We start from the raw sequence: 56,094 nt of genomic DNA, 5'->3' as shown, positions 1-56,094 counted from the left end.
GAAATCAGCCATGTCCTGACACGTCTCTGCACCACACAGCACCGCCGCAAGCGCAATGAACAAAATACTGTTCAACGGATGGCGCACATTGGCAGCACGAGGATCAGGAACAGATCCAAACAAAGAGGCAAATCCTTTCATCAAACCCTCCAAATCAGTCGGAGGAAGATGAAGCGATTTGCCTCAATCATTCAATAGCTTGAAACCCATATGCGATTCCCCTGCCCAATGAGGGGGAGATGTCCGGCAGGACAGAGGGGGGTAAGCCACACGCAAAACCGTAGCGTCGTGTCCTGTGAAAAGCGGGAGCCGGCTTTCGAGATTCTTGTCGAGAAAAATCAATCGAATAGCAGCACATAAAAAAGGCGGGCCTCCATGGACCCGCCTTTTTTGTTGCCAGCCTTTTTTGTTGAAAGCATTCTGCCGATCAAAGATCGGACTGGGACTCCACGATCCGGCTGACGAGGCCGTAATCCTTGGCCTCTTCGGCAGAGAGCCAGTAGTCGCGGTCGATGTCCTTGGCGATCTTTTCTTCCGACTGGCCGGTGGCCTTTGCGAAAATCTTGATCAGCCGCTTGTTCATCTTGATGATTTCCTTGGCCTGGATCTCGATGTCGGAAACCATGCCGCGCGTGCCGCCAGACGGTTGGTGCAGCAGGAAGCGGGTGTTGGGCAGGCAGATGCGGCGTTCCTTGGGCACCGATACGAAAATCAGCGCACCAGCCGAGGCAACCCAGCCCGTACCGATGATCCACACCTTCGGCTTGATGAACTTGATCATGTCATGAATGGAATCGCCCGACTCCACATGGCCACCCGGCGAGTTCACGTAAACGCGAATATCCTCGTCCGATGCCGCGGCAAGGGCCACGAGCTGGGTGCAGACCTTCTGCGCCAGTTCCATGGTAATGCCGCCATAGATGAAGATCGAACGCGACTTGAAAAGATTCGCTTCCGTTTCCTTGCCGAGGGGCAGTTCCTTGCTCTTGTCGTCGTCTTCTTCGTTCATCCGGCAATTCCTCGCTTGCGTTTCTCTCACCCGCACATAGTGCGTCTCAAGGTCTAAAACAATGACAGAAAAAGACAAGCACGGAAGCGGTGAACAGGAGGTTGACCGCATGGCCGCAATCGAGCCTTCAACAGAAATCGCTTACGGCTTGTTCATGAATTTTAGATACTATGAATAATTGAGGTTTTATCGCATTCCGGTTTTGACAAGGCGCCATGCTGCAAGCATTGCGACAAACATGGTGTTTGCGGATATTATAGACATTGGCCATGCCGCGCCTGCGTGAGAGAGCATAATCCGACCGGAGTGGAACGAGGATCGACAAGATTATGCTTCGAAAAGAAAATCCTGGAGCGCTGATCTCATTCAATCAGATCGAAAAGTGCTCTGAATAAACGTTCGCAAGCCCGCCCCTTTTGCGCTTGCCTACCTGTAATTGCTTGCGAAGCATCAGAAAGAGGGCATAAAACCGCTGGATTACGCCCTCAAAAATTAGGGGTTAAATGGAGAGCCCATGCCAACGCGGGTCCGACTCGCCGAAATCATCGAGGCATTGAGCCGGGCTCTCGATCTCACCGAGGGACAGCCCGCTGGCCATTGCATTGCCTGCTGCTATATCGGCACGGCAATCGGCGCAAAGCTTGGCATGTCGGGCGAGGAATTGCGTGATCTCTATTACACGCTCATGCTCAAGGATCTTGGGTGCAGCAGCAATGCGGCTCGCATTGCCAGCCTTTTTGACGCCGACGACATCAGCTTCAAGCGGAATTTCAAGCTGGTGGATGGCTCGCTTTCACAGGTCATGCGCTTTCTGGCAAAAAACACCGCCGCCAATGCCGGGCCGATCCGCCGGATGAAACGGCTTGTGAACGCCATGCGCCAGAGCGGCGAGGCAACGGTGGAAATCATTCGCACGCGCTGCGAAAACGGCGCCGCCATTGCCCGGCAAATGCGGTTTTCGCCCGCCGTCGGCGCCGGTATTCACGATCTGGACGAGCATTTCGATGGTGGTGGCCATCCACTGGGCAAGAAGGGCGAAGACATCCACATCTTCGCCCGCATCGCGCTTCTGGCGCAGGTTGTCGAGGTGTTTTTTCGCGATGCAGGCCCGGAGGCCGCCTTGCGTGAAGTGGTCAAGCGCAGCAAAACCTGGTTCGATCCGCGGGTGGTGGAAGCCTTTTGCGACGTTGCAGGCAGGCGGGCCTTCTGGCAACAACTCGCCTCCGACGATCTTGAAGCGATCGTGCTGAGCCAGGAGCCGGGAGAGCAGGCCATCATGGCCGATGAGGATTATCTGGACGACATTGCCGCAGGCTTTGCCCGCGTGATCGACGCCAAAAGCCCCTTCACATCGGGGCACAGCCAGCGGGTTGCCGATTTCGCCGACATGATCGGCGACCAGATGGGTTTTACCGACATGCGCCGCCGCAAGCTGCGCCGCGCCGCCCTGCTGCATGACATAGGCAAACTTGGGGTGAGCAACAGCGTGCTGGACAAGAACGGCCCCCTCAGCCCGGAGGAATGGGGCACCATGCGGCGCCACGCGGAATTTTCCGAGAAAATCCTCTCCCATGTCGCCGCCTTTGCCGAAATGGCCATCATTGGCGGCTCGCACCATGAGAGGCTGGACGGCAAGGGCTATCCGCGCGGGCTGAAAGGTGCGGAAATCAATCTCGATACCCGCATCGTTTCGACGGCGGACGTGTTCGACGCCCTCACCGCCGACCGCCCCTATCGCGCCGCCATGTCAACCGATGATGCCATGACGATCCTGTGGCGCGATGCGGGGCTGGCACTTGACCCGGCCTGTATTTCCGCCCTCGAACGCGGCCTGCAACAAAGCCAGTAAAGACTTTGTTGCAGGTATTTACCTTTTGTTTTTACGCATTTTCGGACAGAAAACCGGCGTCCACTTTTCCTGAGAAGTGCTTCAACTTCTGGGCTTCAGGTTCTCGGGATCGTAGAGCGGCTTATAGCCGACGGCCACGACTTCCACCGGATAGGTCTCGGTGAAATATTCCACGCTGAGCTTGCGGCCCACTTCGCAATAGTCCTGCGGCAGATAGGCCAGCGCGATGTTCTTGCCGATGGTGGGACCGTAAGCAACCGACGTGGTATAGGAGCGGCGGCCAAGACTATCCACCAGCACTTCGCCGGTTGCCGGATCGACCACCGGCATGGAGCCGACCGGATAACGCTTCACCCCATTGGAATCGGTGTTTTCGCTCATCACCAGCGTGCAGAGCATGGCGGGCTGCTTTTCGCGCGCCCTGTATTCCAGATGCTTGGCCTTGCCGCGGAAATCGGCGTCCTTGACCTTTGGTCGGGCAAGATCGGCTTCCAGCAGGTTATACTGGGTGAGCAGATCGGCATTCTGCAAGCGCAGCGATTTTTCCATGCGCCGCGAATTGGCATAGGTTTCCACGCCCACGGCAATCGCGCCGGTGGAGCGCAGCGCATCCCAGACGGCCAGACCATCCTCATATTTCATATGCAGTTCCCAGCCCTGCTCGCCCACATAGGAAATGCGGAAAGCCGTTACCGGCTTGCCTGCGATTTCGATCGGCTTGATGGCGGCAAAGGCAAAGTTTTCCGCATCGAGACCGGCCGGATCGGCAACGATGGTCTTCAGCTTCTCGCGGGCATTCGGGCCCCAGATGCCGATGGTCACGTATTTTTCCGAAACATCGGTGACGGTGACGTCAAACCCCTTATCCTCGGCCATGCGCTTCACGTAATGGAAATCGCGCGGACCGGCATCGGCGCCGTCGATGATGCGGCAGCGGTCGGCCATGCGGATCACGGTAAGGTCGGCGCGCACCATGCCCTCGTCATCGAGGAAATGGGTGTAGATGCCCTTGCCGATATTGGCGTCACCGCCGATCCTGGCGGCACAGAGCCATTCCATCAGTTCCACATGGTCCGGGCCTTCGACGTCGAAGATGTAGAAATGGCTGAGATTGATGATGCCGCAATCTTCCGACAGCGCCAGATGCTCGGCATTCGACACGCGCCAGAAATGGCGGCTGTCCCATTCATTCTCGCGCAGCGGCACGCGGTCGGCGTATTTTTCCAGCAAATGCTCATTGGCCTTGTAGCCATGCGCACGCTCCCAGCCGCCAAGCTCCATGAAATAACCGCCCAGTTCCACTTCCCGCTCATAGAAGGGCGAGCGCTTGGCATTGCGGCCGGAAGCATAGGGCTCGCGCGGATGAACCGCCGGAAAATAAATCTTCTGCGCCGCCTCGTAGCAACGGCCTTCGATGAAGTTTTCCGTCAACTGATGCGGGTAAAAACGGGCGTAATCGATGGAGGCATGGTCGATTTCTGTGCGGCCATCTGTCAGCCAGTCGGCAATCAGCTTGCCATAGCCGGGGCCATCCTTCACCCAGATGGCCACGCAATACCAAAGCCCGCGCACCTTCTGGCTTTCGCCGACGGAAGGACCACCGGCAGCAGAGACCTGCAACAGGCCATTGAAACTGTGGCCCTCGTTATAGCCCAGTTCGCCAAGGATCGGCGTGAGTTCGATGGCCTTTTCCAGCGGGCCGATGATCTGCTCCATATCGAGATCGCGCTGCGAGGGCGAAAGCCGCGCCTCGTGCTTTTCCAGCAGTTCCCGCGGATGACAGAGGCGCGGATTGTCGGTTTCGTAATAGCCCCACTCGATCTGGCCGCCCTCGGTGGTCTTCGGGTCGCCGGTATCGCGCATATAGGCGGAATTGCCCTGATCGCGCAGCAGCGGATAGCCGATTTCCTTGCCCGTACCGGCAAACTCGTTATAGGGGCCGAAAAAGGTCAGCGGATGATCGACCGGCATGACCGGCAGGTCTTCGCCCACCATTTCAGCGATCAGACGGCCCCAGAGACCGGCACAGACGATGACATGATCGGCCTCGATGGTGCCGCGATGAGTGACGACCCCCTTGATGCGACCGCCCTCGACGATCAGCGATTTCGCGGGCGTATTGGCGAAAACCTTGAGCTTGCCTGACTTCTCGCCTGCATCCACCAGCTTGCCCGCAACCGTCTGCGAGCGGGGAATGACGAGACCGGCATCGGGATCGAACATGCCGCCCATGACCTGATCCTCATCGATCAGCGGGAACTTCGCCTTGATTTCTTCCGGCGTCACCAGATGGGCGCGGGTGCCGAAGGCACGCGCCGATGTCACCTTGCGGCGGATTTCCTCCATCCAGGTCTCATCACCCGTGCGGGCCACTTCCAGCCCGCCGATGCGGGCGTAATGACCCATTTTCTCGAAGAAATCGATGGAATATTGCGTGGTCCAGACCGAGAGGTAATCATGGCTGGTGGTGTAACAGAAATCCGAAGCGTGCGCCGTGGAGCCGATGTCGGTGGGAATGCCCGACTTGTCGATGCCGACAATGTCGTCCCAGCCGCGCTCGATCAGATGATGGGCAATGGAGGCACCGACAATGCCCCCCAGACCGATGATGACGACCTTTGCCTTTGCCGGAAACTCTGCCATGGCCTTTGAAAATCCTGCTCGATGGAACGAAAACCTGATCGGAGTTTAAGACGAGCGGCGCGCCGGGAACAGCCTGGATGCGACATTTGTCAAAGACTGCACGACCAATCCGCAGAAGCGTTCGCATGGCTAGAGCATCTCCCGCAAAAGCGCGTAGCGGTTTTGCGATAACGACATGCGTTAAAACAAGAAGTTAAAGCGCGTTGCATGAGGCTGATCACTGTACACGACGCTACGGTTTTGCGTGTGGTTTACCCCCCTCTGTCCTGCCGGACATCTCCCCCTCAAGGGGGGAGATCGGCAAGATGAAGGCCTTGCCTAAATTCCTGAAAAAGGCCGTAACCACACCTATTCATTGAAGAATGGCGCTTTGTCCGTATTGCAATCTCCCCCCTTGAGGGGGAGATGCCTGGCAAGGCAGAGGGGGGTAGGCCACGCCACATGCCTAAGCGTCGTGTACTGTGGAGGCTGATAAGCCGCAACGTGCTTTAGAGCATTTTCAGGAAAAGTGGAAGCCGGTTTTCCGTCTGAAAATGCGTAAAAACAAATAGATAGAACGGCTCAATGGTTCCGTGAAACAATGAACCGCTCTAGCGAAAGCTGGCAACCCTCCTTACGTCCCGCAAAATGTCCGCATCACCCGCTCCTCAGGCCTTGGCGGCAAGGCCAGATCGGCATGATCGGCATTTTCCTCATAAGGATTGGCAAGCGCATCGACCAGCCGGTGGAAGAGCGAAAAATCATCGTAGATTGCCGCGGCAATCGCCTCTTCGATGCGGTGATTGCGGGCAATGATGGCCGGATTGACCGCTTCCATCGCCTTTTGCTTCTCTGCCGGCTCATGATCCCTGCCCAGCCTGCCGCGCCAGCGGGTGATCCAGTCCGAAAGCCCGGCCGGATGAGAGAAAAGACCCACCAGCCCCTGCACATCCGCGCCGCCTGCAAGCTTGGAGAGCGCCCGGAAGGTCAGCGTGAAGTCGGCCCCGCCTTGCTGCATCAGCGACAGGAAATCATTGACCAGCGCAAGATCGTCCTCCCCCTCGCCTTCCACGCCCAGCTTGGCGCGGAAATTTGCCAGCCAATGCCGCTGGAAAGTTTCGCCAAAGGTCTTGAGGGCGGCATTGGCATCTTCCACGGCCTGTTCCTCGCCGCCTTCGAACAACGGCAACAGGCATTCCGCCAGCCGCGCCAGGTTCCATTGGGCAATGGCGGGCTGGTTGGCATAGGCATAGCGCCCCTGCCGGTCGATGGAGGAAAACACCTTGCGCGGATCATATTCGTCGAGAAAGGCGCAGGGGCCGAAATCGATGGTTTCGCCGGAAACCGTCATGTTGTCGGTATTCATCACCCCGTGGATGAAGCCCACCGAAAGCCAGCGCGCCACCAGAAAGGCCTGCCTTTCCGCAATGGCATTGAACAGCGCGAGGATGCGGTTTTCCGTTTGCTCCAGCTGCGGATAATGACGCGCAATGACGTGATCGGCCAATTGCCGCACGCCATCCTCATCGCCGCGCGCTGCAAAAAACTGGAAGGTGCCAACTCGGATATGGCTGGCCGCAACGCGGGTAAACACCGCCCCCGGCAGCACGGTTTCGCGGATCACCGGCTCGCCGCTCGCCACCGCCGCCAGCGCCCGCGTTGCCGGAATGCCAAGTGCTGCCATGGCCTCCGACACGATATATTCACGCAGCACAGGCCCCAGCGCCGCCCGGCCATCGCCGTTGCGGGAAAAGGGCGTGGGCCCTGCACCCTTGAGCTGGATGTCGCGGCGCTTGCCGTTCCGGTCCACCACCTCGCCCAGAAGCAGCGCGCGCCCATCGCCAAGCTGCGGCACGAAATTACCGAACTGGTGCCCGGCATAGGCCATGGCCAGCGGCTCGGCCCCTTCCGGCAGCTGATTGCCGGAAAAAATCGCAGCAAGGCGGTCTCTATCCTGCGCATCGAAATTCAGGTCAAGCTCATCGGCCAGCGCCTCGTTATAGCGAATGAGCCGGGGCGCCTTGACCGGCGTCGGCAGAAGCGAGACGTAAAAACGCTCCGGCAGGCGGGCATAGTGATTGTCGAAAGCCATGATCGTCTCCTTCGCGAAGCTCCTGATATGGGGCATGGCACCGGGGCTGGACAAGACTTGATCCGCCGCAAATTCCCGTGGACAGGAAAAAACCTCTTACGCTAATCTCGCCAATGACATAAACGAAGGGCGGCGGGACCGAACCCGGACGCCACAGTTGACCAAACAGAGGGACTAACATTGATGTTCAAAAGATTTTCGCTGGCCGCCCTTGCCTTTGCGGGCGCCGCCGCCCCCGCCTTTGCCCATCTCGATCCGCTGGCCCATGGCTCCATCATGGCGGGTATCTCCCATCCGCTGACCGGGCCTGACCATATTCTTGCCATGCTGGCGGTTGGTCTCTGGGCCTCGCAGCAGGGTGGCAAGGCGCTGTTTGCCGTGCCCGCCGCCTTTGTCGCCACCATGGCGCTTGGCTTTGTGCTGGCGCTTTCGGGTGTGGAGCTGCCCTTCGTGGAGCCCGCCATTCTGGCCTCCGTCATGGGCCTTGGCCTGCTGGTGGCCTCGGCCGTGCGCCTGCCGGTGGCTGGTTCCGCCGCCGTGGTCGGCCTGTTTGCCCTCTTCCACGGCCACGCGCATGGCAGCGAACTGGCCGGTGCAGGCGCCATGGAATTCGGCCTGGGCTTCCTGATCGCCACCGCCCTGCTTCATGCCGCAGGCATTGGCCTTGGCCTTTCGCTCAACCGCTTTGGCCCGTCGGTCACGCGCGCACTGGGCCTTGCCACCGCCGTTGGCGGCGCGGCGCTGATGTTCGGCTGAACGCATCCACCGTGTCTTTGTTGAAGGGCGGGCGCAATCCCGCCCTTCTTCTTACGCATTTGTAATTTGGCTGACCTCGAAACGCCATGATTGCCTCCCTAATTCGTTTTTATCTTTTCGACAGGAGAGGCCCATGTCGCCCGAAGAACGCCAATTGCTGACCCAGCTTTTCGACCGCCTGCGTCAGGCCGCCAACGGCCCGCGAGACCGCGAGGCCGAAGAGCTGATTGCCACAGAAATGCAGCGCCAGCCGCACGCGCCCTATGTGATGGCGCAAGCCGTCATCATTCAGGAAAAGGGCCTTGAAGCCGCCACCGCCCGGATCAGAGAGCTGGAAGAGCGGGTGCGGGAACTGGAAGACCACGCGCCGCCCGCTTCACAGCAGCAGGGCGGCAGCTTTCTCGGCGGCCTCACCTCTATTTTCGGCGGCAGCAACAACGCCCCCGCTCCTGCCCGCCAATCCGGCCCATGGAGCGGTGGAAGTAACGGCCGTCTTTATGATGATTACGCCCGCAATGCCCCGGTGCAGCAGAGTGGTCCATGGGGTAGTCAGGCCCCGCAACAGACAGGCTTTGCACAGCCGCAAGCCGCAAGCTCCGCTGGCGGTGGCTTCCTGCGCGGCGCGCTGACCACGGCTGCCGGCGTGGCCGGTGGCGTGCTGGTGGCCGATGCCGTGCGCGATCTCTTCACCACCCACAATCCCGGCTTTGGCAACATGCTGGGCGCGGGCGGCCTTGCCAACGCGCCGATGGAGGAAACCATCGTCAACAACAACACCTATTACATCAATGAAAACGGCGGCAATGACGACAATGACTATGCCGATGACGCAAGCTTCGACGACAGTGATACTGGCGGGGATGATTCAAGCTTTGCGTGAAGGCTCTCACGCAGAGTCATGTCCGGGAAAGCGCGTGTAAAACGCGCTTTTCAGCCCCGCCCGCGATAGGTCGGCACGCCCTGATCCGGCAGCCACACGCCCTTTGGCGCTTCGCCGGTCTGCCAGAAGACATCGATGGGAATGCCGCCACGCGGATACCAGTAGGCGCCGATGCGCAGCCATTTCGGGGCGAGCAGGTCCACCAGACGCTTGGCGATATAGACGGAACAATCCTCGTGGAAGGCGCCGTGATTGCGGAACGAGGTGAGAAACAGCTTCAGCGCCTTGGATTCCACCAGCCAGTCACCGGGAATGTAATCGATGACGATATGGGCGAAATCCGGCTGGCCGGTCATGGGGCAGAGGGAGGTGAATTCCGGCGCGGTGAAGCGCACGACATAATCTGTTCCGGCATTGCTGTTGGGCACTTTTTCCAGCACGGCGGTTTCCGGGCTGGTTGGCGCTTCCACCTGGCTTCCCAGCATGGAAAGGCCGGAAACATCGGTCTTGCTCATTGTCTTATCCTTCAACCTTCACGCCCACGCCATGGGCTTTCTCGCTTTCGGGTTCCACATGGATTGTTACCCGCGCACCGGGCTGCGCCTTCTTTATCGCAGCCTCCAGCCGGTCGCAAATCTCATGTGCCTGCCCCACCGGCATGGCGGATGGCACGACAAGATCGAAACCGACGAAAGTGGCGGCTCCGGCCCGGCGCGTGCGCAGATAATGCACGCCGATGGAGCCCATCGCGTTTTCTGAAATCGCCTGCTTGATCGCCTCTTCCTCTTCCGGCTCCACCGCCTTGTCCATCAGGCCCGCAACGGAATGGGAAATGACCTTCCAGCCCTGATAAATGATGTTGCAGGCCACGAGAATAGCCAGCAGCGGATCGAGAATGGCGTAACCCGTCAGCACCACCAGCACCAGCCCCGCCAGAACGCCGATGGAGGTGACGACATCCGACATGATATGCTGCCCATCCGCCGTCAGCGCCGGAGATCGATGCTTGCGGCCCTCCCGGATCAAAAGCTGCGCCCAGACGAGATTGACGACGCCCGCGCCAAAATTGATGGCAAGGCCCAGCACCGGCGCCTCCAGCGGCTGCGGGCTTTGAAGCGCCGGAACCGCCTCCTTGATGATGAGCAAGGCGGCGATGACGATCAGCACGCCTTCCAGCACGGCGGAAATATATTCGGCCTTGTGATGGCCGTAAGGGTGATCCTCATCCGCCGGTTTTTGCGCATAGCGAATGACGAAATAGGCAATCAGCGCCGCCACGACATTGACGGTCGATTCCAGCCCATCCGACAACAGCGCCACCGAACCCGTCACCCACCAGGCCAGCAGTTTGAGAAGCAGCACACCAACTGAAAGCGGAATGCCCCAGAAGGCAAGTTTCCTGACAATAGGATCCTGATCGGACATCGGCCACTCCTGCTCTTGCGAACCACTTGCAGAATTTCCGCCGTAAAAACGGCAAAACCGCCCGGCCCCCAGCGGGGGTTCGGACGGTTCATGCGGCCCATATGCTGAAAAATAGCCGCCCTGTCAAACCGCAAAAACGGCTCATCCAGAGCTTACAGAAACAATATTAGAAATTTCTTTCGCCGCTTGTCAGGCACGCCTCACCGAATGTCCAAAGGCTGAATTTGCCCATCGACCACCAGCAGCCGACATCCCGGTTTCCCCACCAAAGTCGCCCGCGGCCCGCCTGCACAGCAATCGGACAATAGGCCGCGAGAACGATACGGCGTCTTTGCTCCATGTCGGTCTTATCCCAGCCGCGGACACTCAGATGCAAAATACCCTCATCCTTCTAAGGATATTCGACGTATCCGACAACGCGTTGCGCGTGCCACACCTCAAGCAGGATCATCTCGTTGCGGCAGGCAATTTCCGGAGGTGTGCTGGTCAGGTCGTCGGCCTGCACGGACGAGGCGGCAAACGCCACGAGGAGCGCCGCCGCCATGAACCATCGTTTCACGCCGCCTTTTCCTTTACCTTTCGGGAGAGCTTCGAGACGACGTTCTCGATCATCCGCATTCCTGCATCCTGACCAAGCGTCATGATGGATTCCGGGTGGAACTGCACCGCAGCCACCGGCTCACTTGCATGTTCGATACCCATGATCGTGCCATCCTCGCTTTCGGCGGTGATGATGAAATCGCGCGGCAAGGTGGCCGGATCGGCAAAGATCGAGTGATAGCGGCCAACCGTCACCTCCCTGGCCAGACCGGAAAACACCAGACCCGGTTCCAGCACGCGAATGCGCGAGGGCTTGCCATGCATGGGCACGGCCAGTTGCCGAAGTTCTCCGCCATAGGCCTCGGCCAGCGCCTGAAGACCGAGGCATACGCCGAAGATCGGCAGCTTGCGGTCCCGCGCCTTTTTGATCGTCGCCTTGCAATCGAAATCGGAAGGCGAGCCCGGTCCGGGAGAAAGCACGACGAGATCGGGGTTGAGCCGGTCGAACACTTCTTCCGGCACCGGGGTGCGCACGGTGTTGACCGTGGCGCCGGTCTGGCGGAAATAATTGGCCAGCGTATGAACAAAGCTGTCTTCGTGGTCCACCAGCAGGATATTCACGCCCTGCCCCACCGTGGCCACGCCGCGCTTGGCTTTCTGGTCGTTGCTTTTTGCGTCACGGATGGCTGCGATCATGGCGGATGCCTTCAGTTCGGTTTCGGCCTCTTCTTCCTGCGGGTCGGAATCGTTGAGAAGCGTCGCACCGACCCGCACCTCGGCAATGCCGTCCTTGATGCGCACGGTGCGCAGGGTCAGGCCGGTATTCATGTCGCCGTTGAAGCCGACCATGCCGACGGCGCCGCCATACCAGGCGCGCGGGCTTTTTTCATGCGCCTCGATGAACCGCATGGCCCAGAGCTTCGGCGCACCCGTCACCGTCACCGCCCAGGCATGGGAAAGGAAGCCGTCGAAGGCGTCCATATCGTCGCGCAACCGGCCTTCGATATGGTCCACCGTGTGGATCAGGCGCGAATACATCTCGATCTGGCGGCGGCCGATGACCTTCACCGAGCCCGGCTCGCAAACGCGGCTCTTGTCGTTGCGGTCCACGTCGGAACACATGGTCAGTTCGGACTCGTCCTTCTTGGAATTCAGCAGCTTGAGGATCTGTTCGCTGTCTTCGATCGGATCGTTGCCGCGCTTGATCGTGCCGGAAATCGGGCAGGTTTCGATCCGCCGCCCGTTGACGCGCACGAACATTTCCGGCGAGGCGCCGACCAGATATTCCTGATTGCCGAGATTGATGAAGAAGGAATAGGGCGACGGATTGATGTCCTTCAGGCGGCGGGACACGTCCGATGGCCGGGAATCCAGCCGCTCCATGAATTTCTGGCCCGGCACCACCTCGAACAGGTCGCCCCGGCGGAAGCTTTCCTTGGCCTTGACCACCAGCTCGGCATATTCGCCGGGGCGGTGGTCGCCATGCGGGGGAATGCGGTCGGTGGGGCGGAAGGGTTCCGGTGCGATCGCGCCGCTCTTGCCGGCGGTCGTTACGCCGTCACGGGCAAAATCATAGCGGTCGATCCAGGCTTTTGCGGAATAGTGGTCCACCACCAGAATTTCATCCGGCAGGAACAGCACCATGTCGCGCTGGTCGTCGGGACGCTGCATTTTCAGCTGCACGGAATCGAACTGGAAAGCCAGATCATAGCCAAAAGCGCCGAACAGGCCGATGCTGCTGTCTTCCGGCGAATAAAAAAGATCGGTAATGGCGCGAAGCACCGTAAACACGGTCGGCGCCTTGGAGCGCTCCTCCTCGGTGAAGACCCGGTCCGGCATCCGCACGACGAGATCGAGGCGGCGCTGGCTTTGCGCGCCCATGTCCAGTTCGGCCACGGTTTTCAGCCGCGCCGCGATGAAGGAGAGCAGCACCTCGCCACGCTCGTTATAGGCTTCGATCCACACCTTGCGACCATTGCAGGAAAGGCCGAGAGGCGGATCGACAATCGCCGTATCCCAGCGGGTATAGCGGCCCGGATATTCGTAATTGGAAGAAAACACCGCGCCCCGGCGCTCATCCAGCTTGTCCACATAGCTGGAAACCGCATCGTCATAAGGCGTGGCACGACGCTGGCGCGTTACCGTGATCCCGCCACGGGTTTCGTAACATGCGCCCTCATCCGTCTTCACCATTCTCGTTCTCCTCGTCAGGCCCGTCCAAGGGAGGCGCTGAATACAAAAAAGCCGCCTCAGGATTTTCCGGGCGGCTTTGGGTCAATCACTTCTCAGGACATGACTGGTCAAACCCGCGTTAGCGAGCCCACCACCAGGCAGTCATGTTCGAAACGATCATCATGGCAAAATGCATAACCCGCCTTCGTCTCTGGCGCAAGCGGCATTTTCGCCCGCTTTTTCCAATCAAGCTTTCCGCTTGCCGCAACCAATCAGGCCCTCATGCGTTGCCTTGGAGCGTTACTGCATAATTCCTTAAATCGGAATCGATTTAAGGTGAAAATTATGCAGCAGATTTAAAGTGTTACAGCGTCCTTTGTGCGTTTGTTAAAACGCACGGCGCTGTAATACCAAGGCTCGAAGATGCGAACGCATCCTCGCCTTGAGGAGATTTCGAATATCTCAACTGCGTCAGAGGCTTGAGATATTCGAAAGGGGAATACCAAGGGTCATTTTCAATGACCCTTGGTATAAGCCGTGCCGCATATGGCAGGGCTTTGGTCTTATTGGGAATTGTCTTGGCGAGGAGCAGTAGATGGGAAGAACATGGGTAGCGCTCGCTCTGGCCGGTCTTTGTCTGGCCGGAGCGGCGCAAGCACAGGACGCCCTGCCGCGCACCGGGCCAAAGCCCGAAGCCCGTCCGCAGGATGCGCCAGCTCCCGCCTCCACAGACAAGCCCTTGCCAGCCGCAGGCACCCCGCCGGTGCCCGACCCCGCCGACGTGCCAAAACCTGAGCCAAAGCCTGAGACAAAACCTGAGACGGGGCCAGAGACGGGGCCAGAGACCCAGCACGAAACAAAGCCCGAAACCGCCCCCGCCGAACCGGAAAAGCCGGAAGCCCCACCGCCGATCATGCCGGAGGACGAGGCCGCCTATCAGCAATGCCTGATCGACCTCAAGGCCGAAGGCGCAACCTTCGAGCCGCGCCCGCGCATCGATGACGGCAATGGCTGCGGCATAGACAAGCCCCTTGAAGTAACCGGGGTACTGCCCGGCGTCTCGCTCAGCCCGAAAGCGGTGTTGCGCTGCGAGGCAGCGCTTGAGCTATCCCGCTGGGTCAAAACCGTGGTCATCCCCACCGCCGATCAGGCCCTGCCGGACAAGGGCAAGCTTACCGGCGTGAAACAGGCCACCTCCTATTATTGCCGCAACCGCAACAGTGCAACAACCGGCAAGCTCTCCGAACACGCGCGCGGCAACGCCATAGACATTGCCGCCCTGCAATTCGAAAAGGGCACCGTGGCCATGAAAATCGTGCCGGATGACGAGCCGACCCTGCCGGGCGCCTTTCAACGCACGCTAAACGCCTCGGCCTGCCTCTATTTCACCACCGTGCTTGCACCGGGCGCCGACGAGACCCATGAGGATCACATGCATCTCGACCTCATCCGCCGCCATGGCGATTACCGCGTCTGCCAGGATGGCGACCATGGCGAGACCGATGCCAAACCCGCACCTGCCACAAAATAAAATACCGGGTGAGCCAAGGTTCACCCGGTCTTTCGCGCCTTGCCTCACAGCATTTCCGGACGGAAAACCGCTGCGCACTTTTCCTGAAAATGCTTTAAAACTTCTGCGAAATCGACAGCTTGAAGTAGCGCCCTGCTTCCGAATAGAGGTCGGAGGCGTTGGAGACGTTGCGCACTTCCAGCGCGTCGAAATATTTCTTGTCGAACAGGTTATAGACACCTGCCTGCACGCGCAGCCCCTTGACCTGTTCAGGCTCCCACCAGCCGGTGAGATTGACCACGCCATAGCCTGCGGGCCTGGTGGAGGCGGTGGAATCGTCGGAAACGGCAGCCACCGCCACAAGGCTTGCATCCGCGCCCCAATGCTCGCGATCATAGCCGACGCCCAGAATGGCCTTGAGCGGCGGCACCGTGGACAAGGCCTCGTCTGTATCGAGATCCGTGCCACGGGCATAGAACACCGAGCCGTGCAGGTTTATGCCGGACTGGAAGGTCTTGTGCGCCTCCACTTCCACGCCGCTGATGCGGACATTGGCGCGGTTGATATATTGATAGGTGCCGAGCAGATAGCCGCTGGTGGCAATAATATCGGAGGTATCGATGAAGTTCTTGTAGCGCGTGCTGAAGGCGTTGATGCGCCCGCCAAAGTCCGCATCGCCCAGATTGGCGCCCACATCGAAGCCCCAGCTTGTTTCAGGCTTCAGATCGGGATTGCCGATGGAGCGGTAAAGCGGCGCGTTGTCGTAATCGACATAGAGCTGATAGGCATTCGGCGACTTGAAGGCCGTGCTGAACTGCGCATAAAGCTCCACCTGCGGCGCGGCCTGCCAGGCGGCGCGAAGCTTGGGCGAAAAATGCTGGCCGCTCTGGCCTTCCGGCATCGTGCCTTCAAAGCTTGCGGTCTCCTGCGGGTCCTGCTTGTACCAGTCGAAACGCAGGCCAGGCGTCAGCGAGAAAGGCCCGTCGCCGAGGCTGATGCGGTCTTCGGCAAAGGCGCCGAACTTGTAGGAATTCACATCCGGCGAATAGGACTGATTGGTGTGGTAATAGGCGCAAGCCGCCACATACGTCACCGAGCATGTATCCTTGCCGGAGAGATAATAGCTGCTCTGGCTGAACTGGAAATCGCTGCCGAAGGTCAGGCGGTGCTTTAACGCGCCGGTTTCGAATTCCGAATTGGCATAGGCATTATAGCCCAGATCGCGCTGCTCGGAATGCATCAACCGCTCGTAAAGGCCGATCGGGTTTGTCTGGCGATAGCCGCTTGCCCCTTCCTGGCGGGTGCTGCGCTGCCAGTAGAGGGTGGCGAAGGCGCTGTCGATCAGGCTGTCTTGCGAAACGGATTCATATTTGTAATCCAGCGAAAGCCGGTCGCGATGCTTGTTCTGCAAGCGGTTATAGTCACCGGCACGGTAGGTCGAGCCCGCGCCCGAAAGATAATCCGTGCTGCCGTTATAGCCGAAACTCTCGGCGGTGAAGCCAACGGTGTGGCCGCCTTCCAGCTGCTGGCGCAGCTTGAACAGCAGGTTGCGCTGCGAGTAATCGGCCGGATCGGCCTCGGTGCGGCTGGTGCCTGAACCGCCGACATCGCCCTTCGTTTCCGTTTCATGCCCGCGCTTGTAGGAGCTTTGGAACAGGATCGAGGTGTTCTCGATCTTCTTCGCCACCGCACCTGAAGCCGTAAACGAGCGGTCAGAGCCATCATAACCCAGCTTGGCAATGCCGCCCCAATCCTTGCCGTCGCGGATCAGGTCCTCCGGCTCATAGGTATGCAGCAAAAGCGCCCCGCCCAGCGCGCCCGAACCCGCACGGCTGGAATCGGCACTGTGCAACACGTCAACGGAGGAAAGCGAGGTAAAGTCATAGGTGTCGGCGCCGCCGCCGTAACTATAGACATTGTCGAAGAAGTAAGGCACCGGAATGCCGTCCGTGGTGGTCAGAACCCGGTCATCCTGAAGGCCGCGAATGTTGACGCTCTTGGCGTTCTTCACATAGGTCACGCTCGGCTCGACGGTATTGCCCAGATCGTCCACATCGTCGATCTGGCGCTTTTCCAGCGTCTTTGCCGTGGTCGTCGTCGCCAGCGGCGTATCGGCAACCGACCCCTTGGCAACCCCCTTCTGCCCCTCGACCTTGATGGTGCGCAACACCGTCTCGCCGGAGGACGCAGCCGTGGCCTCCTCAGCCTTCACCGCCCCGGCAGCCGGCAGGACAGCCAATGCCGTGCACCCCAACAAAAACGGCCTCAAAACTCGGATGAACATGCTCTCAATCCTTCGACAAGGCACAGGAAACCCCTCGGCGGCAAGAAAATGCCCCGACCCCCGACACCATGGTTGATAGAAACACCGGCCCCTCAGCGAGAACGGGCCGGATGCCTCAGGTCTTTGCGTTGGAAAGCGAAAACCCGGCCCACCCCGTGAAACGGCCGGATCCCGCCCTCATGAAGCTCCACCGGCAAAGGCATTGCCGGGAACATGGCGCCTTCCTGCCAGCCCCTGGCGGGCGTTCCGTCACCATGATCCTGCTCTATAAAACATGATTTTTTATGTCAAGATTAATACATGACTTTTTCAATCATATTTTAAGGGTTGTTTTACCGCCTTATGCGACATGCGCATTTCGCATATGACTTGCGCGAAATGGATCGCTAAAGAAAAATAAATTTTTAGTCATGCCGCTATTTTGAAAGACAACGCGGAAATTGATCGATGCGGGACTTGGCAGCGGCAACGTAGAATGGTTAAAAATAGAATGTAAAGTTCAACTAACACCGAAAAACCATGGATATTTCATCGGGAACTTGACAATCATAAGCTTATAATAATATATAGAAATTACAAAAGATAGAGAGAGACAAAGACGTCTTCTCGGTCAAGACCCGTCGCATACCCGTATTCGCGGCGCGGCAAGGTAAGATCAAGCGCAACATGAACACCGGATCCGGGTCTTTGCCAAACAATACAATGGCCATAGCGGCAAACACCCGCGCCGAATGCATGGCAATGCTGCGCCAGACCGCCGAACACTTCGGTCTGGAACAGGCCAGCATCATCATCGCCCCAAGTCCCGCCGATGTGCATCTCATGCCGCTGGTGCTGGAAAGCACGCTTTCTGCGGATTTCGCCCGTGAATTCGACCGCCACCAGTTCGTACGCCAATGCCCGATCCTGCCAAAACTGGCAGAATCGCTGATGCCCTATCCATGGTGCCTGGATGACACCGAGGAAAGCGGAATGGCTGAACACTGGCCGCAGGAAATGAAGGCCCTGATGCGCCGCCACGGCCTCGTGACCGGCGCACTCTTTCCCTTCATGTCGCTGGATGCCCGCCGCTATTTCGTGCGGCTGGACGGCCGCCGTCCACGGCTGGAGCAGCAGGAATTAAACGATCTGGCCATGCGGGTGCTGGCCATATTCGACCAGTATGACCGGCTGCGCCGAGCCGAACTGACCCATGCCGAAACGCTTTCCAGCCGTGAACTCGAGGTTGTGCGCTGGACCGCCCAGGGAAAGACATCGGTGGAGATCGGACAGATTCTCAACCTCTCCGACCATACAATCAATGCGTATATGACAAGCGCGATGAAGAAGCTGGGTTGCGTAAACCGAACGCAATTGGTAGCTAAGACCATCAGGCTGAAGTTGATCGACTGATACGCCCCCGCTTCAGCCGCCCAAAGGCGGAGGTCGGCTTGAGATTCATCATCAACGAAGAAAAACCGAAGGCGTCGAGAAGCTGCCCCTTCGCAAGCGTCAGCCCCCAGGACATGCTGGATCTGATGCAATCGGTGGAGCCGATCGGGGTCTGGCGGATCGACATCGACAAGGGCCATTTCTACGGCTGCGATTCTTTCCACATGATCTTTGAAAGCGAGCCGCAGACCGGCCCGCTCAACGTCAAGCACTTTGCGTCCAGGGTCCATCCCGACGACATCGGCATGTTGATGGAAACCTTTCAGCGCATTTGCGAAACCGGTGAAACCTACCATGCCGTTCACCGGGTGATAAAGCTGGATGGCAGCCTCAAATATGTCCGCGCCATGGGGGCTTTCCGCCCGACCGCGCATGGCTCCGGCGAGGTCTATGGCCTTCTCTTCGATCTCGTGCCGCGCGTGTGTTCGGTCACATTCTTCCAGCCAGCCACATCGGCCTGACGGGCGGGCCTGCTTCCACCCACCCGGAAATACCACTCGGATAAGATCCCTGAACCGACGTCGATTGAGGGATTTATGCCATGAACACCTTACCGGTCCAGCACGGCGCGCAATTCCACCATGTTGGAGCGAACCCTGAGAATATAGAAGCCCATGGTCGAAAGGTGATTGGGCATGATGATGCCATCCTCGCTGCCATTGGAGATGATGGCGGGTTGAATGCGCAGCGCCGAGGCCATCTGCCGCTCCATTTCCGTCCAGATGGCGGTGAGGTTGCGCTCACGGATCACATCGCCAAAATCGGCACGTGCCGCCTGAAACACCGCATATTGCGCATAAAGCTGACCATAAGCGAACCAGAACCGGTCATCCGCACGGGTATCGAACCAGCCGGAATTATGGTCTTCCGAACGGCGGCGCAGGATTTCCGAAGTCGCACCCAGATCATTGGCGGCGCGATCGACCAGCTGCACGAGATTGTCTGCACGGGCATCGAAAATCGCATTGCAGCCTTCCAGCGCACTGTTGAAATTGCGCCAGCTGCGAATGGCCGCGCGATAATAGGAGGGCGTGGGCGTTTTGAACCCGAAAGGATTGGAGCCGAAATACCAGGTGAATTCATCGAACTGGATATTGCCGCGCGCGTCTTGCAGATCGCTGTTGATGCCGGACGTGCCGCGCACCCGGCCAAGGTTATCTGCAAGCTCTATCGCCACCCGTCTTGCCACCTGGTTGACACCACGCTGGAACGAAGCCTTGTTGTCGAAAAACGGCGTATGGTCCCAATCGAGCCCGAAGAAGCCGAGCTTGTACAGCAATGTCGAGGAAACCCAGTCATTGCGGTTGACATTCATGTCCGTCAGGTCCGCGACCGTGGTGACGATGGCCGAATTCTGGCAGGAGCCGGGCTTGTCCGGCAAAGGCTGGCCAGCCGCCACCTTGCGCTCGCCAAAGCCATAGGCCTTGGCGAAGTCCGGATCAAAACCGTTCCACGCCTGCGTGCGCCAGAGAAACTGACCATAACCGGCAAAAACCAGCAGAACCGCCAGCGCAACGCCAAGCCGCAGGATCAGCCCGCGCCGGCCAGCTTCGGAATGCCGCGCCCGAAATGGCCACGCAACAGCCGTATAGGCCAGTTCCGCCATGCGCCGCAAAGCGGCCCAAAGGCGCCTGAAAAACCCTGTCAGCCAGCTCATCGCGTCCGTCTCCTCACGCCTGTCACACTGCGGCAGCCGCTTGCTTGCGGCAGGCGGCAAAAAAGCCCCGCTTTTGTCTCAGCACCACAGATATGGCTCCCGGTGCTGCAAGACAATAAGCGAAGCGGACAAAAGACCACCGGCTTTTCTTTCGCAGCGCAGCATGTCAATTGCCATTTCGCGACATCAAAACTCCCAAATGCGACATAATCTGTGTCTTAACGTCGCAAAAAGGGGGCGCAAAGCGCCGCAAACGCACACGGCAGGCTTGAAAATCTGCGCTATAGATGTTGACTTGGGAACTTAAAAAAAAACGGGAGTGCCTTCTATGACATTTTACGGGTATCGCAACTGTTTCATGGCCGCCCTGATGGCCGCCACCGCTCTTGCCGCTCTCCCGGCCCGGGCCGCCGATCCGGCAAGCTGCTCTCCGGTGCGCTTTTCGGATGTGGGCTGGACGGATATTACCTCCACCACGGCCACGGCATCCGTTATTCTCAAGGCGATGGGCTATGATACGACCACCACGGTTTTGTCGCTGCCCGTGACCTACACCTCCATGAAAAACAAGGACATCGATGTGTTTCTGGGCAACTGGATGCCCAGCCAGTCGAATGACGTGAAGCCCTATCTGACGGATAAGTCGGTGGAATCCTTCGGGCCGAACCTGACAGGGGCGAAATACACCGTGGCCACCAATGCCAAGGGCACGGCACTCGGCATCAAGGACTTCAAGGACATCGCCGCCCACAAAAAGGAACTGGACGGCAAGATCTACGGAATCGAACCGGGCAATGACGGCAACCGTCTGGTCATGGAGATGATCGAAAAGAACAGCTTCGGCCTGAAGGGCTTCGAGCTGGTCGAATCCTCCGAGCAGGGAATGCTCGCACAGGTGGCGCGTGCCGATAAGGAAGGCGCGCCCGTCGTCTTCCTCGGCTGGGAACCGCATCCGATGAACGTCAATTACAAGATGTCCTATCTGACGGGCGGCGATGACGTGTTCGGACCGAATTTCGGCGGCGCGCAGGTCTTCACCAATATCCGCGCCGGTTATGTCACAGAATGCCCGAATGTCGGCAAGTTCATCACCAATCTCAAGTTCAGCCTGACCATGGAAAACCAGATCATGGGCAAGATCCTGAACGACGGCAAGGAGCCGGACGCTGCCGCCAAGGAATGGCTGAAGGCCAACCCCACCACTGTCGAGCCCTGGCTGGCCGGTGTCACCACCAAGGACGGCAAGGATGCGCTTCCCGCCGTCAAGGCCGCGCTTGGGCTCTAGGTCGTTGTTTCAGGGCATTGCGCAGGCAAAGCGTTTCGTCTTTCCCCAAACAATGCTCTGAAACATCTGCCCTGCGTTCAGAGTGCCGAGGACATGCCGGCCGGACGCCTTGGCCGGACATGCCTCTCCTCTCGCCTTCAGCCGCCTGAAAGCGCAATGGAGCGGATTGCCCCCCTTTCCGATCATGCCATGTTTCGGACATGCCATGTTCCAGACAGGAGCGCGCCCCCGCAGCGGCCTGAAGCGTGAGACTGCCTTTCATCCCGCGCGCCGCCGCCTTCCACCCGGCGCGTTCCCAATCAATAGATGCGTATCGCCTTTGCGAATTTGCCCGATTGCCCCAGGGATTTCCCCTTTTCGCACGGCACGCTCTTAACGCCCGGATGACGCGACGTGGAGTGGCTTACAGATTATAAAATCCCCATCGGCCCCTGGGCCAAGGTTTCCGTGGACTGGCTGACGAACAATGCCCAGTGGTTCTTCAACCAGCTATCATTTGTCCTGTCAAAATCGATTGCAGGCATTCTGTTTCTTTTGCAGGCGCCACCGCCGCTCGTGGTCGTGCTGGTCATTTCAGTTCTTGCTTTTCTGCTTCGCCGCTCGCTGACGGTTGCGCTTCTGACCTTTATCGGGCTGCTGTTCATCATCAATCAGGGCTACTTCAAGGAAACGACCGAAACCCTTGCGCTTGTGCTGGCGTCAACCGGCGTCTGCATGGTGCTGGGCGTGCCGCTTGGCATTGCCGCCGCCCGCCGCCCGATCGTCTACACGATCATGCGGCCCGTGCTGGACCTGATGCAGACAATTCCCACCTTCGTCTACCTCATTCCGGCGCTGATCCTGTTCGGTCTCGGCATGGTGCCGGGGCTGATCGCCACGGTGATCTTCGCCATTCCGGCGCCGGTGCGCCTCACACGGCTTGGCATTATTTCCACCCCGCCTGCCCTGGTTGAAGCGGCCGTCGCCTTTGGCGCAACGCCGGGCCAGGTGCTGCGCAAGGTGGAGCTGCCCTATGCGCTGCCGCAGATCATGGCCGGCCTGACCCAGACCATCATGCTATCGCTCTCGATGGTGGTGATTGCCGCTCTGGTCGGGGCAAGCGGACTGGGCGTGCCGGTGGTGCGGGCGCTCAACACCGTCAATATCGCCAAGGGTTTCGAAGCGGGCCTGTGCATCGTCATTCTGGCCATCATCCTCGACCGGATCTTCCGGATTTCTTCAGCGGGAGACGATGCATGAGCGATGCTGTCATTTTCGGAAATGTAGACATCGTCTTCGGCAACAAGCCCGAAACGGCGCTGCCGATGATCGATGCCGGCAAGACACGCGACCAGATCGGCAAGGAAACGGGCCTTGTGCTTGGGGTCGCCAATGCATCGCTGAGCGTGCGCGAGGGCGAGATCCTTGTGCTCATGGGCCTTTCGGGCTCCGGCAAATCCACCCTTCTCAGGGCCGTCAACGGGCTTGCGCCCGTGGTGCGGGGCAATGTCTCGGTCAAGACGGCAACCGGCTCCGTGGACCCGTACCGGGCAAGCCCGCGCGCTCTCAGGGATTTGCGGATGCGCACGGTTTCCATGGTGTTCCAGCAGTTCGGCCTTTTGCCCTGGCGAAGCGTTGCCGAAAATGTGGGATTCGGGCTGGAACTGGCAGGCGTTGGCGAGAGCGAGCGGCGCAAGGTGGTGGCCGAGCAGCTGGAGCTGGTCAACCTGACCCAATGGGCCAACCGCAAGGTCAACGAGCTTTCCGGCGGAATGCAGCAACGTGTGGGCCTTGCCCGCGCCTTTGCCACCGGCGCGCCGATCCTGCTGATGGATGAGCCCTTCTCGGCCCTCGATCCCCTGATCAGAACCCGTTTGCAGGATGAATTGCTGGAATTTCAGCGGCGATTGAAGAAAACCATTCTGTTCGTCAGCCATGATCTGGATGAAGCCTTTCGCATCGGCAACCGTATTGCCATCATGGAAGGTGGCCGCATCATCCAATGCGGCACGCCGCAGCAGATCGTCCAGAACCCGGCCGACCAGTATGTGGCCGATTTCGTGCGCAACATGAACCCGATCGCTATGCTGACGGCCGCTGACGTGATGCGGCGAGACCTTTCGCCCACGCAAACAGGCGTTACCGCCACCGCAACGCCGGAAACGCCGCTGCTGGACATTCTCGATGCCATGGCCCGCCAGCCGGGGGTGATCGGCGTGGTCAGCAATGGCAACGTCATCGGCGGTATCGATGCACAGGACGTGATTGCCGCCCTGACGCGCCACCGGCAATGACAGATGACGGGCGGGCACCCCCCGCCCGCTTCATTCGTGCGTTTGATAAAATGCGAGGCGCTGTCTTATGCTCCACGGCGATGATTTCGCCGCACAGGAGCCCACCATGGCAGAGAAACCCTCCCCAATCCGCCCGACCGATGACGAGGCCCGCAAACTTGCCAGAACCCTGCTGCGAGGCGCCCGCCACGTGGCGCTTGGCGTGCTGGATCCGCTGTTGGGCACGCCCTATGTCAGCCGGGTGCTGCTCGGCACCCTGCCCGATGGCACGCTCAGCCTGCTGGTGTCGCGCCTCTCGCAGCATACCAGGGCGCTGCTCACCGATCCGCGCGCTTCTCTTCTGGCGGGAGAACCGGGCAAAGGCGATCCGCTCGCGCATCCCAGGGTCACGGTGCAATGCCTGGCCGAGCCCATAGACCGCGACGGACCCGACCACGCCGTCTTTCGCACGCGCTTTCTGGCCCGCCACCCCAAATCGCGGCTCTATATCGACTTTCCGGATTTCCTCTTTTTTCGCCTCACGCCGCAGGCAGCCAGCCTCAATGGCGGCTTTGGTCGCGCCTTCCTGCTGGAAGGCGAGGATTTCCTGATTCGAGAAAGGCTGCAATTTCCCGAAGGCAGAAACGAAGCCGAGACCATACAAGATTTAGGGTATCCAGATGTGGGAAGCTTGATGCCCCCGCACATTTTTGGGGGTAAGCCTCCAAAGGGCAAAATGCGCATTTTCGGTCTGGATGCGTCCGGAATCGACCTTTTTTGGGGAAAATCGGCGTTTCGATGGGAATTTGACGCGCCGGTACAGGATTTTGCTGCGCTGCGAAAACGCCTCTCACATTAGGATAACCGATACGTAAAATTTAGGAATATACAAACCTGCTTATATTGGTAGACTTTGATTGTAGGGTTCGTGTGGGATTGCAACGGAGAGCCTGCCTGGCAGGCTTGCTCGCTTTAAGGAAAATAAAATGAAAGCAAACGATTTGACCGATCATTCGAATGCAGCAGCTGGATTGCTCACGGCCATGGCCAATCCCAAGCGTCTGATGATCCTTTGCAGCCTCGTGCAGGGCGAAGTCCCTGTCGGCGTTCTGGCATCTCAGGTCGGCCTCAGCCAATCCGCGCTGTCGCAGCATCTTTCCAAGCTTCGCGCGCAGAAGCTGGTGAAAACCCGCCGCGACGCGCAGACGATTTACTATTCCAGCACCTCCGACGCGGTGATCAAGATCCTCGACACGCTTGAGGAAATCTTTGGACAGCCGGAAGCCGCGCGTAACGCTGCCTGATGACAACGCTGACATTCGAATATTCGAATTTACAACTCCGAATATTCGTCTAGCAGCGCTTTCAATGATTTTTAGCACGTCGAATTTTTAAAAACAGCTTTTCAAACTGGCTTGATGGAGATTTTCGTCCTCCATTTTCGGGAGAATATCGGCGGGGTCGGCCTCAAGGGGCCGGCCCCGTCGCTGTAAATGCGACGGGGCCAATGCCGCCGGTCGGATCGCACGGAAATCGAACTGCCCTTCGATATCGAATGCACGACCACGCCTTTCTTATTGCCCGTGCAACTTGCTCAAAGCTTGCTGTTCATCAAAAGCCACAAATATAAGCGCGCGCTCCTGCGCCTTTTCGGTCCGCCCTGCCGCGCCATGCGTTTGATAAAACGCACAAAGCAATGGGGTCAGCCCATGTGCCGCGGCAAAACCGGTTTCCACTTTTGCTGGAAATGCTTTATGCACGACAAAAAACAACTCCAGAGGGCTGGAGGATAACCGATTTTACGGGCGGCGGCGCGGAGGAAAAGTCGAACGCCCCCAAGGAGACAAACCATGAAGATTCATCTTTTGGCCGGTGCAGCGCTTGCTGCCCTTCTGGCGGCAGCCCCTGCCCGCGCTGACATTACCGTTGGCCTCGTCGCCCCCATTACCGGCCCGCTGGCGGCCATTGGCGCGCAGATCAAGAATGGCGCGGAAACGGCCGTTCAGTCCATCAATGAAAAGGGCGGCGTCAACGGCGAAAAGCTCGTTCTCAAGATTGCCGACGATGCCGGTGAGCCCAAGCAGGGCGTTTCGGTGGCAAACCAGTTGATCGGCGAAAGCATTCGCTATGTCGTTGGCCCCATCACCTCCGGCGTTGCCGTGCCTGCCTCGGATGTTTTCGCCGAAAACGGCGTTCTCATGGTGACGCCGACCGCCACCGCCCCTGACCTGACCAAGCGTGCCCTTTCCACGGTTTTCCGCACCTGCGGCCGCGACGACCAGCAGGCGGAAGTGGCTGCGAAATACGTGCTGAGCCATTTCAATGGCAAGAAGATCGCCATTCTCAACGACAAGGGCCAATATGGCAAAGGTCTTGCCGATGCCTTCAAGGCAGCCCTCAATGCCGGTGGCGTGACGGAAGTGTTCAACGACGCGCTGACACCCGGTGAAAAGGATTTCAGCACCGTCATCACCCGCCTGAAGGCGGCTGGTGTCGAAGTCATCTATTATGGCGGCTACCACCCGGAAGCGGGCCTGATGGTGCGCCAGATGAAGGACGCCGCCCTTTCCGCCGTGATTTTCAGCGGTGACGGCCTTTCCAACAGCGAATATCTGAACATCGGTGGCGAAGCGGCCAATGGCACGCTCTACACCAACGCCTCCGATGCCACGAAAAACCCGCTTTCCAAGGAGGCTGCTGAAAAGCTGGCCGCACGCAACATTCCGGCCGAAGCCTTTACGTTGAATGCCTATGCCGCGGTGGAAGTCATTGCCGCCGGCATTGCCAAGGCCGGCACCTGGGAAGACACCGAAGCCGTTGCAGCAGCTCTCAAGAGCGGTGAGCCGATCAAGACCGCCATTGGCGAAGTGACCTATGGCAAGACCGGCGACCTGACCTCGCAGAGCTTCTCGGTCTTCAAGTGGCAGGACGGCAAGACCGTGGCCGCCGAATAAGTCATCAGCTGATACCGGTCCGGTAAACCCTCGTTTGCCGGATCGGCCCCGCAAAAGGCCGTAGACCATTTCCTCTTTTCCCGGAAATGCTTTACACGGGTTGGTACACTTGCATCCATGAGGAGCCAGCCCTGCCCATGCAAAGCCCAGTCTTGCCCATGCAAAGCATCGTACGGATCGAAAACGGCAAGCTCAGCGCCGAAATTTCCAGCCTGGGCGCAGAACTGCAATCCCTGACGACGCGCGATGGCGCAAACCTCCTGTGGAATGGCGACAGCGAATGGTGGACGGGCCGCTCGCCCATTCTCTTTCCCATTGTCGGCAAGGCGCCCGATGATCGGCTGAGCATCAATGGCGAGACCTATGCGATGGCGCAGCACGGTTTTGCCAGACGGCGTGAGTTTACCCTGATCGAACAAACGCCCACGAGCTGCCGCCACGAATTGCTGGCCGATGACGCATCGCGCGCGGCCTATCCCTTCGATTTTCGCCTGCAACTGGAACACAGCCTGCGTGAAGACACCCTGACCGTGACCGCCACCGTCACCAATAGCGGCAAGGGCTCCATGCCTTATGGCATCGGCTTTCACCCGGCCTTTCTCTGGCCGCTGCCGGGGGCGGAGGGCCGCCCGCACCGCATTGCGCTGAAAAACGGCGCCGAGCCGGAAATGCTGCGCGTGCAGGCTGGACTTCTGGGCGAAACGCGCTATCCCTCCCCCTTCACGGCAGGTGAACTGGTGCTGGATTTTGCCCGGTTTGCCGAGGATGCGATGATTTTTCCCGACGGCGCGGGCGAGGCCCTGACCTATAGCGCGCCGGGCGCGCCGAAACTGCATTTCAGCTTTGAGAACCTGCCCAATCTTGCCCTGTGGCAGAAACCCGGCGCGCCTTTCATCTGCATCGAGCCCTGGCATGGCATGGCCGCCGAACAGGGTGGCAGCGATGCGCTTGCCGCGCGCCCCTTTACCAGCACGCTCGAAACGCATCAAAGCGCCCGCTACAGCTTTTCGGTGAGTGTCGAGACGTGATGCAATAAGATAACAAAAAACATGAATCGGAGAGAATGCATGAGCAAATTGGAAAATCGCATCGATCAGGGCGTGGGGCGTGAGATTGCCGATATTGTTCTGAAGGGCGGGCGGTTTTTCGATCTGGTCACGGGCGATCTCGTGGAAGGCGACATTGCGCTTTGCGGCGATACCATTGTCGGCACCTGCGAAAGCTATGAAGGCAGGCAGATCATCGATATTTCCGGGCGCATTGTCGTGCCGGGCTTCATCGATACGCATCTGCATATCGAAAGCTCGCTGGTGACGCCGCATGAATTCGACCGCTGCGTCCTGCCCTATGGCGTGACGACCGTTATCTGCGACCCGCATGAAATCGCCAATGTGCTGGGGGAAGAAGGCATTCGCTTTTTCCTGGAGTCCTCGCTCGAAACCATCATGGACATCCGGGTGCAGCTTTCCTCCTGCGTGCCCGCCACGCATCTGGAAACGGCAGGCGCCGATCTTCCGATTGAAAAGCTGCTGCCGTTTCGCGACCATCCCAAGGTGATCGGCCTTGCGGAATTCATGAATTTTCCGGGCGTGATCCACAAGGATCCGGTTTGCATGGCCAAGCTCGAAGCCTTTCAGGGCGGGCATATCGATGGCCACGCGCCGCTGCTTCTCGGCAAGGATTTGAACGGCTATCTGGCCGCAGGCATCCGCACCGAACATGAATGCACCACGACTGAGGAAGCGCTCGAAAAAATCCGCAAGGGAATGCATATCCTCGTGCGCGAGGGCTCGGTCTCCAAGGATCTTCACGCTCTGATGCCGATCCTCACCGAACGGCTTTCGCCCTTTCTAGCGCTCTGCACCGACGACCGCAACCCGCTGGACATCGCCGAACAGGGCCATCTCGACTATATGATCCGCACGGCCATTGCCCATGGCGTAGCGCCGATCGCGGTTTACCGCGCCGCCTCCATTTCGGCGGCGCGCGCCTTCGGCCTTCGCGATCGCGGCCTTGTCGCACCCGGCTGGCGGGCCGATCTTGTGGTGGTGGACAGTCTGGAAAACTGCAAGGCCGAGATGGTCTTTGCCGCCGGTCGCCGCGTGACGGACGCGCTTTTCGCAAGCCGCAAGCCCGTGGCTCCGGTCGGCCTCGACAGCGTGCGGGCGCGCATTGTCAAGGCGGCCGATTTCGCCGTGCCGGTCAGCGAGGCCGATGTGCCGGTGATCGGCGTTTTGCCGGGCAAGATCATCACCGAGCATCGCCGCTATCGCCTGCCCTCATCCGGCAATCAGACCAGCGTGGATCTCCAGCGCGACATCATCAAGGTCGCCGTCATCGAACGCCATGGCAAGAACGGCAATCATGCCAATGGCTTCGTGCAGGGTTTCGGGTTGAAAAAGGGCGCGATCGCCTCCACCGTCGGCCATGACAGCCACAATATCTGCGTGGTCGGCGTCAGCGAGGAAGATATGGCAATTGCCGCAAACCGCCTCTCCGACATCAAGGGGGGCTTCGTGGTGGTGGAAGATGGCAGGGTAACAGGCGAAATCCCGCTACCCGTTGCGGGCCTGATGAGCCTTGAACCCTATGAAGCCGTGCGTGACACGCTGCACCATCTCAGACGGGCCGCCTATGCGCTGGGCACCACGCTGGAGGAACCTTTCCTGCAAGTGGCCTTCCTGCCGTTGCCGGTCATCCCGCATCTGAAGATTTCCGACAAGGGCATGGTCGATGTCGATAAGTTCGCGCTGATTTCGTGATGGCAGCGCCCGTGCGTTTTATCAAACGCACGAAGGACGCTGTAACACTTTAAAGCTGCTGCATAATTTTTACCTTAAATCGATTCCGATTTAAGGAATTATGCAGTAGCGCAAAAGCCGTCCAGCGCCTCGAGCCTTACCTTGCCCTCATCCAGCACGCCGCGCATACCCGGCATGGGCAGCACTTCCTTGATGCTTAAATGTTCCGGCAGTGCCACGGTTTGCGGACCATTGCGCATGTTGAAAAGGAAAAAGAGCTTCTCGCCATTCTCCTCCCGCAGGAAGGCCAGCACATCCTCTTCCACTTCGAGGAAATGCATGGTGCCGTCCACCATCGCGGCATGGGTTTTGCGGAAGCTCAGTGTATCGCGATAATGGGCCAGCACCGATGCCTTGTTCTTTTCCTGCGCGTCCACGGAATGCGGCAGATGCGCCTCCGGCACCGGCAGCCAGGGCCTGACGGTGGAAAAGCCGCCATGCTTGCGGCTCTTTTCCCAGGGCATGGGGGTGCGGCAGCCATCCCGGCCCTTGAAAGAGGGCCAGAAGCGGATGCCATAGGGATCGCGCAGATCTTCGAAGGCAAGCTCGGCCTCCGGCAAGCCCAGTTCCTCCCCCTGATAGAGGCAGATGGAGCCGCGCAGGCTGGCGAGGATGCTGATCGACAGTTTTGCCACCGGCGCAAGATCGTCATCACCCTGTGCGAAGCGGCTGACATGGCGGGTCACGTCGTGATTGGAAAATGCCCAGCAGATCCAGCCATCCTTGACGCTTTTGGCAAAGGCGGTCACGCAGTCGCGAATATGGCCCGGCGTGAAATCCGGTCCGAGCAGATCGAAAGTATAGCACATATGCAGCTTGTCGCCGCCAGCGGTATAGGCGGCCACGGTTTTCAACGAGCGGGCGCCATCTCCCACCTCGCCCACCGTCGTGCGGGCCTCGTATTTGTCCAGCAACGCGCGCAGCTTTTGCAGGAAGCCGATATTTTCCGGCTGCGTCTTGTCATGCAGATGTTCCTGCATCCCATAGGGGTTCACATCCGGCGCATCGAGCCCCGCCGCATCGCCATCCTGATGGCGATGCGGTGGATTGTTGCGCAATTCCTTGTCGTGGAAATAATAGTTGACCGTATCCAGCCGGAAACCATCCACGCCCCGTTCCAGCCAGAAGCGTACCGCATCCAGCAGCGCGGCCTGCACCTGCGGATTGTGAAAATTGAGATCAGGCTGCGAGGCAAGGAAATTATGCATGTAATACTGCTTGCGCACGCCATCCCATTCCCAGGCAGGCCCGCCAAACACCGAAAGCCAGTTGTTGGGCGCGGTGCCATCCGGCCGGGGATCGGCCCAGACATACCAGTCGGCCTTGGGATTGCTGCGGCTGGCGCGGCTTTCCTTGAACCACGGATGCTGATCGGAAGAATGCGACAGCACCTGATCGATGATAACCTTCAACCCCAGCCGGTGCGCCTCCTTCACCAGCGCGTCGAAATCGGCCAGCGTGCCAAACAGCGGATCGACATCGCAATAATCGGAAACGTCATAGCCCATATCAGCCTGCGGCGAGGTGAAAAACGGCGAAAGCCAGATGGCATCGACACCGAGCGCCGCAACATAGGGCAGATGCCGCGTAATGCCCTGCAAATCGCCAACGCCGTCGCCGTTCACATCCTGAAAGGAGCGTGGATAAATCTGATAGATCACCGCGCCGCGCCACCACTCGGCCTTGGCCGTGGCTGCGGGCTTGCGGGCGGCTTTGGTCTTTTCCATGGTCGATCCTGACATTTGCAAGGGCGATTCTACTGCATAATTCCTTAAATCGGGATCGATGCAAGGAATTATGCAGCAGGGCTTGCCCAAGCCAGGTTCAACGTTCATTCCCCTGTTACGTTCCTGTCGCATAAGCCAATCAGGTGGGGCCATGGGGGCACGCCTCTGAAGCGCATCAGGCCCTGGCAAAGAGGCCATCGCTCCAGCCTCCTTTCGTTGACCGCATGATCTGGTCGATCCGTGCTTCAGTCCGGCCGGATTATGCGCCTGAAACCACGGGATGCGCCATGAGACTGACCATCGTAACCGATGCCTGGCATCCGCAGGTCAATGGCGTGGTGCGCTCCATTGAAAACACAAATGCCGAACTGATGCGCATGGGCGTGAACATCACCATGATCACGCCGGAAGCCTTTCGCAGCATTCCCATGCCGACCTATCCGGAAATCCGCCTGTCGCTGACCACGCCACGCGCCGTCGGCAAGGCGCTTGCGGCAAGCCAGCCGGAACTCATCCACATTGCCACGGAAGGGCCGCTGGGCATTCTTGCCCGCCGCTGGTGCGTGAAAACCGGCATGGCCTTTTCCACAAGCTATCACACCCGCTTTCCCGAATATGTGGCGGCGCGCGCGCCCATTCCGCTGTCCTGGCTCTATGCCTATGTGCGCTGGTTTCACCGCGCCGGCGGGGCCTGCATGGTGGCCACCGAAAGCCTGAAGGCGGAACTGGAAGGCAAGGGCCTGCGCAATCTGCGCCTGTGGAGCCGGGGCATCGATACCCGTCTGTTTCATCCACGCCCGCTTACGCCGTCCCCCTTCAGCCTGCCGCGCCCGATCTTCATGACGGTGGGCCGCGTCGCTGTGGAAAAGAACCTGCCTGCCTTTCTCGATCTCGACCTGCCGGGCTCCAAGGTGGTGGTGGGCGATGGCCCGGCCCGCGCCGAGCTTCAGGCCCGCTATCCGAACGTGCTGTTTACCGGCGTGAAATTCGGAACCGAACTGGCTGAAGCCTATGCCGAGGCCGATGTTTTCGTCTTTCCCTCCCGCACCGATACCTTTGGCAATACCATTCTGGAGGCGCTTGCTTCCGGCGTGCCGGTGGCGGCCTATCCGGTGACGGGGCCAAAAGACATTCTGAAGGACCGGCCAGAGGCGGGCGCCCTGAACGAGGATCTGCGCCTCGCCTGCCTGGAGGCGCTTTCCGCCTCGCGCCAGCAGGCCCGGCAGGTGGCGGAGGGTTTTTCCTGGGCCGCGGCCAGCCGCCAGTTTCTCGACAATGTCATCGAGGCCAAGACGCAAGGACGACGCCGCCTGCTGCGCCTGCGGCGGCTGCAAAGAAAGCCCGCCTGACGAAGCTTTCCAAAAAACAGGGCGGAATGATTGCATCCCGCCCGCGCATTTACCGCTTCTTTTTCTTGTTTTCGAACGGGTTTTCCGTTGCCCTGAGGTGAATGCGGATCGGCACGCCCGGCATGTCGAAATCCGCGCGCAAACCATTGGTAAGGTAGCGCAGATAGTGTTCCGGCACGGCATCCGGTCTGGTGCAGGAAATCATGAAGGCGGGCGGGCGGGCCTTCACCTGCGTCATATATTTCAGCTTCAGGCGGCGGCCGGACACCGCCGGTGGCGGATGCTGCACCTGCACGCCCTCCAGCCAGCGATTGAGCCTTGCGGTGGAGATGCGCTTGTTCCACACCCGGTCGGTGTCGATGATGTTCTGCATCAGCTTTTCCAGCCCGTATCCGGTCTGGCCGGAAATCGGCACGGCGCGAATGCCGCGCGCCTGCGGCAGGAGCCGCTCGGTCTTTTCCCGCAGATCGGCCAGAACCTGCTGCGGTTCTTCCACCAGATCCCATTTGTTGAAGGCCAGCACCGCCGCGCGGCCTTCGCGCAGCACCAGATCGACAATCTGCAAATCCTGCTTTTCGAAGGGAATGGTGGCATCGAAAACGATCACCACCGTTTCGGCAAAGCGGATGGCGCGCAACGTATCGGCCACGGACAGCTTTTCCAGCTTTTCCACCACCTTGGCCTTGCGGCGCATTCCCGCCGTATCGAACATTTTGATGGTGCGGCCGCGCCAGTCCCATTCAACCGAGATGGAATCCCGCGTAATGCCCGCTTCCGGCCCGGTCAGCAGCCGGTCTTCGCCCAGAAAGCGGTTGATCAGCGTGGACTTACCCGCATTGGGCCGGCCAACAATGGCCACCCGCAGCGGCTTGCTATCGTCATAGGGTAGCTCTTCTTCCTCGTCCTCGCCATCGGTGGGGGCGAGAACCACATCGGTCACGGCCTCGTCTTCCGGTTCGGGAAAGGCCTTTTCCTCGCCAATGGCCGCAACGATGGCATCGCGCAGGTCGATCATGCCCTGGCCATGCTCGGCGGAAATCGGGCATGGCTCGCCAAGGCCAAGCGTATAGGCATCGTAAAAGCCGCCATCGGAACCGCGCGCTTCGGCCTTGTTGGCCACCAGCACCACCGGCTTGCCCTTCTTGCGCAGCATTTCGGCCAGCATCTGGTCCACATGGGTCAGGCCCATCTTGGCATCGACCACGAAGAGCGAAAGATCGGCCTCGTCGATGGCCAGCTCCGTCTGGGCGCGCATCCGGCCTTCCAGCGTATCGGGCGCGGCCACTTCCAGACCGGCGGTATCGATGATGCGGAAGCGAAGGTCCACCAGCTTGGCATCGCCGGGGCGCCGGTCGCGGGTCACGCCGGGGGTGTCGTCCACAAGCGCCAGCTTCTTGCCAACCAGACGGTTGAACAGCGTGGACTTGCCAACATTGGGGCGGCCAACAATGGCGACGGTGAAGGTCATGGTCACGTTCCGTTTATAACAGCAGAGGCGCAAAACCGGAAACCGGCCCTGCGCCCAAAAGGGTAAACTCGTCTTGTCTTTGCCTGAGAAAAAGGCGGTCTCAGGAGTTCGGCTTGCCTGCGGCAGTAATGTTGTCCAGCATGATCTGGGCGCGGTTGGCCACGTTGCGCGGCGCTTCGCTGTCCTGCGTGATCTCTTCGAACCATTCCCGCGCCTTGTCCATCTGTCCCGCCTTGTAGGCGGCAAGGCCCAGCGCTTCCCGCGCCGAATTGCGCAGCGAGCGGCCGGGCGCAGCAAGGCTTTCCACTTCGGCGGAAACCGCGTCATAGCTGCCATTGTCGATCAGCAGGAAAGCGGCGCGCACATGCGCCACGTCGCGAATGACCTGCGGCACGGATTCATCCTTGCCAATCGCCGTAAAGGCTTCGATTGCCGCCTTGGCATCGCCCTTCTGCGCCAGAAGCGTTGCGGCCCTCAGCCGCGCCAGCACCGGATAGGCGCCGTAGCCATCCTTTTCCAGAGCGGTCAGCGCCGTCAGCGCCTCGTCATTCTTGCCATCGGCGGCAAGACGGGTCGCCGCCAGAAAACGGTCGCCCGATTGCGAGGCGCGATCATCCGTCCAGTATTCGAAAACACGATAACCGGCCGTACCCAGCACGATCAGCACAGCAAGCCCGATGATGACCGGCCCGAAACGCTTCCACACACGGCGCATCTGCTCGGAGCGGAGTTCCTCGTTCACCTCGCGTATGAAGCTGTCGTTCTGCTGATCTGCCATTGGGTCTTCCGGTGGAAAAGAATGTCTTGCGCGCCTTCTACCCGATTTTTGCGGTATTGTAAGGGGGCGCAATGCAAATGATCCGCCCGCACGCCGAAACCAGCCCCGAAAACCGGTTCCCACTTTTCGGTCCGATGCCTTCTTCCCCGCATCGGATTGCCCGAAAACCGGTTCCCACTTTTCGGTCCGATGCTTTTCTCACGCATCGGATGGCCCGAAAACCGGTTCCCACTTTTCGGTCCGATGCTTTTCTCACGCATCGGATGGCCCGAAAACCGGTTCCCACTTTTCGGTCCGATGCTAGAACGGCAAAGGCTGCACGCCAATCAGCCATTCATGCAGCCTGAAGATCATTGCGCCCCAGAATACCACGCCAAGGCCGATAGCGCCGAAATCATAGCGCGCCGACATAAAGGGCCGCAGCGTCACGGCGCCTGCCCGCTCTGCCCGCTTCAGCGCAATGCGCATGATGACGCCCCAGGCCAGAAAGGCTGCGAAGAGAAGGATGGAGCGAAGATCGCCATTGGAAGCCAGATGCGAAAAGGCCCAGATCTTGACCGCCAGAATGAGCGGATGCTTCGTTTTCGTGGCGATATGCCCCGCTGGCAGCAGGCTTGCCGCAAGACAGATGCTGGCAAACAGCATGAGCGTGACCGTCAGATGGTTCATGCCCATCGGCGGATACCAGACGTTGATGACGGGTGCCGCCGCGTAACCGTAAATCAAGACGGCGAGCGTCAGAAGGGACAGCAGCGAATAGCCGATCTTCCAGCCCCCGTCGCCCAGTTGCGCCATCAGCCGCAAGCGCTGGTCCGGCGCGATAATGCGCAGCGAATGCTGCCCCAGAAACAGAATAAGGCCGAGTATCAGCAGCGTCATCAGGCACCTCCCATGGTTCTCGTGAATGCATATTACCAGTTTAGCTTTGAAACCAGTGCAAAGGAAAATGCGGCAAATCCGCCCGCCTCCAAGACTTTGCCTCATTTTGGTGAAACGAGGATCGAAAAAATAAATGCCGCCCACGACTTGTTGAAGCTCCCGTCTGATCAAACCGGATCGGAAACCGCTCCAACGGATGCTTTTCAGCCCATCAGGTGAGTTTTGCCGAAATCCACTTCGCTTTTCTGTCTCCTTCTTTGCCTCTCCGGCCTGCCCGCCCGTGCTGAAGAGGCAGCCCCCGCCACAAAAGGCCCCAAGCAGCTTTTGCTGATTTCCTTCGACGGCGCCGCGGATAACCGGCTCTGGGAAAAGAGCCGCGACATTGCCAGAAGATCGAAGGCGCATTTTACCTATTTCCTCTCCTGCACCACGCTGATGGCGCGCGGCCCGGCCTCGAAAGCCTATCAGGGGCCGCATCAGGCGGCTGGAAAATCCAATGTCGGCTTTGCCCCGAACGAAGCCGATGTGGCGGCACGGCTTTCGCAAATCTGGGCGGCACATCAGGAAGGGCATGACATCGCCAGCCATGCCTGCGGCCATTTCGACGGCAAGGATTGGTCGAAGGGCGATTGGCTACAGGAATTTTCAACCTTCCGCACAGTGATGAAAAACGCCTGGAAGGACAATGGTGTTGGCGACAAGGAACCCGACGGCTGGGCAGACTTTGCCGAAAAAGGTCCGCCCGGTTTCCGCGCGCCCTATCTTTCCGCCAGCAACGCCCTGCCCCAGGCGGAAAAGGAAGCGGGCCTGCTCTATGATGCAAGCCTCGTCACCAAGGGACCGCAAATGCCGGAACAGGACGGGCAACTCAGCCGCTTCGGCCTGCCGCTCATTCCCGAAGGCCCGCAAAACCGCCGCGTCATCGGCATGGATTACAATCTTTTCGTGCGCCATTCCGGCGGTTTCGATAACCCGTCCAAATCGGCCGAGTTCGACGAGCGCAGCTATCAGGCCTTCAAGACCACCTTCGAGGCGGAATATAACGGCGCGCGAAACCCGGTACAGTTCGGCTTCCATTTCGTGGAAATGAATGCCGGCGCCTATTGGCGCGCCATGGAGCGACTGGTGACAGATGTGTGCCTGCGTGAGGATGTGGCCTGCGTCAGCTATTCGCAAGCGGTGGAGATGGTGAAAAAGCCGGATGCCGGGAAGAGCTGAGGCGGGCTTTCCCGCCTCGGCATCAGGGGTATCAAGGCTTGTCCGCCGCAATTTCCCCGTCATGCTCTTCCCGCGCCAGATAGCGCCGGTCGATTTCCGGCAGCGGCTGATCGTCGATTGCGGCTTCGAAAGCCTTCAGGCGCTTGTGGATGGAAAGCAGCTCGATGATCGTGGTCCAGGATGAAACGAGATACTGGAAGGAATTGCTGACCTGACCGAAGGCGGTCGAAATCTGCTGGAAAATACCATAGGTTATCGCACCGGCCACAATGGTCGGAACCATCATGAATACCAGGAACAGCGCATCAGCCTGCACATAAAAGTACCGGGCGACATTGAAATAGAGATAGTGGAAATAGAGGCGGAAGTAATTTACCCGCACATTCCGGAACAATTCCTGTACGGTCGGCGGCTGAGCGCGATCGGCATGATCTTCACCATAGACCAGTTCCTTGCGATAGGCCGCTTCTACACGCTGATTGCGGAAGTTCAGCCCCGGCAATTTGATGCCGACCACGGCCAGAAGCACCGTTCCGAAAACCGACCAGCCAAGCGCCAGCCAGAACAAGGAATGCGGGACGGCCCCGAAGAACGGCAGTTCCGTAACATAAGAGGAAAGCGCAAACAGGATCGGCAGGAAGACGACCAGCGTCATCACCGAGTTTATCAGGCTGATGCCCAGCCCCTCAAGCGTCGAGGAAAACCGCATCGTATCTTCCTGAACGCGCTGCGATGCGCCCTCGATATGCCGCAGCTTGTCCCACTTGGACATGTAGAAATTATTCATCGCGCTGCGCCAGCGGAAAATATAATGGCTCGTGAAGAAATCCGTGAGGATCGACACAAACATGCTCAGGAACGCGATCTGCGCGAAGATCGTCATGAGGTCGTAGAAGTTTTCAACCGTAATGCCGGGCTTCTTGTTCAGGGCATTTTGTAGAAGATCCCCGAATGGCCTGCGCCAGTTGTTGATGACCACCGAAATCTGCACACCGAAATAGGTGACGGCGATAATCACCATCGATCCCCAGACAGACCAGACCTTCCATTCATGGTCGCGGGCAATCACACTCCAAGCCGCACCGAAGATAGCCATCACCAGCACGAAATACCCGTAAAACCACAGATTTTCCGGCATCAGGAAATAGGTGAGGTCGTAGGGCTCTGCCGTACCCTCCGGGGAAACGAAGCCGAGATTTTGCCCAAGCCCTTCAGCGAACAGATACCACCCGAAGATAGCAACAAGCGTCCAGATGATGGCAGAGGTGAAAAACAGTTTCGGCTTGGGGAAGAAAGAATGAAACACGGGCGTTTCCCATGAGATGAGGCCAGAAGATGAGTCGGCAAACTAGGGTACTTGCCGCATTGCGGCAATGGCGGAGACAAGCCCTTGCAGCGCTTTCATCGCTGTTTTCTCCACAGGCTTGCGGCCAGAATGAGGCTGGAAAGGGAATGATTTCAATCTTCGGCGCAATGCTGTAGGGGAAAGGCGAAAATCATTGACGGAGTGCGACATGAGCGACCTTACCCTCACCCAGGCCATCGACAACATTTATGCCTCGATCAACAATAATAACGAAGACATCGATCTGCATATCGCCGCACTGAAGGCGGCCATGGCCCGCGAAGGCGTGAAGGAAGCGGTTTTCGACAATGCAAAGCTGGCCCAGCCCAACCGGCAGGGCCGCAAGATGATGCAGTCCTATTTCAAGAAAAAGGGCGTGGCTATCGCCTTCACCGTCTGAGCCTGAAAAGTTTTCCGGCGCTCAATCCGCCAGCGTCAGGATGATGGCGCCGTTTTTCGTTGCCACCACGGTGTGTTCGAATTGCACGGTGGGCGCCTTGGGATCGCTGTAAAGCGTCCAGGGGTCGTCCCCGTCTTCGGCCCATTCCCCGCCAAGCGAGAGGAAGGGTTCGATGGTGAAGACCTGCCCCTCTTCCATGATCCGGGTTTCATCCGGGTCGGGCCAGGTGGAAAGCTCCTTCGGCTCCTCGTGCAGCGAGCGGCCGATGCCGTGGCTGGCGAGATTGCCGATCAGCGTATAGCGGTTCTTGACCGCGAAACTGCCGATTGCCGTGCCGATCTTGGCAAAAGGCGCGCCGGTCTTCACCTGATTGATGCCGAGAAACAGCGCCCGCTTGCCATCCCGCAGCAGCTTTTCCTGTCTGGCCGTGCCGGGCGGCACGATGAAGGACGCGCCCGTATCGCCGAAAAACCCGGCCTTCACGGCCGACACGTCGATATTGACCAGATCGCCCGCCGCAATCACCCGGTCGCCGGGAATGCCGTGGGCCACTTCCTCATTGACGCTGATGCAGGTTGCGCCGGGAAACTGGTAGCAGAATTCCGGCGCCGATTGCGCACCATGATCTTCCAGAAGCTTGCGGCCAATCAGATCCAGCTCGCGCGTCGTGATGCCCGGTTCCAGCGCCGCCCCCATGGTTTTCAGCGCCAGGGCGCAGATGCGCCCGATGTCTTTGAGGGCCTGAAGTTCGTCTTCGCTGGAAATGATCATGGCAGTCTCTTGATGTTTGTGGCTGCGGCGGCTTACGCCCCCGCCGCCCCTTCGGTCAACGCCTTGCGCACCAGCGGGGCCACTTTCGTGCCGTAAATCTCGATAGCCTTCATGATGTCTTTGTGCGGCATGGGGCCAATGGCCATTTGCAGCAGAAAGCGGTCATTGCGGAAGATCCGGTGATGGGCAACGATCTTTTCCGCCACGGTCTGCGCATCGCCCACGAAAAGCGCGCCGTGCGGGCCGCGCATGGCATCGTAATGGGCGCGGTTGGTGGCGGGCCAGCCGCGCTCGCGGCCCAGCCTGTCCATGACTTCGGCCTGTGGCGCGTAGAAAATATCGGCGGCACTTTCCACCGTCTCGTGAATAAAGCCATGCACGTTGATAGACGTCTTGAGGCCCGCCGGATCATTGCCCGCCTTGGCGGCGCTCTGCCGGTAAAGATCGAAGAAGGGCGCAAAGCGGCGCGGCTCGCCGCCAATGATTGCCACCGCCAGCGGCAGGCCGAGATAGCCCGCCCGCGCCACCGATTGCGGCGTGCCGCCCACCGCAATCCACAGCGGCAACGGGTCCTGCAAGGGCCGTGGATAGACGCCGCGACCGCGAATGGCTTTGCGGGTTTCGCCTTCCCAGCTCACCACCTCGTTTTCGCGGATCTCCATCAGCAATTGCAGCTTCTCGGCAAAGAGAATGTCATAATCGTCAAGCTCATAGCCGAAAAGCGGAAAGCTTTCGATGAAGGAGCCGCGCCCGGCCATGATCTCCACCCGGCCATTGGAGAGAAGATCGACCGTCGCATATTGCTGGAAAACCCGCACCGGATCGTCGGAACTGAGAACCGACACAGCGCTTGTCAGGCGAATGTTTTTCGTCTGCACCGCCGCTGCCGCGAGAATCGTGGCCGGTGACGAGGCCATGTAATCGGGGCGGTGATGCTCGCCAAGCCCGAAGACATCGAGCCCGACCTCGTCGGCGAGGCGAATTTCCGCCAGCAGCTCATCGACCCGGCGCTTGGCCTCCTGCCCTTTGTTGGCGGCATTGGGATCGACATCGGCAAATGTGTAAAGCCCGAGTTCCATGGCCTGTCCTTGCTGGCCCCGGCAAAACCGTAACGGGGCATGATGGTTTCATGCCCCTCAGATAATACCAGGGTTGCAGAAGCGCAAAGCCATGAATGAAAACGCAGTGTTCAGCACTTGAATCACCATCTGAACCGGAAAGGTATTCCTCAACCTCTCCAACGGCTTGCCGCAATCAGTCGATTCAGTTTCCAAATCTCTTCACTCAACCTCGCATCTTGCGGCTGCCCGGATCAGAAATGCGTGAGGGTGCGCTTTACCGCCTCGCGCCAGCCGCGCAGCTTCTGGGTCCGCGTCGCCTCGTCCATGGCGGGAGTAAAGCGCTCGTCCCGCGCCCAGGCCCTGGCGAAGGCTTCGCGATCCGGCCACAGCCCGGCGCGGCTGGCCGCCAGAAAGGCCGCGCCCAGCGCCGTGGTTTCCACGATGGCGGGCCGGTCCACCGGCGCATCGAGAATGTCGGCCAGCCGCTGCATGGTCCAGTTGGAAGCCGACATGCCGCCATCCACCCGCAGCACCATGGCCTGATCGGCGCGCTCGCGGCTGTCGCTGGCCCAGTCCTTGTGCATGGCGTCCAGAAGGTCGCGGGTCTGATAGCACACGGCTTCCAGTGCGGCGCGGGCAAATTCGGCGGGGCCGGTATTGCGCGTCATGCCGAACATCGCGCCCCGCGCTTCCGGGTCCCACCAGGGCGCGCCCATGCCGGTAAAGGCAGGCACGAGATAGACCTGCTGGTTGGGATCGGCCTCCGCCGCCAGCCTGCCGGCTTCTGCCGCATCGCCAATCACCCTTATGCCATCGCGCAGCCATTGCACGGCGGCACCGGCCACGAAGATCGAGCCCTCCAGCGCATATGTCACCTTGCCGTCCAGCCGGTAGGCCACGGTGGTCAGCAGCCGGTTTTTCGAAGGCACCCTGTCCTCGCCGGTATTGATCAGCGCAAAACAGCCGGTGCCATAGGTGGATTTGACCATGCCGGGCTCGAAACAGGCCTGGCCAATGGTGGCCGCCTGCTGGTCGCCCGCCACGCCCAGGATCGGCACCTCGGCGCCGAATGCCGCAGCCGTGGTGATGCCGAAATCGGCGGCGCAATCCTTCACCTCAGGCAGCATTGCGGCGGGAATATCCAGAAGCTTCAGAAGGTCGGCGTCCCACGCCTGCGTGGCAATGTTGAAGATCAGCGTGCGCGAGGCATTGGTGGCATCGGTCACGAAACTGCGCCCACCGGTCAGGCGGTGGATCAGGAAGGTATCGATGGTGCCAAAGCACAATTCCCCCGCTTGCGCCCGTTCGCGCGCGCCCTCCACATTTTCCAGCAGCCAGGCAAGCTTGGTGGCGGAAAAATAGGGATCGAGCAGCAGGCCGGTTTTTTCGGTAAAGAGTTTCTCCAGCCCGTCCGCCTTCAGCTTCTCGCAAAGGGCGGCGGTGCGCCGGTCCTGCCAGACAATGGCATTGTGAACGGGCTTGCCCGTGGCGCGATCCCACACCACCACCGTTTCGCGCTGGTTGGTAATGCCGATGGCGCCTATATCGGCAGCGGTGATGCGCGCCCGCGCCAGCGCATCGTGGATGGAATGGGTGACGCTTGCCCAGATTGCTTCCGGATCATGCTCCACCCAGCCGGATTTCGGAAAGATCTGCGGAAATTCCTGTTGCCCCACGCCCACGATCCGCATGGCGCCATCAAAGACGATGGCGCGGCTCGACGTGGTTCCCTGGTCGATGGCCAGCACAAATCCACCCATGACATTCCTCCCCGAATATTCGTTTTGATTTCGTTTTCCGATCATAGGAAAGCTGCGACGTTTGTCAAAAGCCGGGAACGAAGACAGATGAAGATTTGAACGGCAAATTTTACCACCTGCACTTGATAAGCCGAATTGCACCGCCGCACGGTTAGGCATAGCATCGGCACAACAGTGAGGGAGTAGACCATGAAAAGAAGCGTCGTCGTCACCGGCTCCACCAGCGGCATCGGGCTTGGTGTTGCCAAGGCCTTTGCGGAAGCGGGCGATAATATCGTCATCAACGGGTTTGGCGAGCCATCGGCCATCGAAGAGGCCATCAAGGCTCTGGAGGCCAAGGGCGCGAAGGTGATTTACCACAAGGCCGACATGACGAAGCCTGAGGAAATTGCCGATCTCATCGCCACCGCCATCAAGACCTTCGGCGGCGTTGACGTGCTGGTCAACAATGCCGGCATCCAGCATGTGGCGCCGGTGGAGGAGTTCCCCATCGAGAAATGGGACCAGATCATCGCCATCAATCTTTCCAGCGCCTTCCACACCATGCGCGCCGCCATTCCCGCCATGAAGGAAAAGAAGGCAGGCCGCATCATCAACATCGCCTCGGCCCATGCGCTGGTGGCCTCGCCGTTCAAATCGGCTTATGTCGCGGCCAAGCACGGCATTCTGGGCCTGACGAAATCGGCAGCACTCGAGCTTGCCGAATTCGGCGTGACGGTCAACGCCATCTGCCCCGGCTATGTGCTGACGCCGCTGGTGGAAAAACAGATACCCGACACCGCCAAAGCGCGCGGCATTACCGAACAGCAGGTAAAAACCGATGTGATGATGCGCCTGCAAGCCACCAAGGAATTCGTGAGCATCGAGGACGTGGCCGCCACCGCCCTTTATCTGGCAAGCCCCGCCGCCCGGCAGATCACCGGCACGCATATCAGCATCGATGGCGGCTGGACGGCGCAATAAGATCAGGGGTCATTTTCACTGTCCCCTGATATAAGCTTGCGAATCGGACTTTCCTTATGAAAGGCAATCATGACAGACCGCATCCGCTTTCTGCTGAACGATCAAGAGGTGGCGCTGACCAGCGCCGACCCCACTGGCACGCTGCTGGATTTTCTGCGCCTCAACCGCCGGCTGACCGGCTCCAAGGAAGGCTGCGCGGAAGGCGATTGCGGGGCCTGCACGGTGCTGGTCGGGCGGCTCGTCAAGGGCCGCCTGGTTTATGAAAGCGTCAATGCCTGCATCCGCTTCATCGGCTCGCTCAACGCCACGCATGTGGTCACGGTGGAGCATCTGGCGGCAAGGGATGGCTCGCTGCATCCGGTGCAGCAGGCCATGGTGGACTGTCATGGCTCGCAATGCGGCTTCTGCACGCCGGGCTTCGTCATGTCGCTCTACGGGCTGTGGCTTACGCATGACAATCCCGACCGTGCCGAAATCGAGCGGGCGCTTCAGGGAAATCTCTGTCGTTGCACGGGCTATGAGCCGATCGTCAAGGCCGCCGAACAGGCGGCAAGAACGCGGCCCTCCGCCCTCTTCGATCCGATCCTGCGCAAGCGCGCCGAAATCACCGCACGGCTTGGCGAGCTTGAGGCCCGCGACACTATCGTCCTTGAAGGCGAAGGACGCCGCCTCATCGTGCCGAACAGCGTGGAGGCTCTCGCCAATGTGCTGGCCGCCCATGAAAAGCCGGTGATCGTGGCGGGCGCCACCGATGTGGGCCTATGGGTCACGAAACAGATGCGGGCGCTGGATCCGGTGGTCTTCATCAACCATCTGGACGAATTGCAGGATATTGCCGCCACCGAAACCGGCATCACCATCGGCGCGGGCGTCAGCTATGCAACGGCCTTCTCGGCGCTGCGCCAGGATATTCCCGCCTTTGGCCGCCTCATTGCCCGCATTGGCGGCCAGCAGGTGCGCCATATGGGCACGATTGGCGGCAATATTGCCAATGGCTCGCCGATCGGCGACACGCCCCCGGCATTGATTGCACTAGGTGCAAATTTGACCTTGCGCTCTGCCGCCGGTCGCCGGGACATGCCGCTGGAGGATTACTTCATCGATTACGGCAAGCAGGACCGGCAGAAGGGCGAGTTCGTGGAAGCCATCCACGTGCCGCGTCCTGCGCCGGACAGCCATTTCGCCATTTACAAGATTTCCAAGCGGCGGGACGAGGATATTTCCGCGCTGTGCGGCGCTTTTCATCTGGAACTCGATGCCGCCAACACCGTCACCCATATCCGCATTGCCTTTGGCGGCATGGCAGGCACACCGAAACGGGCGCGTGCCGTGGAAGCCGCCCTTTACGGCCAGACGTGGAGCGAGGAAGCCATTGCCGCCGCGAGGCCCGCCTTCGACCGCGATTACCAGCCGCTGACCGACTGGCGCGCCACCGCCCAGTACCGGCAACTGACCGCGAAGAACCTTTTGACCCGTTTCTTCCTCGAAACAGCCGGCACAAGCCCGCAATTGCAACGGTTTGAGGAGGCCTGACATCCATGGATAAGCCGAGCTTCGAGACCTATAAATACATAAAAGGCCCCATGCACCAGTCGCTCAGGCATGATTCCGCGCACAAGCATGTGTCGGGCACGGCGGAATATATCGACGATATTCCAGAACCCGCAGGCCTGCTGCATGGAGCGCTTGGCCTTGCCGACAGGGCACACGCAGAAATAATCTCCATCGATCTTTCCGCCGTCAAAACCTTTCCCGGCGTGGTGGCGGTGCTGACGGCAAGCGACATTCCCGGCACAAACGACGTCTCTTCCGGCGGACGCCATGACGAGCCGCTGATTGCCACCGGCAAGGTGGAATTTCATGGCCAGACGCTCTTTGCCGTCATTGCCGAAACCCGTGACGCCGCCCGCAAGGCGGCACGTCTTGCCAAGGTCGAATATCGCGACCTGCCCTTCTGGACCGATATTGACGGGGCATTGGAAAACGGCGCACCGCTTGTCACCCCCGGCATGGTGCTGAAGCGCGGCGAGCCGGAAACGGAACTGTCCAAGGCCCCGCACCGCCTGCAAAGCTCCATGCGCATTGGCGGCCAGGAGCATTTCTATCTGGAAAGCCATATTGCGCTGGCCATTCCCGGCGAGGATGAGGATGTCACCGTCTGGTCTTCCACGCAGCACCCTTCCGAGGTCCAGCATATTGTCGGCCATGTGCTGAACATTCCCTCCCATGCCATCACGGTGAATGTGCGGCGCATGGGCGGCGGCTTCGGCGGCAAGGAAACGCAAGGCAACCAGTTTGCAGCGCTCGCCGCCCTTGCTGCCAAGAAGCTGAACCGCGCCGTTAAATTTCGCCCCGACCGCGACGAGGACATGGCCGTTACCGGCAAGCGGCATGATTTCAAGGTGGATTTCGACGTGGCCTTCGACGATGCGGGCCGCATCCACGCGATCGATGCCAATTACGCCGCCCGCTGCGGCTATTCCTCCGACCTCTCCGGCCCGGTGACGGACCGGGCGCTGTTTCATGCCGATTCCAGCTATTTTTACCCGCATGTGAAACTGACCTCGCAGCCTTTGAAAACCCACAGTGTTTCCAACACCGCCTATCGCGGCTTTGGCGGCCCGCAGGGCATGTTGGGCGCCGAACGGGTGATCGAGGAAATCGCCTATGCGCTGGGCAAGGACCCGCTGGAGGTGCGCAAGGCAAATTTTTACGGCGAAAAGGGATCTGGCCGTGACCTCACCCCCTATCACCAGCAGGTGGAGGACAATGTCATTGCCCGCGTGGTGGCCGAGCTTGAATCCTCGGCCGACTATCAGGCGCGGCGAAACGCGATCGTCGCGTTCAACCGCTCAAGCCCGATCATCAAAAAGGGCATTGCGCTGACGCCGGTGAAATTCGGCATTTCCTTTACCATGACCGCCTATAATCAGGCCGGTGCGCTGGTGCATGTCTATCAGGACGGCTCCATTCACCTCAACCATGGCGGCACGGAGATGGGCCAGGGGCTTTACACCAAGGTGGCGCAGGTGATTGCCGATGGTTTCCAGGTGGATATAGACAAGGTGAAAATCACCGCCACCACCACCGGCAAGGTGCCGAACACCTCCGCCACCGCCGCCTCTTCCGGCTCCGACCTGAACGGCATGGCGGCCTATGATGCCGTGCGGCAGATCAAGGAAAGGCTGATTGCCTTTGCCACGGAAAAATGGGGCGTTAGCGCCGATGAGGTGGTGTTCCTGCCCAACCGGGTGCGGGTGGGAGGCGAGGAAATTCCCTTCCCCGATTTCATCAGGCAGGCCTATCTGGCCCGCGTGCAGCTTTCCGCCGCCGGTTTTTACAAGACGCCGAAAATCCACTGGGACCGCGCTTCCGGCCGTGGCACGCCCTTCTATTACTTCGCCTATGGCGCGTCCTGCTCGGAGGTCTCCATCGACACGCTGACCGGCGAATATATGATGGAGCGCACCGATATTCTGCACGATGTGGGCCGCTCGCTGAACCCGGCCATCGACATCGGCCAGATCGAGGGCGGCTTCGTGCAGGGCATGGGCTGGCTGACCACGGAGGAATTGTGGTGGGATGGCAAGGGGCGGCTTCGCACCCACGCCCCCTCCACCTACAAGATCCCGCTTGCCTCCGACCGCCCGAAGATCTTCAACGTCAGGCTGGCGGAATGGTCGGAAAATACCGAGCCCACCATCGGCCGCTCCAAGGCGGTGGGCGAGCCGCCCTTCATGCTGGCCATTTCCGTGCTGGAAGCGCTTTCCATGGCGGTGGCCAGCATTGCCGATTACCGCCTCTGCCCCCGCCTCGATGCCCCCGCCACCCCGGAACGGGTGCTGATGGCCGTGGAAAGGCTGAAGGCAGGCGCTTGATGGGGCATTACGATGTGCCAATTTTTCATCGCAAGCAGGCAAGGCGAATGCGCAAGAGCCTGCCTGCGGCTGAACTGGCCTTTTGGAATGCGCTCAGAGCTGAAAGGTTGATGGGGTTGAACTTCCGGCGCCAGATGCCGATTGCAGGCTTCATCGTGGATTTTGCTTGCCCTGCCTACAAACTCATTATCGAGATCGATGGCCCATCGCACAGTTTCGACCGGCAGATTGAAGACGATCGGATCCGGGACGAAAAACTTCACCGTCTGGGCTGGACCGTGCTTCGATTGATCAATGAGGACGTGTTGAAAAACATGGACAGTGTATGTTCTCACATTCTCAGGACGATTGGGGTGGATCGGTTTGAATAAATCCCTGCCACGACATCAGATCGCAAGGCGGAAACCTGTTCTTCCTACGCAAACCCGTGAAAACAAAAATCCGGATCTCGTCTGCCGCGCCATGAGACAGTGCGAAGCACAAGCATTTTCATTTGCGGCATACCCCCCTCTGTCCTGCCGGACATCTCCCCCTCAGGGGGGGAGATCACAAGCGGATAACCCGGCGCTTCTCGACAGGATTGAACCGGCAAATGAGGAGGCGGGAAAGATAAATCCTTCGCCCGGCTCCTGTCCGATCTCCCCCCTTGAGGGGGAGATGTCCGGCAGGACAGAGGGGGGTATACCGCATTGAACGACCCCGAACGAATCCTCGTCACCGTCATCGAAGCCAAGGGGTCAACCCCGCGCGAGGCCGGGGCCTTCATGCTGGTGGATGAAACCGGCCTCGAGGGCACGATTGGCGGCGGGCAGCTGGAATGGATGGCCATAGACAAGGCACGGCATCTGTTGGCAAGCGGTGGAGACCGGGCCGAAATGGACGTGCCGCTGGGGCCGGAAATCGGCCAGTGCTGCGGCGGCCGGGTGCGGCTTTTGCTGGAACGGCTGACCCCGCAGCGCAGGAGCCGTCTTGAGGCACGCAGGCTTGCGGAAAAGGCGGCCCATCCCGCCGTCTTCATTTTCGGGGCCGGTCATGTGGGGCTGGCTCTGGCATCGGCGCTTTCCGCCCTGCCGCTGACGGTGCGGCTGATCGACAGCCGCAACGAGGCCGATCCTGTTTTGCCGCATGAGGTCGGCTTTTGCCGCACGGCCCTGCCGGAAGCCGAAATTGCCGCGCTTCCCGCTGGCGGTGCGGCAGTGATTGTCACCCATGACCATGCCCAGGATTTTCTGATTGGCCGCGCCGCACTTGCCAGGAGCGATCTTGCCTATATCGGCATGATCGGCTCGGCCACCAAACGGGCGCGGTTTGCAAGCTGGCTTCGGCAAGAGACTGGTGCGGCAGCCGATCTCTCAAGGCTCGTCCTGCCAATCGGCGGCTCTATCCTGCGCGACAAGCGCCCGGAGGTGATTGCCGCCATGGTGACAGTCGAACTTCTGATCGCACTGCTGGGGAGATCGACCCAGGGTAAAATGCCCGAAGCGTGAGCCTCAGGCATGGTCGGTGCTGTAACGACGGCCGGAAGACGCAAACCTCCAAACGACAAGAGCATGGCATGGCACATCTGGCGCAACTGACCCTGCAACGGCAAAAGCTGGCGCCGATTTTCGAGGCGGCCAAACAGGCCTTGTCGCTGGGCGTGGATCGCCTGCCGGAAGGCGAAAGGCAACTTGCAAGGCAGAAGATCGAGGTGGCCCATGCCGCCTCCGCGCAACTGGCGGAGGTGGCAATCAGCCTGCGGGACCATGCGAGCGCCATAGAATTGCTGGAACAGGCGCTAGCGCTCAAGAGCCTGCCTACCCTTCACAAACGGCTGGCGGAAGTACTGGCGGCAGAGGCAAGACCAAGGGAGGCAGCTGCCCATTTCGAAGCCGCCCTGCGCGGCGGCCTTCGGGATGTCGCCACGCTTACGGGCCTTGCCCGCGCCTTGAAGCTGCTTGGGCTGGGGAACCGCGCGGCGGAAGCCTATCGCGCCATTCTCACGCTCGATCCGAACCATCTGGAAGCCCTGCGCGATTTGAGCTTTCACGCCATGCTGCGTGATGATTTCGAAGCAGCCCTTGCGCTTGCCCGCCACATGGCAGAGGTCGCGCCGCAGGATTTCACGGCGCATTTCTATCTGGGGCAGGCGCTGCAAGGGCTTGGCCGCGAGGAAGAAGCCCGCACCGCCTATGACGGCGCCCTTGCCATCGATCCCGGCAATACCGATGCCATGCTGCTTTACGGCATGTTGCATCGGTTCGAGCCGGATGAGCCGCGCCTGCGCACCATGCTGGCGCTCCATCCGCAACTGGCCGACAATCCCGCGCGGCGCCTGAAACTGGGCTTTGCGCTATACAAGGCGCTGAACGATACCAACCGCCATGACGAGGCCTTTGCCTTTCTGGAAGAGGCCAACCGCTTGCGGCGGGCGCAATTTCCAGCCTACAGACTGGAAGACGACGAGAAACTGATGGCGGAGCTGGAGGCCTTTTTCCCTCCAGCCTCCCTGACGGAAAAAACGGAAGCCCTGGAAGAGCGTGGATGCGGCGAAGAGCCGATCTTCATCGTCGGGCTGCCGCGGTCAGGCACCAGCCTGACCGAACAGATCCTTGCCAGCCATCCCGCCATTTTCGGCGCCGGAGAGGTGGAGAGCCTCAGCCATATTGTGGCGGCGAAATTTTTCGCTTCCGACCGCAAGACGCTTCTGCCATCGCAGAGCATCACAGCGCAGGCGCTTGCCGATGCCGCCGAGGCCTATCTTGCGCCGCTCAGGGCAAAGGCCCAAGGCCGCCGCATAACGGACAAAATGCCGGTGAACCTGTTGTGGGTGGGCTTTATCCGCCGGATCTTCCCGCGTGCGAAGATCATAATTACCCGGCGGGATGCGCTTGCCAACGGTTTTGCGCTTTATTCCACCTTCTTCTCCAGCGACGGCATGGTCTATAGCTACGACCAGAGCGAAACGGCCCGCTACATTCTGGCCGAACGCCGCCTGACAGACCATTGGCTGAGACTTTTTCCAGACCATGTGACGCTGATGAACTATGAGACCTTGACGGACAATCAGGAGGCTGAAACGCGCCGTCTTCTGGAATTTTGCGGCCTGCCCTGGCATGACGGCTGCCTTACCTTCCATGAAACCCGGCGCGTGGTAAAGACCTTGAGCAGCGCGCAGGTGCGCCAGGGCATGTATTCCGGCCGCGACCGCAAGACGCAGCATTACCGCAAGCATCTGGAGCCGATGATAAGACTGCTGGAGCATGTCGGGTGAACGCCGGGTCCAATATTGCTCTGCCACCTTATCCCGGCATCGCTAGCCGGGTGCCCCATTGCCGAAGCCTGCGCCTTGGCCTATGGAATTGGCCTGACAATGCAGGAGACGCACATGGACCGGCAAAGCTTCATCGACCGTTTTGGCTCCGTCTTCGAGCATTCCCCCTTTATTGCCGAACGTGCCTTCGATGCCGGTTTCATAGAAGAACCGTTGACGGCCGGATCGGTGTATGACGGACTGGCAGCAATTTTCCGCACGGCAAGCGAGGCCGAGCGGCTCGGCGTGTTGCGCGCCCATCCCGATCTGGCAGGCAAGCTCGCCATTGCGGGCGATTTGACGGAGGAAAGCCGCAAGGAGCAGGCCGGTGCGGGTCTTGATCGGCTCACCCCACAAGAACATGCCCGCTTCACGGCGCTCAACGCCGCCTATACGGGAAAATTCGGCTTTCCCTTCATCATTGCTGTCAAGGGTCTGAACAAGGACGATATTCTCGCCGCCTTCGAAAGCCGCATCGAGAACGCGCCGGAGGCCGAATTTTCAACGGCCTGCCAGCAGGTGGAAAAGATCGCCCGCCTCAGGCTCGACGCCATGCTGCCGGGCGACCCCGATCCAGCCTGAGGAATGGCGGAACACATCCTTTCCCGCAAGCCGGCAGTGGCGTCCTGAAAGCCTCAGTTTTTACGGGTATCATCCGCTTCGCGGATGGCTTCCTCGTGATACCAGCTGCCGCAGGCGCTCTCGATGATAACGGGGCGCGCCTTGACGTCCGGAGCCTGTCTGCGCTTTTGCGCCAGATAAAGCGGAAACTCATAGATTTTCGCGGTCGGTTGACTGAAGCTTGTCGTCATGGTCCTGCCTCCCAATATCGCCGGCTTGTTCCCTGCTGCCTTAACGTTCGGCTATTGCCAGCGGTTCAGGCGCTTCGAAGATATTTTTAGCATTTCTTCGCGAATCTTGCACATGAAAAGTGCACGATGCTCAAAAAAGGATCAAGAATTTCGCCCGGCATTGCCCGATTTGCGTTCAATTGCGTGCGAGAGGCGGGGAAAAGGTCGATCCGATTTGTTTGAAGATTCTAAATTAGCCGAAAAATATTAAGAAATGCCCTTTTCAGACGGGCTCCCGCCGGAGAGGTGCCGATTTTTCGGGGCGCCAGCGGCGGGTTTTTGAAAACTGGCACGCTTCCTGCTTTTCTTGTTTCGAGTCCCCCGGCAAGACCGGAGGATCGTTCCTGGGTGCGTCCGATGGATGGACGCGGACTTATGAGAGATCGACAATGACGAAGTACAAGCTCGAGTACATCTGGCTGGATGGTTACAAGCCCGTTCCGAACCTGCGCGGCAAAACCCAGGTGAAGGAATTCGCCGAATTCCCGACGCTGGAGCAGCTGCCCCTGTGGGGCTTCGACGGCAGCTCCACCATGCAGGCCGAAGGTCATTCCTCTGACTGCGTTCTGAAGCCCGTTGCGGTTTACCCCGATCCGGCCCGTACCAACGGCGTTCTCGTCATGTGCGAAGTGATGATGCCCGATGGCGTCACGCCGCACGCTTCCAACAGCCGCGCAACCATCCTCGACGATGAAGATGCATGGTTCGGCTTCGAGCAGGAATATTTCTTCTACGAAGACGGCCGTCCGCTCGGCTTCCCCGAGCAGGGCTACCCGGCTCCGCAGGGCCCCTATTACACCGGCGTCGGCTACAAGAATGTCGGCTCGATTGCCCGCGAAATCGTTGAAGAGCATCTGGACCTCTGCCTTGCCGCCGGTATCAACCACGAAGGCATCAATGCCGAAGTGGCCAAGGGCCAGTGGGAATTCCAGGTCTTCGGCAAGGGCTCCAAGAAGGCCGCCGACCAGATCTGGATGGCACGCTACCTGCTGCTGCGTCTTTGCGAAAAATACGGCATCGACGTCGAATTCCATTGCAAGCCGCTGGGCGACACCGACTGGAACGGCTCTGGTATGCACTGCAACTTCTCCACCAAGCACATGCGCGAAGTGGGCGGCAAGGATTACTTCGAAGCCCTCATGGCTGCCTTTGCCAAGAACTGGAAAGAGCATATCGACGTTTACGGCCCGGACAACCATCTGCGCCTGACCGGCAAGCACGAAACGGCTCCGTGGAACAAGTTCTCCTACGGCATTGCCGACCGTGGCGCCTCGATCCGCGTTCCGCATTCCTTCGTCAACAACGGCTATCGCGGCTATCTCGAAGACCGTCGTCCGAACTCGCAGGGCTGCCCCTACCAGATCGCTTCGCGCGTTCTGGCAACCATCGCGGAAGTGCCCACGGCTGCCTCTGCGGCTGCCTGAGCCTTTCGGCACAATTGAATGGAAAGCGCCAGCCTCACCCGCTGGCGCTTTTTTGTTGGGCTGACCCGTGCAAACTGTGGATCATTGCCCGCCTGATTCGGGAGGGGTGGTCCGAAGGGTCATTGAGATATTCGAAGTTTCATCAAGGTGAGGATGCGAAAGCACCTTCGATGCCTTGGCATGATCGGTGAAACGTCACGCGTGGAGATTGCCTTGCCTGAGATATTGTCCGTCCTTCCGCTGACGCCCGAAGCTTTTGCCCCCTTCGGCGAAGTCATCGAGGCCGATCCCACCCGGATGCGGCTGATCAATGGCGGCACGACAGAGCGCTTCCATGCGCTGGCCCAGCCGGAGGTTACGGGCGAAGGCGCCCGTGTCATTCTCAATATCTTTCGCGGGCAGGCGCGAAGATTTCCTTACGAAATCGGCATGATGGAGCGTCATCCGCTTGGCAGCCAGAGCTTCACGCCGCTTTCCGGCCGCCCCTTTCTCGTGGCCGTTTCCGAAGATAGCGACGGCAGGCCGGGTGTTCCGCAGATTTTTCTTGCCCGCCCGCATCAGGGCGTGAACTATCACCGCAATGTCTGGCACCATCCCTTGCTGGCTCTTGGCGAAACCAGTGACTTTCTGGTTGCCGATCGCGACGGACCGGGAAACAATCTGGAAGAGTTTTTCTTCGAACAACCCTTTATCATCGCGGAGCCCCAGATATGACCGGCCTCACCACCCATGTTCTCGATACCGCACTTGGCAAACCGGCCGAGGGTTTGCGCATCCATCTCATGCGCATGGAAGGCGACGAGGCACAGCTCATCAAGACCGTATTCACCAATGCCGATGGCCGGGTCGATGGCGGCCCTGTTCTGGCGGGCGAGGATTTCAGACCGGGCCAGTATGAATTGCTGTTTCATGCGGGTGATTATCTCAAGGCCCAGGGCTTTGCCCTGAGCGAACCGCCCTTTCTCGACGTCATTCCCATCCGCTTCGGCATCAGCGACATTACCGCGCATTACCACGTGCCGCTTTTGCTTTCCCCTTACGGCTATTCCACCTATCGGGGCAGTTGACCATGCGGTTTGCGGCCATTGCCGATATTCACGGAAACAATCTGGCGCTTACGGCAGTGCTGCACGATATTCGGCAAAATGGCATTGGAATGGAGGCCGTGGTCAACCTCGGCGATTGTTTTTCCGGCCCGCTGGACACCGCAGGCACGGCTGAAACCCTGTGCAGCCTGCCGATCGTCACCGTGCGCGGCAATCATGACCGCTACCTGATCGAACAATCACCGGAGCGGATGGGCCCCTCGGATCGTGAAGCCTTCTCACAATTGCAGCCACACCATCTGGACTGGATCAGGGCCCTGCCCGTCACGTCTGTCTGGCGGCAGGAGGTCTTCCTCTGCCACGCCATGCCCGCGGCGGATGATGTCTATTGGCTGGAAGCGGTCACGCCGGAAGGCGTGGTGCATCTGCGGCCCCGGACAGAGATCGAGGCCGCCGCGAGCGCGCTGCTCTTCCCGCTCATTCTGTGCGGCCATTCCCACATTCCCCGTGCGGTGCAACTCAGCGACGGCAGATTGATCGTCAATCCCGGCAGTGTCGGCTGCCCCGCCTATGATGATGATCTTCCCGTGCACCACCGCGTGGAAACCGGCAATGCGCTGGCAAGCTATGCCATTCTCGAAAAACACGCCAATGGCTGGTCCGTGACCTTTCGCGCCATTCCTTACGATCATCACGCAATGGCAGACCTTGCCGCCCAGAGAGGCCGGCAGGAGTGGCAAAAAGCACTTTCCGGTGGATGGCTACAGCAGAATTGATCAAGACTTCATCTGCGCTTCGGGCGGTGCAGCGTAAATCCCAGCAGGCCGCACAGCACGGCGCACAAGCCGATAACGCCATAGAGGTCCGGCATGGCGGCGTGCAGAAACAGCATTTCGCCGAGCAGGGCAAAGCCCACCTCGCCCGCCTGCGTGGCATCGACGGCGGCGATATGCAGGGGGTCACGGGAAAGGTTTCGGGCATAGAGAAAGAGCGTGGTAGCAAAGCCGCCAGCCACGACCGCCACCAGCGCGGTGCCGATCAGCTGTTGCGCTCCGGGCAAAGGTGGCGCCGTCAGCGCCAGCAGCAGGCCGAACACCGGCAGCGCGCCAAGCGTCAGAAGCAGAACGCCCACCGCCGGATCGCGTAGCAAGGCCGCCTCCTCATCGCGGGCTTCATGCTTGATGCGGCTGAGCAACTGGTTTCCGACCGGATAGGCAAAGGCGGCCCCCAAAACCGGCAGAACGCCATAAAGGACCGTCTCCGGGCTGATCCCCTGCATGATCTGTCCGGCATTGATGATGATGATGCCCAAAAAAATCAGCAGCATGAACAGCAGGCCGGAAAGCGGCACCTTATCGCCGAAAGCCCGCAGCACCAGTGGCGTTGCCAGAATGGTGGCCTGCCAGCTTGCCGCAATGATCCAGCCGGGCGCATGATCGGCGGCAAAACAGATGCCGGTGTAAAACAGCCCGAAGCCGACCCCGCCCGCCATGAGCCAGAAAGCCAGTCGGTGCCGGAAAAGCCGCAGAGCCGCGCCAAGGCGGCCAAAGCCGCCGCGAAAGACAATCCAGCCAGTCAGCAACGGCACCATGAACAGATAACGCAGCGCCGCATTCCACGCCCAGTGGCCGCCGGAAAGGCTCAAGGCCCTGTTCAGCACGAAGGTCACGGAAAACAGCGCCGCAGCCAAAAGGCCAAGGCCGATCAGGCGTGGCATATGCGGCTGGCTGCCTGAAAGCGTGTCGGGCGTGGAGATTGGCGTGGCGGATGACATGCAGGCTCGATAATCGTGAGGAGAGCGCCGCTTATGACCGAAAGCCCGAAAGAAGGCAATCCATGCCCGGCCTTCCTTCCCGCCGGATTTTTCAACAGGCCCTTATCCCGCTTGCGGCATCATCCGACCGGATTGAAACGAGGATAGACAAGATTATGCTTCGAAAAAAAAATCCTAGAGCGCCGGTCTGCTTCAATCAGCACAGTACAGGACGCTACGGTTTTGCGTGTGGTTAACCCCCCTCTGTCCTGCCGGACATCTCCCCCTCAAGTGCAGGGGAATCGCATATGGGTTTCAAGCTATTGAATGATTGAGGCAAATCGCTTCATCTTCCTCCGACTGATTCGGAGGGTTTGATGAAAGGATTTGCCTCTTTGTTTGGATCTGTTCCTGATCCTCGTGCTGCCAATGTGCGCCATCCGTTGAACAGTATTTTGTTCATTGCGCTTGCGGCGGTGCTGTGTGGTGCAGAGACGTGTCAGGACATGGCTGATTTCGGCGTTTCCAAGCGCAAGCTCTTAAAAGAGATCATACCCCTGCCTTATGGCGTCCCAAGCCATGATGTGTTTTCCAATGTGTTCAGGCATCTCG

At 59.6% G+C, this 56,094-nt stretch carries 51 protein-coding genes; 30 read left to right on the top strand and 21 right to left on the bottom strand.

The genetic code is table 11. The features are described 5' to 3' along the window. The coding region (locus T424_RS22275) for a transposase family protein (RefSeq protein WP_161712608.1) at window positions 1-141 on the bottom strand (141 nt) is incomplete at its 3' end. Window positions 142-427: 286 nt separating this feature from the next. Beyond that, window positions 428-1,009: an ATP-dependent Clp protease proteolytic subunit gene (locus tag T424_RS0116885; protein WP_027488774.1), complete on the bottom strand. Its 582-nt coding sequence runs from the start codon at window positions 1,007-1,009 to the stop codon at window positions 428-430. A 514-nt stretch (window positions 1,010-1,523) separates the two neighbouring features. Between T424_RS0116885 and T424_RS0116875 the strand changes: the two genes are divergently transcribed. Beyond that, window positions 1,524-2,858, top strand: coding sequence for an HD-GYP domain-containing protein (locus T424_RS0116875; RefSeq protein ID WP_027488773.1), 1,335 nt, complete (start codon window positions 1,524-1,526; stop codon window positions 2,856-2,858). An 81-nt stretch (window positions 2,859-2,939) separates the two neighbouring features. Here the strand turns inward: T424_RS0116875 and T424_RS0116870 are convergent, their stop codons facing one another. Both T424_RS0116870 and T424_RS0116865 read right to left on the bottom strand, forming a co-directional pair. After that, on the bottom strand, window positions 2,940-5,501 hold the full coding sequence (locus tag T424_RS0116870) for a GcvT family protein (RefSeq protein WP_027488772.1): 2,562 nt from the start codon (window positions 5,499-5,501) through the stop codon (window positions 2,940-2,942). A gap of 613 nt (window positions 5,502-6,114) precedes the next feature. Next, entirely contained in the window at window positions 6,115-7,572 is a 1,458-nt protein-coding gene (locus T424_RS0116865) for a protein adenylyltransferase SelO (RefSeq protein ID WP_051559144.1), read from the bottom strand. A gap of 183 nt (window positions 7,573-7,755) precedes the next feature. On the opposite strand from T424_RS0116865, the gene T424_RS0116860 reads away from it, so the two are divergent. Together T424_RS0116860 and T424_RS0116855 are read left to right on the top strand one after the other, a co-directional pair. After that, on the top strand, window positions 7,756-8,328 hold the full coding sequence (locus tag T424_RS0116860; protein ID WP_027488770.1) for a HupE/UreJ family protein: 573 nt from the start codon (window positions 7,756-7,758) through the stop codon (window positions 8,326-8,328). A gap of 133 nt (window positions 8,329-8,461) precedes the next feature. Then, on the top strand, window positions 8,462-9,208 hold the full coding sequence (locus tag T424_RS0116855; protein ID WP_027488769.1) for a DUF2076 domain-containing protein: 747 nt from the start codon (window positions 8,462-8,464) through the stop codon (window positions 9,206-9,208). Window positions 9,209-9,258: 50 nt separating this feature from the next. Here the strand turns inward: T424_RS0116855 and queF are convergent, their stop codons facing one another. The 4 genes from queF to T424_RS0116835 form a co-directional block, all read right to left on the bottom strand. After that, complete coding sequence (gene queF / locus T424_RS0116850) at window positions 9,259-9,723, bottom strand: preQ(1) synthase (RefSeq protein ID WP_027488768.1); 465 nt, start codon at window positions 9,721-9,723, stop codon at window positions 9,259-9,261. A gap of 4 nt (window positions 9,724-9,727) precedes the next feature. Then, window positions 9,728-10,633: a cation diffusion facilitator family transporter gene (locus T424_RS0116845; protein ID WP_027488767.1), complete on the bottom strand. Its 906-nt coding sequence runs from the start codon at window positions 10,631-10,633 to the stop codon at window positions 9,728-9,730. Between the two features lie 391 nt (window positions 10,634-11,024). Then, window positions 11,025-11,192 (bottom strand): hypothetical protein, encoded by a 168-nt coding sequence (locus tag T424_RS22685; protein ID WP_154664966.1) that lies wholly within the window; start codon window positions 11,190-11,192, stop codon window positions 11,025-11,027. After that, a complete protein-coding gene (locus T424_RS0116835; protein WP_027488766.1) occupies window positions 11,189-13,366 on the bottom strand; it encodes an anthranilate synthase in 2,178 nt (725 codons plus the stop codon). The genes T424_RS22685 and T424_RS0116835 overlap by 4 nt, the downstream gene beginning before the upstream one ends. 574 nt (window positions 13,367-13,940) lie before the next feature. Here T424_RS0116835 and T424_RS21350 point away from each other — a divergent pair. Next, a complete protein-coding gene (locus tag T424_RS21350; RefSeq protein ID WP_051559140.1) occupies window positions 13,941-14,876 on the top strand; it encodes an extensin family protein in 936 nt (311 codons plus the stop codon). Window positions 14,877-14,970: 94 nt separating this feature from the next. On the opposite strand, the gene T424_RS0116820 is transcribed toward T424_RS21350, so the two are convergent. After that, entirely contained in the window at window positions 14,971-17,094 is a 2,124-nt protein-coding gene (locus T424_RS0116820) for a TonB-dependent hemoglobin/transferrin/lactoferrin family receptor (protein WP_245269614.1), read from the bottom strand. Between the two features lie 711 nt (window positions 17,095-17,805). Here T424_RS0116820 and T424_RS0116810 point away from each other — a divergent pair. Then, entirely contained in the window at window positions 17,806-18,531 is a 726-nt protein-coding gene (locus T424_RS0116810; RefSeq protein ID WP_051559136.1) for a helix-turn-helix transcriptional regulator, read from the top strand. A 38-nt stretch (window positions 18,532-18,569) separates the two neighbouring features. Then, window positions 18,570-19,031, top strand: coding sequence for a PAS domain-containing protein (locus T424_RS0116805; protein WP_027488763.1), 462 nt, complete (start codon window positions 18,570-18,572; stop codon window positions 19,029-19,031). Between the two features lie 89 nt (window positions 19,032-19,120). On the opposite strand, the gene T424_RS0116800 is transcribed toward T424_RS0116805, so the two are convergent. Continuing rightward, entirely contained in the window at window positions 19,121-20,227 is a 1,107-nt protein-coding gene (locus T424_RS0116800; RefSeq protein WP_027488762.1) for a DUF2333 family protein, read from the bottom strand. Window positions 20,228-20,585: 358 nt separating this feature from the next. On the opposite strand from T424_RS0116800, the gene T424_RS0116795 reads away from it, so the two are divergent. The 5 genes from T424_RS0116795 (at window position 20,586) to T424_RS0116775 (ending at window position 25,068) form a co-directional block, all read left to right on the top strand. Then, window positions 20,586-21,512 carry a choline ABC transporter substrate-binding protein gene (locus T424_RS0116795; RefSeq protein ID WP_027488761.1) on the top strand — a complete coding sequence of 309 codons (927 nt, stop codon included), beginning with the start codon at window positions 20,586-20,588 and terminating at the stop codon, window positions 21,510-21,512. Window positions 21,513-21,905: 393 nt separating this feature from the next. Then, window positions 21,906-22,751, top strand: coding sequence for a choline ABC transporter permease subunit (gene choW, locus T424_RS0116790; protein WP_027488760.1), 846 nt, complete (start codon window positions 21,906-21,908; stop codon window positions 22,749-22,751). Beyond that, window positions 22,748-23,785, top strand: coding sequence for a choline ABC transporter ATP-binding protein (gene choV / locus T424_RS0116785; protein ID WP_027488759.1), 1,038 nt, complete (start codon window positions 22,748-22,750; stop codon window positions 23,783-23,785). The genes choW and choV overlap by 4 nt, the downstream gene beginning before the upstream one ends. 106 nt (window positions 23,786-23,891) lie before the next feature. Next, window positions 23,892-24,623 carry a HugZ family pyridoxamine 5'-phosphate oxidase gene (locus T424_RS0116780; protein WP_027488758.1) on the top strand — a complete coding sequence of 244 codons (732 nt, stop codon included), beginning with the start codon at window positions 23,892-23,894 and terminating at the stop codon, window positions 24,621-24,623. Window positions 24,624-24,750: 127 nt separating this feature from the next. Beyond that, entirely contained in the window at window positions 24,751-25,068 is a 318-nt protein-coding gene (locus tag T424_RS0116775) for an ArsR/SmtB family transcription factor (RefSeq protein ID WP_027488757.1), read from the top strand. Window positions 25,069-25,338: 270 nt separating this feature from the next. Here T424_RS0116775 and T424_RS22680 read toward each other — a convergent pair whose 3' ends face one another. Continuing rightward, window positions 25,339-25,524 (bottom strand): hypothetical protein, encoded by a 186-nt coding sequence (locus T424_RS22680; protein WP_154664965.1) that lies wholly within the window; start codon window positions 25,522-25,524, stop codon window positions 25,339-25,341. A 90-nt stretch (window positions 25,525-25,614) separates the two neighbouring features. On the opposite strand from T424_RS22680, the gene T424_RS0116765 reads away from it, so the two are divergent. From T424_RS0116765 to ade, 3 genes are all read left to right on the top strand, one after another. Further along, window positions 25,615-26,718: a branched-chain amino acid ABC transporter substrate-binding protein gene (locus T424_RS0116765; protein ID WP_027488755.1), complete on the top strand. Its 1,104-nt coding sequence runs from the start codon at window positions 25,615-25,617 to the stop codon at window positions 26,716-26,718. 158 nt (window positions 26,719-26,876) lie between these two features. Next, the gene (locus T424_RS0116760; RefSeq protein ID WP_027488754.1) at window positions 26,877-27,746 is read left to right on the top strand and encodes an aldose 1-epimerase family protein; all 870 of its coding nucleotides are present in this window, start codon (window positions 26,877-26,879) and stop codon (window positions 27,744-27,746) included. A gap of 39 nt (window positions 27,747-27,785) precedes the next feature. Further along, complete coding sequence (ade, locus tag T424_RS0116755; RefSeq protein WP_027488753.1) at window positions 27,786-29,480, top strand: adenine deaminase; 1,695 nt, start codon at window positions 27,786-27,788, stop codon at window positions 29,478-29,480. 98 nt (window positions 29,481-29,578) lie between these two features. Here ade and bglA read toward each other — a convergent pair whose 3' ends face one another. Further along, the gene (bglA, locus tag T424_RS0116750; protein ID WP_027488752.1) at window positions 29,579-31,246 is read right to left on the bottom strand and encodes a beta-galactosidase BglA; all 1,668 of its coding nucleotides are present in this window, start codon (window positions 31,244-31,246) and stop codon (window positions 29,579-29,581) included. A gap of 287 nt (window positions 31,247-31,533) precedes the next feature. Here bglA and T424_RS0116745 point away from each other — a divergent pair, with 287 nt between their 5' ends. Next, window positions 31,534-32,595, top strand: a complete 1,062-nt coding sequence (locus T424_RS0116745) for a glycosyltransferase family 4 protein (RefSeq protein ID WP_027488751.1) — start codon at window positions 31,534-31,536, stop codon at window positions 32,593-32,595. A gap of 49 nt (window positions 32,596-32,644) precedes the next feature. Here T424_RS0116745 and der read toward each other — a convergent pair whose 3' ends face one another. The 3 genes from der to T424_RS0116730 form a co-directional block, all read right to left on the bottom strand. Further along, window positions 32,645-34,063, bottom strand: coding sequence for a ribosome biogenesis GTPase Der (gene der / locus T424_RS0116740; protein WP_027488750.1), 1,419 nt, complete (start codon window positions 34,061-34,063; stop codon window positions 32,645-32,647). A gap of 100 nt (window positions 34,064-34,163) precedes the next feature. Beyond that, window positions 34,164-34,841, bottom strand: a complete 678-nt coding sequence (locus T424_RS0116735) for a tetratricopeptide repeat protein (RefSeq protein WP_027488749.1) — start codon at window positions 34,839-34,841, stop codon at window positions 34,164-34,166. 300 nt (window positions 34,842-35,141) lie between these two features. Beyond that, a complete protein-coding gene (locus T424_RS0116730) occupies window positions 35,142-35,720 on the bottom strand; it encodes an NnrU family protein (protein ID WP_027488748.1) in 579 nt (192 codons plus the stop codon). A 12-nt stretch (window positions 35,721-35,732) separates the two neighbouring features. Between T424_RS0116730 and T424_RS0116725 the strand changes: the two genes are divergently transcribed. After that, complete coding sequence (locus tag T424_RS0116725; protein WP_027488747.1) at window positions 35,733-35,939, top strand: hypothetical protein; 207 nt, start codon at window positions 35,733-35,735, stop codon at window positions 35,937-35,939. Window positions 35,940-35,942: 3 nt separating this feature from the next. Next, window positions 35,943-36,938, top strand: a complete 996-nt coding sequence (locus T424_RS0116720) for a polysaccharide deacetylase family protein (RefSeq protein WP_027488746.1) — start codon at window positions 35,943-35,945, stop codon at window positions 36,936-36,938. Window positions 36,939-36,969: 31 nt separating this feature from the next. On the opposite strand, the gene sbmA is transcribed toward T424_RS0116720, so the two are convergent. Next, a complete protein-coding gene (gene sbmA, locus T424_RS0116715) occupies window positions 36,970-38,244 on the bottom strand; it encodes a peptide antibiotic transporter SbmA (RefSeq protein ID WP_027488745.1) in 1,275 nt (424 codons plus the stop codon). A 208-nt stretch (window positions 38,245-38,452) separates the two neighbouring features. Here sbmA and T424_RS0116710 point away from each other — a divergent pair, with 208 nt between their 5' ends. After that, window positions 38,453-38,683 carry a hypothetical protein gene (locus T424_RS0116710; RefSeq protein ID WP_027488744.1) on the top strand — a complete coding sequence of 77 codons (231 nt, stop codon included), beginning with the start codon at window positions 38,453-38,455 and terminating at the stop codon, window positions 38,681-38,683. A 21-nt stretch (window positions 38,684-38,704) separates the two neighbouring features. On the opposite strand, the gene map is transcribed toward T424_RS0116710, so the two are convergent. From map to glpK, 3 genes are all read right to left on the bottom strand, one after another. After that, window positions 38,705-39,454: a type I methionyl aminopeptidase gene (gene map / locus T424_RS0116705; RefSeq protein WP_027488743.1), complete on the bottom strand. Its 750-nt coding sequence runs from the start codon at window positions 39,452-39,454 to the stop codon at window positions 38,705-38,707. 32 nt (window positions 39,455-39,486) lie between these two features. Then, window positions 39,487-40,533, bottom strand: coding sequence for an LLM class flavin-dependent oxidoreductase (locus T424_RS0116700; RefSeq protein ID WP_027488742.1), 1,047 nt, complete (start codon window positions 40,531-40,533; stop codon window positions 39,487-39,489). 233 nt (window positions 40,534-40,766) lie between these two features. Further along, window positions 40,767-42,275 (bottom strand): glycerol kinase GlpK, encoded by a 1,509-nt coding sequence (gene glpK / locus T424_RS0116695; RefSeq protein ID WP_027488741.1) that lies wholly within the window; start codon window positions 42,273-42,275, stop codon window positions 40,767-40,769. 189 nt (window positions 42,276-42,464) lie between these two features. On the opposite strand from glpK, the gene T424_RS0116690 reads away from it, so the two are divergent. The 7 genes from T424_RS0116690 to uraD all read left to right on the top strand — a co-directional run bounded on the left by T424_RS0116690 (window position 42,465) and on the right by uraD (window position 50,990). Further along, window positions 42,465-43,238 (top strand): 3-hydroxybutyrate dehydrogenase, encoded by a 774-nt coding sequence (locus T424_RS0116690; protein ID WP_027488740.1) that lies wholly within the window; start codon window positions 42,465-42,467, stop codon window positions 43,236-43,238. Between the two features lie 69 nt (window positions 43,239-43,307). Beyond that, window positions 43,308-44,771: a xanthine dehydrogenase small subunit gene (xdhA, locus tag T424_RS0116685; RefSeq protein WP_027488739.1), complete on the top strand. Its 1,464-nt coding sequence runs from the start codon at window positions 43,308-43,310 to the stop codon at window positions 44,769-44,771. Between the two features lie 5 nt (window positions 44,772-44,776). After that, a complete protein-coding gene (xdhB, locus tag T424_RS0116680; protein ID WP_027488738.1) occupies window positions 44,777-47,116 on the top strand; it encodes a xanthine dehydrogenase molybdopterin binding subunit in 2,340 nt (779 codons plus the stop codon). Continuing rightward, a complete protein-coding gene (locus T424_RS0116675) occupies window positions 47,116-47,487 on the top strand; it encodes an endonuclease domain-containing protein (RefSeq protein WP_027488737.1) in 372 nt (123 codons plus the stop codon). The genes xdhB and T424_RS0116675 overlap by 1 nt, the downstream gene beginning before the upstream one ends. A gap of 318 nt (window positions 47,488-47,805) precedes the next feature. Beyond that, a complete protein-coding gene (gene xdhC, locus T424_RS21345) occupies window positions 47,806-48,603 on the top strand; it encodes a xanthine dehydrogenase accessory protein XdhC (protein ID WP_051559134.1) in 798 nt (265 codons plus the stop codon). Between the two features lie 68 nt (window positions 48,604-48,671). Continuing rightward, window positions 48,672-50,369, top strand: a complete 1,698-nt coding sequence (locus tag T424_RS0116665) for a tetratricopeptide repeat-containing sulfotransferase family protein (protein WP_027488736.1) — start codon at window positions 48,672-48,674, stop codon at window positions 50,367-50,369. A gap of 114 nt (window positions 50,370-50,483) precedes the next feature. Then, window positions 50,484-50,990, top strand: a complete 507-nt coding sequence (uraD, locus tag T424_RS0116660) for a 2-oxo-4-hydroxy-4-carboxy-5-ureidoimidazoline decarboxylase (protein WP_027488735.1) — start codon at window positions 50,484-50,486, stop codon at window positions 50,988-50,990. 53 nt (window positions 50,991-51,043) lie between these two features. Here the strand turns inward: uraD and T424_RS22260 are convergent, their stop codons facing one another. Continuing rightward, window positions 51,044-51,220, bottom strand: a complete 177-nt coding sequence (locus tag T424_RS22260) for a DUF2735 domain-containing protein (RefSeq protein WP_084268563.1) — start codon at window positions 51,218-51,220, stop codon at window positions 51,044-51,046. A gap of 428 nt (window positions 51,221-51,648) precedes the next feature. Between T424_RS22260 and T424_RS0116650 the strand changes: the two genes are divergently transcribed. The 4 genes from T424_RS0116650 to T424_RS0116635 all read left to right on the top strand — a co-directional run bounded on the left by T424_RS0116650 (window position 51,649) and on the right by T424_RS0116635 (window position 54,505). Beyond that, entirely contained in the window at window positions 51,649-52,683 is a 1,035-nt protein-coding gene (locus tag T424_RS0116650; RefSeq protein WP_027488734.1) for a glutamine synthetase beta-grasp domain-containing protein, read from the top strand. A 213-nt stretch (window positions 52,684-52,896) separates the two neighbouring features. Further along, window positions 52,897-53,397, top strand: coding sequence for an ureidoglycolate lyase (locus T424_RS0116645; RefSeq protein WP_027488733.1), 501 nt, complete (start codon window positions 52,897-52,899; stop codon window positions 53,395-53,397). Then, on the top strand, window positions 53,394-53,750 hold the full coding sequence (gene uraH, locus T424_RS0116640) for a hydroxyisourate hydrolase (RefSeq protein WP_027488732.1): 357 nt from the start codon (window positions 53,394-53,396) through the stop codon (window positions 53,748-53,750). Before T424_RS0116645 ends, uraH begins: the two co-directional genes overlap by 4 nt. Window positions 53,751-53,752: 2 nt before the next feature. Next, complete coding sequence (locus T424_RS0116635) at window positions 53,753-54,505, top strand: metallophosphoesterase family protein (protein ID WP_027488731.1); 753 nt, start codon at window positions 53,753-53,755, stop codon at window positions 54,503-54,505. 8 nt (window positions 54,506-54,513) lie between these two features. On the opposite strand, the gene T424_RS0116630 is transcribed toward T424_RS0116635, so the two are convergent. After that, a complete protein-coding gene (locus tag T424_RS0116630; RefSeq protein WP_210164405.1) occupies window positions 54,514-55,503 on the bottom strand; it encodes a multidrug resistance efflux transporter family protein in 990 nt (329 codons plus the stop codon). Between the two features lie 356 nt (window positions 55,504-55,859). Between T424_RS0116630 and T424_RS0116625 the strand changes: the two genes are divergently transcribed. Beyond that, window positions 55,860-56,094 (top strand): transposase family protein (locus T424_RS0116625; RefSeq protein ID WP_027488729.1); only part of this gene is annotated, 235 nt, incomplete at its 3' end.

Origin of the sequence: Allorhizobium undicola ORS 992 = ATCC 700741 (assembly GCF_000621665.1) — a bacterium.
GTDB lineage: Bacteria > Pseudomonadota > Alphaproteobacteria > Rhizobiales > Rhizobiaceae > Allorhizobium > Allorhizobium undicola.
This window is presented reverse-complemented; position numbering and strand designations above follow the sequence as displayed.

Excerpts from the sequence above, each read along its gene's own strand:
- der (WP_027488750.1), bottom strand. The coding sequence starts at position 34,063 with ATGACCTTCACCGTCGCCATTGTTGGCCGCCCCAATGTTGGCAAGTCC.
- bglA (WP_027488752.1), bottom strand. The coding sequence starts at position 31,246 with ATGGAAAAGACCAAAGCCGCCCGCAAGCCCGCAGCCACGGCCAAGGCC.
- T424_RS0116690 (WP_027488740.1), top strand. The coding sequence starts at position 42,465 with ATGAAAAGAAGCGTCGTCGTCACCGGCTCCACCAGCGGCATCGGGCTT.
- choV (WP_027488759.1), top strand. The coding sequence starts at position 22,748 with ATGAGCGATGCTGTCATTTTCGGAAATGTAGACATCGTCTTCGGCAAC.
- uraH (WP_027488732.1), top strand. The coding sequence starts at position 53,394 with ATGACCGGCCTCACCACCCATGTTCTCGATACCGCACTTGGCAAACCG.
- uraD (WP_027488735.1), top strand. The coding sequence starts at position 50,484 with ATGGACCGGCAAAGCTTCATCGACCGTTTTGGCTCCGTCTTCGAGCAT.
- T424_RS22260 (WP_084268563.1), bottom strand. The coding sequence starts at position 51,220 with ATGACGACAAGCTTCAGTCAACCGACCGCGAAAATCTATGAGTTTCCG.
- T424_RS0116730 (WP_027488748.1), bottom strand. The coding sequence starts at position 35,720 with ATGACGCTGCTGATACTCGGCCTTATTCTGTTTCTGGGGCAGCATTCG.
- T424_RS0116775 (WP_027488757.1), top strand. The coding sequence starts at position 24,751 with ATGAAAGCAAACGATTTGACCGATCATTCGAATGCAGCAGCTGGATTG.
- xdhB (WP_027488738.1), top strand. The coding sequence starts at position 44,777 with ATGGATAAGCCGAGCTTCGAGACCTATAAATACATAAAAGGCCCCATG.
- xdhA (WP_027488739.1), top strand. The coding sequence starts at position 43,308 with ATGACAGACCGCATCCGCTTTCTGCTGAACGATCAAGAGGTGGCGCTG.
- T424_RS0116780 (WP_027488758.1), top strand. The coding sequence starts at position 23,892 with ATGGCAGAGAAACCCTCCCCAATCCGCCCGACCGATGACGAGGCCCGC.
- T424_RS0116700 (WP_027488742.1), bottom strand. The coding sequence starts at position 40,533 with ATGGAACTCGGGCTTTACACATTTGCCGATGTCGATCCCAATGCCGCC.
- T424_RS0116795 (WP_027488761.1), top strand. The coding sequence starts at position 20,586 with ATGGCCGCCCTGATGGCCGCCACCGCTCTTGCCGCTCTCCCGGCCCGG.
- T424_RS0116760 (WP_027488754.1), top strand. The coding sequence starts at position 26,877 with ATGCAAAGCATCGTACGGATCGAAAACGGCAAGCTCAGCGCCGAAATT.
- T424_RS0116860 (WP_027488770.1), top strand. The coding sequence starts at position 7,756 with ATGTTCAAAAGATTTTCGCTGGCCGCCCTTGCCTTTGCGGGCGCCGCC.
- T424_RS0116885 (WP_027488774.1), bottom strand. The coding sequence starts at position 1,009 with ATGAACGAAGAAGACGACGACAAGAGCAAGGAACTGCCCCTCGGCAAG.
- T424_RS0116710 (WP_027488744.1), top strand. The coding sequence starts at position 38,453 with ATGAGCGACCTTACCCTCACCCAGGCCATCGACAACATTTATGCCTCG.
- T424_RS0116870 (WP_027488772.1), bottom strand. The coding sequence starts at position 5,501 with ATGGCAGAGTTTCCGGCAAAGGCAAAGGTCGTCATCATCGGTCTGGGG.
- glpK (WP_027488741.1), bottom strand. The coding sequence starts at position 42,275 with ATGGGTGGATTTGTGCTGGCCATCGACCAGGGAACCACGTCGAGCCGC.
- T424_RS0116675 (WP_027488737.1), top strand. The coding sequence starts at position 47,116 with ATGGGGCATTACGATGTGCCAATTTTTCATCGCAAGCAGGCAAGGCGA.
- ade (WP_027488753.1), top strand. The coding sequence starts at position 27,786 with ATGAGCAAATTGGAAAATCGCATCGATCAGGGCGTGGGGCGTGAGATT.
- T424_RS0116735 (WP_027488749.1), bottom strand. The coding sequence starts at position 34,841 with ATGGCAGATCAGCAGAACGACAGCTTCATACGCGAGGTGAACGAGGAA.
- map (WP_027488743.1), bottom strand. The coding sequence starts at position 39,454 with ATGATCATTTCCAGCGAAGACGAACTTCAGGCCCTCAAAGACATCGGG.
- T424_RS0116635 (WP_027488731.1), top strand. The coding sequence starts at position 53,753 with ATGCGGTTTGCGGCCATTGCCGATATTCACGGAAACAATCTGGCGCTT.
- T424_RS0116855 (WP_027488769.1), top strand. The coding sequence starts at position 8,462 with ATGTCGCCCGAAGAACGCCAATTGCTGACCCAGCTTTTCGACCGCCTG.
- T424_RS21350 (WP_051559140.1), top strand. The coding sequence starts at position 13,941 with ATGGGAAGAACATGGGTAGCGCTCGCTCTGGCCGGTCTTTGTCTGGCC.
- queF (WP_027488768.1), bottom strand. The coding sequence starts at position 9,723 with ATGAGCAAGACCGATGTTTCCGGCCTTTCCATGCTGGGAAGCCAGGTG.
- T424_RS0116745 (WP_027488751.1), top strand. The coding sequence starts at position 31,534 with ATGAGACTGACCATCGTAACCGATGCCTGGCATCCGCAGGTCAATGGC.
- T424_RS0116800 (WP_027488762.1), bottom strand. The coding sequence starts at position 20,227 with ATGAGCTGGCTGACAGGGTTTTTCAGGCGCCTTTGGGCCGCTTTGCGG.
- T424_RS0116810 (WP_051559136.1), top strand. The coding sequence starts at position 17,806 with ATGAACACCGGATCCGGGTCTTTGCCAAACAATACAATGGCCATAGCG.
- T424_RS0116845 (WP_027488767.1), bottom strand. The coding sequence starts at position 10,633 with ATGTCCGATCAGGATCCTATTGTCAGGAAACTTGCCTTCTGGGGCATT.
- T424_RS0116665 (WP_027488736.1), top strand. The coding sequence starts at position 48,672 with ATGGCACATCTGGCGCAACTGACCCTGCAACGGCAAAAGCTGGCGCCG.
- T424_RS0116765 (WP_027488755.1), top strand. The coding sequence starts at position 25,615 with ATGAAGATTCATCTTTTGGCCGGTGCAGCGCTTGCTGCCCTTCTGGCG.
- T424_RS0116875 (WP_027488773.1), top strand. The coding sequence starts at position 1,524 with ATGCCAACGCGGGTCCGACTCGCCGAAATCATCGAGGCATTGAGCCGG.
- T424_RS0116865 (WP_051559144.1), bottom strand. The coding sequence starts at position 7,572 with ATGGCTTTCGACAATCACTATGCCCGCCTGCCGGAGCGTTTTTACGTC.
- T424_RS0116630 (WP_210164405.1), bottom strand. The coding sequence starts at position 55,503 with ATGTCATCCGCCACGCCAATCTCCACGCCCGACACGCTTTCAGGCAGC.
- T424_RS0116725 (WP_027488747.1), top strand. The coding sequence starts at position 35,733 with ATGGTTCTCGTGAATGCATATTACCAGTTTAGCTTTGAAACCAGTGCA.
- T424_RS0116650 (WP_027488734.1), top strand. The coding sequence starts at position 51,649 with ATGACGAAGTACAAGCTCGAGTACATCTGGCTGGATGGTTACAAGCCC.
- T424_RS0116835 (WP_027488766.1), bottom strand. The coding sequence starts at position 13,366 with ATGGTGAAGACGGATGAGGGCGCATGTTACGAAACCCGTGGCGGGATC.